At 68.6% G+C, this 57,671-nt stretch carries 45 protein-coding genes (1 of these 45 running past the window's edge); 21 read left to right on the forward strand and 24 right to left on the reverse strand.

Translation table 11 applies throughout. From position 1 onward, the window contains the following. Positions 1-53 precede the first annotated feature (53 nt). Positions 54-1,973, reverse strand: coding sequence for a TonB-dependent siderophore receptor (locus FFK22_RS24235; RefSeq protein ID WP_138890471.1), 1,920 nt, complete (start codon positions 1,971-1,973; stop codon positions 54-56). A 354-nt stretch (positions 1,974-2,327) separates the two neighbouring features. Here FFK22_RS24235 and FFK22_RS24240 point away from each other — a divergent pair, with 354 nt between their 5' ends. After that, positions 2,328-3,464, forward strand: coding sequence for an ABC transporter substrate-binding protein (locus tag FFK22_RS24240; protein WP_138890472.1), 1,137 nt, complete (start codon positions 2,328-2,330; stop codon positions 3,462-3,464). Here the strand turns inward: FFK22_RS24240 and FFK22_RS24245 are convergent. From FFK22_RS24245 to uvrB, 9 genes are all read right to left on the reverse strand, one after another. Next, complete coding sequence (locus tag FFK22_RS24245) at positions 3,461-4,861, reverse strand: MFS transporter (protein ID WP_138890473.1); 1,401 nt, start codon at positions 4,859-4,861, stop codon at positions 3,461-3,463. The two genes, FFK22_RS24240 and FFK22_RS24245, sit on opposite strands and share 4 nt — an antisense overlap. A gap of 77 nt (positions 4,862-4,938) precedes the next feature. Further along, the gene (gene moaE / locus FFK22_RS24250) at positions 4,939-5,388 is read right to left on the reverse strand and encodes a molybdopterin synthase catalytic subunit MoaE (RefSeq protein ID WP_138890474.1); all 450 of its coding nucleotides are present in this window, start codon (positions 5,386-5,388) and stop codon (positions 4,939-4,941) included. A gap of 1 nt (position 5,389) precedes the next feature. Next, positions 5,390-5,641, reverse strand: a complete 252-nt coding sequence (gene moaD / locus FFK22_RS24255; protein WP_138890475.1) for a molybdopterin converting factor subunit 1 — start codon at positions 5,639-5,641, stop codon at positions 5,390-5,392. Between the two features lie 8 nt (positions 5,642-5,649). Then, the gene (gene glp / locus FFK22_RS24260; protein WP_138890476.1) at positions 5,650-6,903 is read right to left on the reverse strand and encodes a gephyrin-like molybdotransferase Glp; all 1,254 of its coding nucleotides are present in this window, start codon (positions 6,901-6,903) and stop codon (positions 5,650-5,652) included. A 3-nt stretch (positions 6,904-6,906) separates the two neighbouring features. Beyond that, complete coding sequence (mobB, locus tag FFK22_RS24265) at positions 6,907-7,407, reverse strand: molybdopterin-guanine dinucleotide biosynthesis protein B (protein WP_138890513.1); 501 nt, start codon at positions 7,405-7,407, stop codon at positions 6,907-6,909. 5 nt (positions 7,408-7,412) lie between these two features. Next, the gene (pgsA, locus tag FFK22_RS24270) at positions 7,413-8,030 is read right to left on the reverse strand and encodes a CDP-diacylglycerol--glycerol-3-phosphate 3-phosphatidyltransferase (RefSeq protein ID WP_138890477.1); all 618 of its coding nucleotides are present in this window, start codon (positions 8,028-8,030) and stop codon (positions 7,413-7,415) included. Positions 8,031-8,078: 48 nt separating this feature from the next. After that, complete coding sequence (gene uvrC / locus FFK22_RS24275) at positions 8,079-10,010, reverse strand: excinuclease ABC subunit UvrC (protein ID WP_138890478.1); 1,932 nt, start codon at positions 10,008-10,010, stop codon at positions 8,079-8,081. 510 nt (positions 10,011-10,520) lie between these two features. After that, positions 10,521-11,324, reverse strand: coding sequence for an SDR family oxidoreductase (locus tag FFK22_RS24280; RefSeq protein WP_138890479.1), 804 nt, complete (start codon positions 11,322-11,324; stop codon positions 10,521-10,523). Between the two features lie 4 nt (positions 11,325-11,328). Continuing rightward, positions 11,329-13,560, reverse strand: coding sequence for an excinuclease ABC subunit UvrB (gene uvrB, locus FFK22_RS24285; RefSeq protein WP_138890480.1), 2,232 nt, complete (start codon positions 13,558-13,560; stop codon positions 11,329-11,331). 198 nt (positions 13,561-13,758) lie between these two features. On the opposite strand from uvrB, the gene FFK22_RS24290 reads away from it, so the two are divergent. Continuing rightward, positions 13,759-15,315, forward strand: coding sequence for an MFS transporter (locus FFK22_RS24290; RefSeq protein WP_138890481.1), 1,557 nt, complete (start codon positions 13,759-13,761; stop codon positions 15,313-15,315). A 5-nt stretch (positions 15,316-15,320) separates the two neighbouring features. On the opposite strand, the gene dusB is transcribed toward FFK22_RS24290, so the two are convergent. Then, a complete protein-coding gene (gene dusB, locus FFK22_RS24295) occupies positions 15,321-16,337 on the reverse strand; it encodes a tRNA dihydrouridine synthase DusB (protein ID WP_138890482.1) in 1,017 nt (338 codons plus the stop codon). A 127-nt stretch (positions 16,338-16,464) separates the two neighbouring features. Between dusB and FFK22_RS24300 the strand changes: the two genes are divergently transcribed. From FFK22_RS24300 to FFK22_RS24310, 3 genes are all read left to right on the forward strand, one after another. Continuing rightward, positions 16,465-16,824, forward strand: a complete 360-nt coding sequence (locus FFK22_RS24300; protein WP_138890483.1) for a YciI family protein — start codon at positions 16,465-16,467, stop codon at positions 16,822-16,824. Further along, entirely contained in the window at positions 16,821-18,083 is a 1,263-nt protein-coding gene (locus FFK22_RS24305; protein ID WP_306770161.1) for an RNA polymerase sigma factor, read from the forward strand. Before FFK22_RS24300 ends, FFK22_RS24305 begins: the two co-directional genes overlap by 4 nt. A gap of 223 nt (positions 18,084-18,306) precedes the next feature. After that, positions 18,307-18,654, forward strand: a complete 348-nt coding sequence (locus FFK22_RS24310) for a hypothetical protein (protein ID WP_138890484.1) — start codon at positions 18,307-18,309, stop codon at positions 18,652-18,654. Between the two features lie 219 nt (positions 18,655-18,873). On the opposite strand, the gene FFK22_RS24315 is transcribed toward FFK22_RS24310, so the two are convergent. From FFK22_RS24315 to FFK22_RS24325, 3 genes are all read right to left on the reverse strand, one after another. After that, on the reverse strand, positions 18,874-21,708 hold the full coding sequence (locus tag FFK22_RS24315; RefSeq protein ID WP_138890485.1) for an endonuclease/exonuclease/phosphatase family protein: 2,835 nt from the start codon (positions 21,706-21,708) through the stop codon (positions 18,874-18,876). Between the two features lie 100 nt (positions 21,709-21,808). Continuing rightward, positions 21,809-22,837: a BMP family protein gene (locus FFK22_RS24320; RefSeq protein WP_138890486.1), complete on the reverse strand. Its 1,029-nt coding sequence runs from the start codon at positions 22,835-22,837 to the stop codon at positions 21,809-21,811. Between the two features lie 146 nt (positions 22,838-22,983). After that, positions 22,984-23,751 carry a LamB/YcsF family protein gene (locus FFK22_RS24325; RefSeq protein WP_138890487.1) on the reverse strand — a complete coding sequence of 256 codons (768 nt, stop codon included), beginning with the start codon at positions 23,749-23,751 and terminating at the stop codon, positions 22,984-22,986. Between the two features lie 176 nt (positions 23,752-23,927). Here FFK22_RS24325 and FFK22_RS24330 point away from each other — a divergent pair, with 176 nt between their 5' ends. Both FFK22_RS24330 and FFK22_RS24335 read left to right on the forward strand, forming a co-directional pair. Further along, positions 23,928-25,667, forward strand: a complete 1,740-nt coding sequence (locus FFK22_RS24330) for a radical SAM protein (protein WP_221938815.1) — start codon at positions 23,928-23,930, stop codon at positions 25,665-25,667. Positions 25,668-26,080: 413 nt separating this feature from the next. Beyond that, positions 26,081-29,437 (forward strand): hypothetical protein, encoded by a 3,357-nt coding sequence (locus tag FFK22_RS24335; RefSeq protein WP_138890489.1) that lies wholly within the window; start codon positions 26,081-26,083, stop codon positions 29,435-29,437. Positions 29,438-29,458: 21 nt separating this feature from the next. Here FFK22_RS24335 and FFK22_RS24340 read toward each other — a convergent pair whose 3' ends face one another. The 6 genes from FFK22_RS24340 to FFK22_RS24365 form a co-directional block, all read right to left on the reverse strand. After that, a complete protein-coding gene (locus tag FFK22_RS24340; protein ID WP_138890490.1) occupies positions 29,459-31,105 on the reverse strand; it encodes an ABC transporter ATP-binding protein in 1,647 nt (548 codons plus the stop codon). After that, the gene (locus FFK22_RS24345; protein ID WP_138890491.1) at positions 31,102-32,238 is read right to left on the reverse strand and encodes an ABC transporter permease; all 1,137 of its coding nucleotides are present in this window, start codon (positions 32,236-32,238) and stop codon (positions 31,102-31,104) included. Before FFK22_RS24345 ends, FFK22_RS24340 begins: the two co-directional genes overlap by 4 nt. Beyond that, entirely contained in the window at positions 32,231-33,346 is a 1,116-nt protein-coding gene (locus FFK22_RS24350) for a microcin C ABC transporter permease YejB (protein ID WP_138890492.1), read from the reverse strand. The genes FFK22_RS24345 and FFK22_RS24350 overlap by 8 nt, the downstream gene beginning before the upstream one ends. Positions 33,347-33,408: 62 nt before the next feature. Further along, complete coding sequence (locus tag FFK22_RS24355) at positions 33,409-35,277, reverse strand: extracellular solute-binding protein (protein WP_138890493.1); 1,869 nt, start codon at positions 35,275-35,277, stop codon at positions 33,409-33,411. 10 nt (positions 35,278-35,287) lie between these two features. Continuing rightward, a complete protein-coding gene (locus FFK22_RS24360) occupies positions 35,288-37,135 on the reverse strand; it encodes an extracellular solute-binding protein (protein ID WP_138890494.1) in 1,848 nt (615 codons plus the stop codon). Positions 37,136-37,282: 147 nt separating this feature from the next. Next, complete coding sequence (locus FFK22_RS24365; RefSeq protein WP_138890495.1) at positions 37,283-37,897, reverse strand: cytochrome c family protein; 615 nt, start codon at positions 37,895-37,897, stop codon at positions 37,283-37,285. Between the two features lie 241 nt (positions 37,898-38,138). Between FFK22_RS24365 and FFK22_RS24370 the strand changes: the two genes are divergently transcribed. Next, positions 38,139-38,891, forward strand: coding sequence for a 3-deoxy-manno-octulosonate cytidylyltransferase (locus tag FFK22_RS24370; protein WP_138890496.1), 753 nt, complete (start codon positions 38,139-38,141; stop codon positions 38,889-38,891). After that, positions 38,888-39,754, forward strand: coding sequence for a prephenate dehydratase (locus FFK22_RS24375; protein WP_138890497.1), 867 nt, complete (start codon positions 38,888-38,890; stop codon positions 39,752-39,754). Before FFK22_RS24370 ends, FFK22_RS24375 begins: the two co-directional genes overlap by 4 nt. 9 nt (positions 39,755-39,763) lie before the next feature. On the opposite strand, the gene FFK22_RS24380 is transcribed toward FFK22_RS24375, so the two are convergent. The 3 genes from FFK22_RS24380 to nudC form a co-directional block, all read right to left on the reverse strand. Beyond that, a complete protein-coding gene (locus FFK22_RS24380; RefSeq protein WP_221938816.1) occupies positions 39,764-40,147 on the reverse strand; it encodes a type II toxin-antitoxin system VapC family toxin in 384 nt (127 codons plus the stop codon). Between the two features lie 2 nt (positions 40,148-40,149). Next, positions 40,150-40,407 carry a type II toxin-antitoxin system Phd/YefM family antitoxin gene (locus tag FFK22_RS24385; protein ID WP_138890499.1) on the reverse strand — a complete coding sequence of 86 codons (258 nt, stop codon included), beginning with the start codon at positions 40,405-40,407 and terminating at the stop codon, positions 40,150-40,152. Between the two features lie 82 nt (positions 40,408-40,489). Next, complete coding sequence (gene nudC, locus FFK22_RS24390; protein WP_138890500.1) at positions 40,490-41,404, reverse strand: NAD(+) diphosphatase; 915 nt, start codon at positions 41,402-41,404, stop codon at positions 40,490-40,492. Between the two features lie 143 nt (positions 41,405-41,547). Here nudC and FFK22_RS24395 point away from each other — a divergent pair, with 143 nt between their 5' ends. The 8 genes from FFK22_RS24395 to FFK22_RS24430 all read left to right on the forward strand — a co-directional run bounded on the left by FFK22_RS24395 (position 41,548) and on the right by FFK22_RS24430 (position 52,708). After that, the gene (locus FFK22_RS24395; protein ID WP_138890501.1) at positions 41,548-42,531 is read left to right on the forward strand and encodes a tripartite tricarboxylate transporter substrate binding protein BugD; all 984 of its coding nucleotides are present in this window, start codon (positions 41,548-41,550) and stop codon (positions 42,529-42,531) included. 40 nt (positions 42,532-42,571) lie between these two features. Next, positions 42,572-43,033: a tripartite tricarboxylate transporter TctB family protein gene (locus FFK22_RS24400; RefSeq protein WP_138890502.1), complete on the forward strand. Its 462-nt coding sequence runs from the start codon at positions 42,572-42,574 to the stop codon at positions 43,031-43,033. Positions 43,034-43,040: 7 nt separating this feature from the next. Then, the gene (locus FFK22_RS24405; RefSeq protein WP_138890503.1) at positions 43,041-44,549 is read left to right on the forward strand and encodes a tripartite tricarboxylate transporter permease; all 1,509 of its coding nucleotides are present in this window, start codon (positions 43,041-43,043) and stop codon (positions 44,547-44,549) included. A 103-nt stretch (positions 44,550-44,652) separates the two neighbouring features. Next, on the forward strand, positions 44,653-46,038 hold the full coding sequence (locus tag FFK22_RS24410) for an amidase (protein ID WP_138890504.1): 1,386 nt from the start codon (positions 44,653-44,655) through the stop codon (positions 46,036-46,038). Between the two features lie 97 nt (positions 46,039-46,135). Further along, positions 46,136-46,531 carry a hypothetical protein gene (locus FFK22_RS24415; protein WP_138890505.1) on the forward strand — a complete coding sequence of 132 codons (396 nt, stop codon included), beginning with the start codon at positions 46,136-46,138 and terminating at the stop codon, positions 46,529-46,531. A 74-nt stretch (positions 46,532-46,605) separates the two neighbouring features. Beyond that, a complete protein-coding gene (locus FFK22_RS24420) occupies positions 46,606-50,019 on the forward strand; it encodes a DUF4781 domain-containing protein (protein ID WP_138890506.1) in 3,414 nt (1,137 codons plus the stop codon). Positions 50,020-50,141: 122 nt separating this feature from the next. Continuing rightward, positions 50,142-51,269 carry an ABC transporter substrate-binding protein gene (locus FFK22_RS43950; protein ID WP_221938817.1) on the forward strand — a complete coding sequence of 376 codons (1,128 nt, stop codon included), beginning with the start codon at positions 50,142-50,144 and terminating at the stop codon, positions 51,267-51,269. A gap of 26 nt (positions 51,270-51,295) precedes the next feature. Next, the gene (locus tag FFK22_RS24430) at positions 51,296-52,708 is read left to right on the forward strand and encodes a calcium-binding protein (RefSeq protein ID WP_221938818.1); all 1,413 of its coding nucleotides are present in this window, start codon (positions 51,296-51,298) and stop codon (positions 52,706-52,708) included. 229 nt (positions 52,709-52,937) lie between these two features. Here FFK22_RS24430 and FFK22_RS24435 read toward each other — a convergent pair whose 3' ends face one another. Further along, complete coding sequence (locus tag FFK22_RS24435; RefSeq protein ID WP_221938819.1) at positions 52,938-53,879, reverse strand: LysR family transcriptional regulator; 942 nt, start codon at positions 53,877-53,879, stop codon at positions 52,938-52,940. Between the two features lie 76 nt (positions 53,880-53,955). On the opposite strand from FFK22_RS24435, the gene FFK22_RS24440 reads away from it, so the two are divergent. From FFK22_RS24440 to FFK22_RS24455, 4 genes are all read left to right on the forward strand, one after another. Next, complete coding sequence (locus tag FFK22_RS24440) at positions 53,956-54,549, forward strand: isochorismatase family protein (RefSeq protein ID WP_138890508.1); 594 nt, start codon at positions 53,956-53,958, stop codon at positions 54,547-54,549. Positions 54,550-54,650: 101 nt separating this feature from the next. After that, positions 54,651-55,385, forward strand: coding sequence for a pirin family protein (locus FFK22_RS24445; protein WP_138890509.1), 735 nt, complete (start codon positions 54,651-54,653; stop codon positions 55,383-55,385). A 12-nt stretch (positions 55,386-55,397) separates the two neighbouring features. Continuing rightward, positions 55,398-56,564, forward strand: a complete 1,167-nt coding sequence (locus FFK22_RS24450; protein WP_138890510.1) for an HlyD family secretion protein — start codon at positions 55,398-55,400, stop codon at positions 56,562-56,564. After that, a protein-coding gene (locus FFK22_RS24455; RefSeq protein ID WP_138890511.1) for an MFS transporter crosses the window boundary here: on the forward strand, positions 56,561-57,671 show its 5' portion. Its footprint extends 461 nt past the window's final position; the window shows 1,111 of its 1,572 coding nt (coding positions 1-1,111); its start codon is at positions 56,561-56,563; its stop codon lies beyond the right edge, outside the window. The genes FFK22_RS24450 and FFK22_RS24455 overlap by 4 nt, the downstream gene beginning before the upstream one ends.

A 57,671-nucleotide genomic window follows, 5' to 3' on the forward strand; every position in this document is an offset into this window, starting at 1 on the left:
ATTCGCGTTGGCGAATGGGAGGGTGAGGGGGATGGCGCCGGCCCTTCAGCACCTCACCAACGGTAACGAATGCTGCCGATCACCGTCTGGCCCTGGCCCTGATAGCAGTAGCCCTGGGCGCAGGTATCGTAGTCGCGGTCGAACAGGTTGGTGGCGTTGACCGCCAGCTGCACCCCGTCCAGCCGCGGCTCGACCGCGCCGAGGTCGTAGCGGATGGCGGCGTCGAACAGGGTCACGGCGTCGTTGCGCCCGGTCGCGTTGTCGTCGTCGCGGTAGCTCGACCCGATATAGCGCAGGCCGGCGCCCAGGCTCAGCCCCGGCACGATCCGGTCCGGCATCCGGTAGTCGGCCCAGGCGGAGACGACGTGGTTCGGGATGCCGGATGGGTCCTTCCCCTCGGTCGCCGCGGTGCCCTCGGTGACCTCCGGGTCGAGATAGGTGTAGGCCAGTTGCAGGCTCAAGCCGTCGCCGAGATCGGCCAGGCCCTCCAGCTCGATGCCGCGGACGCGGATCTCGCCGCGCTGGGCCTTGAAGTTGACGTTGTTCGCGTCGGCGATCAGGCCCTTGTCCTGGGTGATCTGGAACACCGAGGCGGTGACCAGGCTGTTCAGCCCGTCTGGCTGGTATTTGACACCGGCCTCGATCTGCTCCGCCGTGGTCGGCTCGAAGGCGCGCCCCTGCCAGTCCGTGCCGAGATTCGGATTGAAGGAGGTGGCATAGGCGACATAGGGGGCGAGGCCGAAATCGGTGACATAGGTCAGGCCGACGCGGCCGCTGAAGGCGCTGTCGGAGACGTCCTGCCCGGTGCCGGCGATGCGCTCTTTGGTCGTGGTGTCGACCCAGTCGTGGCGGCCGCTCAAGGTCAGCAGCCAGCCGCCGACCCGGATCTGGTCCTGCAGATAGGCGCCGAGCTGGTCCTGCCGCTGCCAGGTGCGGGCATAGACCGCCGGCATGTCGATATGCTGCCTGCCGTAGTTCCGGGTGGTCAGGTCGAGGTCCGGCGCTGCGCCGTCGCCGGCGATGTTGGTGGTGTCGACGAAGGTGTAGTCGATCCCGGCCAACAGGGTGTGCTGCACCGGCCCGGTGTCCAAGCGCAGCTGCGCCTGGTTGTCGACCGACAGCGTGTCCAGGCTTTCGCGGTCCTGCCCGGCCCGGCGGTAGGCGGTGGTGCCGTCGTCCGACAGTCCGGTGATGTAGACATAGCGGGTGTTGGCGTCGACATGGGCGTAGCGGAAGCTCTGCCGCAGTGTCAGCGCGTCGTCGACCCGGTGCTCGATCTGGTAGCCGGCCCGCACACTCTCGATGTCGAGGTCGTTCCAGGCCGGGTCGGCGGTGCGGATGTCGAGCAGGCCGGTGGCCGGCGAGTAGTAGTTGAACAGGCTGCCGCCGCTCTTGTCCTTCTGGTAGGCGCCGAGGATCGTCACCGTCGTGTCCTCGTTTGGCCGCCAGGTGAAGGCCGGCGCGATATAGGCGCGGTCGTCCGGCACCGCCGGCATCTGCGTGTCGCTGTCGCGGAACAGCCCGGTCAGGCGCCAGGAGAAACGATCGTCCAGCGGGTCGCCGACGTCGAACTGGCCCTGGTATCGATCATGGTTGCCGAATTGCAGCTCGGCCTCGCGCAGCGCCTGGTCCGGCGGACGCTTGGTGACCAGGTCGACCAGCCCGGCCGGCGAGGACAGGCCGTAATTGGCCGAGGCCGGGCCGCGCAGCACGTTGATCGCCGCCAGGCCGTAGGGCTCGGTGCGGATGCCGGCGAAGACCTGGCCGGTCGGCTGCCGCAGCCCGTCGCGGAAGATGCCGAAATAGGCGGCGTCGAAGCCGCGGATCCAGAAGGCGTCGAGCCGCGGCGCGAAGCCGTAGAGGCCGGTCAGGATGCCGGGGGTGTAGGTCAGCGCCTCCTGCAGGCTCTGCACGTTGCGCGCGTCCAGCTGGCCGCGGGTGACGACGGAGATCGACTGCGGCGTCTCGACCAGCGGCGTGTCGGTCTTGGTGGCGCTGGTGCTGGTGGTGGCGGTGAAGCCCGCACCTCGGTCGTCGGCGTCTCGGCACTGCCCTGCACCACGATCGGGGCGAGGGTCAGGCTGGACTCATCGGCCGGGACCGGTGCTCCTGTTTCCGTTTGGGCCAGGATCGGCGCCGGCGCGAGCGCCGTGATGGCGAGCAGCCCGAGGAAGAGGCAGGCACGGGGGCTTGGTCGATGTCGCATCGGTGAGGTCGGCTCCGGTCGCGGAAGAGGCCGGCAGGATTGCCGGCTGCAAGCGGCCCGTTAATTGACATTGATTATCATTCTCGTCTAGAGCTTGTGGGAACGTGACCAGGACAAATTCGTGAACCGATCCAAGGCGCTGGCCTGCGCGCTTCTGCTGTTGACTTGCCTGCTGGCTCTGCCGGTCCGGGCGGAATGGCCGGTGACCGTGACCGACGCCGCCGGCCGGCAGGTGACGGTGCCGCACCAGCCGCGGGCCGTGCTGCTGGGGGCGGGCATCAACCTGGTGGCGCTGGCGCTGATCGACCCCGACCCGGTGTCGCTGCTGGCCGGCTGGGCCGACGACACTCGGCAATATGATCCCGGCCTCAATGCCGCTTTCCTGGCGAGATTCCCACGCCTGGCCGAGGTGCCGGTGGTGGGCGGCGGCACCGATGAGAGCTTCTCGCTGGAGAAGGCGCTGACGGTCGGGGCGGATCTGGCGATCTTCGGCGCCTGGCAGGCCGAGACCGAGCAGGGGCGGCTGATCCTGGACCGGCTGAACGCGGCCGGGGTGCCGGCGGTGGTGGTCGACTTCAACCACCGGCCGCTGGCGAATACGGCGCCGGGCATGCGGTTGCTGGGCCGTGTCCTCGGCCGCGAGGACCGGGCCAACGCCTTCGCCGATTTCTACGAGGCGCGGCTGGACCGCATCCGCCGGCGCATGGCGGCGCATCCGGAATCGGGGCCGACCGTGCTGATGCACGCCTATCCGCGGCCGGATGAGTGCTGCTGGGCGATCGGCGAGACCGGACTGGGCGAACTGGTGTCGCTGGTCGGCGGCCGCAACATCGCCGCGGACCGCTTTGCCGACGCAGGGGGCGGGGTGCTCAGCCTCGAATATGCGATCGGGCAGGACCCGCAGGTCTATATCGCCACCGGCCTGCCTCAGGCGGAGGATGCCCCGGGGCTCATCGCGGGACCCGGCGTTCCCGCCGATGTCGCGCGGCGGAGCCTCGCGGCCGTGCTGGCGGCGCCCGGCCTGTCCGGCCTGGCGGCGGCGCGAGACGGCCGGGTGCATGGCCTGTGGAATTTCTTCAACGCCGTGCCGCTGAACATCGTCGCGGTGGAGGCGGTGGCGCGCTGGGTGCGGCCGGAGATCTTCGGTGACCTCGACCCCCGCGCCACCCTGGCCGAGATCAACAGCCGTTTCGCCGCCCTGCCGTTCGACGGGGCGCTGTGGGTCAGCCTCGACCCAGCCGATGGCCGGTCGCGCTAGCGGCTGGCCGCGACGGTCAGCCGCCAGGCGGCCCAGGCGCCGAACACGGCCAGCGGCAGGGCAGTGACGAACACCCAGAATGCCGCCGCCCGCGCGGTCTCGACCGTCAGGCCCGCGCCGAACCCGACCAGGTTGGCGGTGGCGCCGGCGATGGCGGCGCCCACCGCCCCGCCGGTCTGGCGCACCGCGATCATCGCCGCGCTGCCGATCGCCTTGTCGTCATCGGCCAGGGTGCCGATCAGCCGCCGGTTCAGCAGGCTGGAGGAGAAGCCGAAGCCCGCGCCCATCAGCAGGGCGGCGCCGACGATCCAGGCCAGCGGGGCGTCGCGCATCACCACGACCAGCAGCACCGCGCCGGCCAGGATGCAGACGGCGCCGCGCAGCAGCCAGCGCAGTTCGCCCGCGCCGGTGGCGCCGGCGACGACGAAGGCGGCCAGGGTCCAGGCCAGGGCCAGCACCGCCACCACATAGCCGGCCCACAGCGGCGACAGGCCGTGCAGAGTCTGCAGGATGGCGGGGCCGTAGACGTTCAGCGCCATCGAGGTCGCCATCAGGGCGAAGACCGCGGCGTAGGCGGTGCCGCAGACCGTGCGCAGGTCGCCTGCCTCGCGCGGCAGCAGCCGCACTCGGGCGCCGGCATCGATCCGCATCACCAGCACCAGGATGCCGAGGCCGGCGGCGACCAGCGCCAGGGCGATGGCGGGGTTCGGGATGACATCGGCCATGGCGATGGCGCCGACGCCGAGCGCCAGCCCGCCGATCTGCGGCCAGGGCACGCCCGGCTGGCCGGCGCTGCGCACCGTGCCCTTCAGCAGCCAGGGCGAAGCGGCGGCGAAGACCAGCGACTGGGCGGTGAACAGCCAGAACACCAGGCGCCAGTCGCCGGCCTGGGCGGCCAGGCCGCCGACCAGGGGCCCCAGGATGGTGGCGATGCCCCAGATGCCCGACGCGACGGCGAACATCCGGGCCAGATGGCGCTCGGGGAACAGCAGGGCGATGGCGACCATCGAGAAGCCGGCGACCCAGCCACTGCCGATGCCCTGCAGCACCCGCCCGGCCAGGAACACGCCGATATCCGGGGCGGCGGCGCTGGCCACGCAGCCCAGCGCGAAGGCCAGGCCGGCGATGGCCGAGGCCCAGCGCAGCCCGAACCGCTCCGACAGCCGCCCGGCGCTGGCGCCGGCCAGGATGGCGCCCATCAGGAAGCCGGCGGTGGCCCAGCTGAAATAGGCATAGCCGCCGAGATCGGCGCCGACGCTGGGCATGATGGTGGCGGTGACCAGGGAGTCGGCCGCATTCAGCCAGATGCCGAGGCAGACCATCGCGAATCGCGGCAGCCGCCCCTCGCCGAGCAGATCCGCCCAGCCCGACGGCGGTTGCGCCGCTGCCTGCACCATGTTGCGTTTCCCCTTCGTTCCAGCCGGGCTACACCGCCGGCGTCACGATGAGAAGCGCGGAGTCCACAGGACAGAAATCAGCGCCAGCGCGCGGCGGCCTCGTCATCCTCGGTCCGGGACTCGACCCAGCGCTCGCCGGCCGGCGTCTCCTCTTTCTTCCAGAACGGGGCCTTGGTCTTCAGCCAGTCCATCAGGAAGGCGCAGGCCTCGAGGGCGGCGCCGCGATGGGCCGAGGCGGCGCCGCAGAACATGATCCGCTCGCCCGGCTCCAGCCGGCCGATTCGATGGACGATGCTGACCTCCAGGAGCGGCCAGCGGCTGCGGGCCTCGGCCTCGATCTCCTCCAGCTGCCGCTCGGTCATGCCGGGGTAGTGCTCCAGCGTCATCGCCGTGACTGCGGTGCCGCCGGCGATGTCGCGCACCAGCCCGACGAAGCTGGCGACGCCGCCGACATCGCTGCGGCCGTCCGATAGCGCCGCCATCTCCGCGCCGACATCAAAATCGGCCTCTTGCACGCGAACCGCCATCTCAGCCTCCGGTCACGGGCGGAAAGATGCCGATCTCGTCGCCCGGCGCCACCGGGTCGCCCGGCTTGGCGAAGCGCTGATTGACCGCGACGCGGACCACCGCCGGGTTGGCCAGGGCGTCGGCATAGCCGGTGCCGCGGGCGCGCAGCCAGTCCAGCAGGCCGGCGACGTCGCGCACCGACTCCGGCGGCGACACCGTCTCGGTGGCGGTGCCGATCTTGCTGCGGACCCAGGCGAAATACAGGAGCTTCATGCCGGTTCTCAGATCAGGGCGCTCAACGGGATATAGGCAACCGGATCGCCCGGTGCCACGCCGACCGAGTCCTCCGGCAGCTCGACCAGCCCTTCGGCGCCGGCGAGGGAGCTCAGCATGCCGGCGCCCTCCCGGCCGTGGCGATGGGCGATCAGCCCGCCGGATGGGTCGATGTCCAGAATCGCGCGGAGAAACTCACGGCGGCCCGGCTTCTTGGCGTGGGCGAAGCCGGCGGCGACCGGGAAGCGGCGCAGCGGCAGCGGCTCGGCGCCGGCCAGATGCAGCAGCAGCGGCCGGGCCACCAGCAGGAAGGTGACCATCGCCGCGACCGGATTGCCCGGCAGGCCCAGCAGCGGCACGCCACCGACCTGCCCCAGAGCCACCGGCTTGCCCGGCTTGATCGCCAGGCGCCAGTGGTGCAGCCGGCCGCCGGCCGCCTCCAGCGCTGCCTTGACGTGGTCCTCGTCGCCGACCGAGACGCCGCCGGATGTGACGATCGCGTCGGCCTTCGCCGCCACCGTGAGCGCCGATCGCACCGCATTGACCCGGTCCGGCACGATGCCGTGGTCGGCGACATCGCAGCCCAGCCGGCGCAGCAGCGTCGTCAGCAGATAGCGGTTGGCGTCGTAGATCTGGCCCTCGGCCACCGGCATGCCCGGGTCGCGCAGCTCGTCCCCGGTCGACAGCACCGCCACCCGCAACCTCCGGCGGACCGGCAGGACGGCGCGGCCGAGCGAGGCGGCCACGCCGATCTCGGCCGGTCCCAGCCGGCGGCCGGCGGTCAGCACGGTGGCGCCGGCATGGATGTCGTCGCCGGCCTGCCGGACATGGGCGCCGCGCCGCAGTCCGGCCGGGAGGGTGACAAATTCGCCCGCGACCGCGCAGTCCTCCTGCATCACCACCGTGTCCGGCCCGGCGGGCAGCGGCGCGCCGGTGAAGATGCGGATCGCCTCGCCCCGTCCGCCCGGGCGGCCGAGCGGATGGCCGGCAGCGACACGGCCGGCCACCGGCAGCGGGGTCGGGGTACCGGGCGCCAGGTCGTCGAAATGCACGGCGTAGCCGTCGACCGCGGCATTGGCATGCGGCGGCACCGAACGGTCGGCCACCAGATCCTCGGCCAGGAACCGGTCCTCCGCCTCTGCGAGCGGGACGGTCTCGGCCGCAACGACCACGGCCAGGCGGGAGCGGAACTCGGCCACCGCCTCCTCGACCGACAGCAGCCGGTCGCCCAGGGCGAAGCAGTCATCGGGCAGGCGGCCCATGACTCAGCCGGCCTTGCGGGCGAAATCGACGACGAAATCGGCGATCGCCTCGATGTCGTCGATATCCAGCCGCGTCCGGGCCGGGTCGGCGACGGGACCGTCGCTGGCCACCGCGATGATGCTCGGATCCTCGGGATGCAGCGGCGGCTTGCCGGTCTCGGTGCGCCAGACTTCCAGCTTGGGATAGGCCTCGCGCTTGAAGCCCTCGACCAGGACCAGGTCGACCGGCTGCAGCTTCGCCAGCAGCGCCGCCAGCGGCGGCTCGGCGGCGCCGCGGTGCTCGTGCATCAGGGCCCAGCGCCGGTCGGAGGAGACCAGCACCTCGGTCGCCCCGGCCTCGCGGTGGCGCCAGCTGTCCTTGCCGGGCTGGTCGATATCGAAGTCGTGATGCGCGTGCTTGACGGTGGAGACGGTCAGGCCGCGGCCGATCAGGGCCGGAATCAGCTTCGCCAGCAGCGTGGTCTTGCCGCTGCCGCTCCAGCCGGCGATGCCGAGCACACGCATTGGGGTCAACCAGCCGTCCTGGCGGCCTTGGCCGGTGGCGGGCTGCGCGGGTCTTCGGTGATGGCCTGGCGCACGCCTTCGCGCAGATAGCTCCAGCCGGTCACCAGGGTCAGCACCGCGGCGACCCAGATCCCGGCGATGCCGATCTGGGTCACCGGCACCTGGCCGTCGAAGGCACGGGTGCCGGCGTCGCCGACGATCAGGAAGCCGATCGCCAGCATCTGGATCGTGGTCTTCCACTTGGCCAAAGCGGTGACCGGCAGGCCGCGGGCATTCATCCCGGCCAGGAACTCGCGCAGGCCGGAGATCAGCACCTCGCGCAGCAGGATGATCACGGCCGGGATGATCGTCCAGCCTTGCAGCCGGCCGAAGGCGGCCAGCATGAACAGCACGGCGGTGACCAGCATCTTGTCGGCGATCGGGTCGAGCAGCCGGCCGATCGGCGAGGTCTCGTTCCAGGCACGCGCCAGCTTGCCGTCGAGATAGTCGGTGATGGCGGCGGCGGCGTAGATCGCCAGACAGGTCCAGGCGGCCCAGGCGGCGGGCACATAGAACAGCGCGATCAGCACGGGAATGGCCGCGATGCGCGAGTAGGTCAGGAGGTTCGGCAGGCTGGTGACCATGGCGACGGCACTGACTTCAGGGGCTTCGGGACGCTAGCACATGGCGCTTTACGCGTCGGGGTGGAAATGTCGGTATATCAGCCCGGCGACGGCCTCGCTGATGCCGTCGACCGCCTCGAGGTCCTGCAGGCTGGCGCGGCTGACCGCACGGGCCGAGCCGAAATGCAGCAGCAGCGCCTTCTTGCGGCGCGGGCCGATGCCGGGGATCTCGTCGATCGGCGAGCGGGTGATGTCGCCCGCGCGGCGGGTGCGCTGGCCGCCGATGACGAAGCGGTGGGCCTCGTCGCGCAGCCGCTGCAGGAAATACAGCACCGGGTCCTTCATCTCCAGGCTGAAGGGCGGCTTGTCGGCCATGAAGAAGCGTTCCCGGCCGGCGTCACGGTCAGGTCCCTTGGCGATCGAGACCAGGCAGATGTCGGTCAGGCCGAGCTCGGCGAAGACCTCGCGGACGACGGTCAGCTGGCCCTGGCCGCCGTCGATCAGGACCAGATCGGGCCAGCCTTCCTGTTCGCGGTCCGGGTCCTCCTTCAGGGCCCGGGCGAAGCGGCGGGTCAGCACCTCGCGCATCATCGCGTAGTCGTCGCCGGGGGTGACCGGGCCCTTGATGTTGAACTTGCGGTAGGCGGATTTGACGAAGCCGTCCGGCCCGGCGACGATCATGGCGCCGAGCGCGTTGGTGCCGCCGAGATGGCTGTTGTCATAGACCTCGATCCGGCGCGGCGGCGCGTCCAGGCCGAACACCCGGGCGACGCCCTCCAGCAGCACCGCCTGGGACGCGCTCTCGGCCATGCGGCGGCCCAGCGCCTCGCGGGCGTTGTTCAGCGCATGCTCGATCAGCCGCCGCTTGTCGCCGCGTTTCGGCACCGCGATCTCGACCTTGCGGTCGGCCTTCAGGGTCAGCGCCTCGGCCAGGAGTTCCACCTCGGCGACGTCGTCGCTGAGCAGGACCAGAGGCGGCGGCGGGTGGCTGTCGTAGAACTGGCTCAGGAAGGCGGCCAGGATCTCCGCCCGCTCCGCCGTCTTGTCGTGGCTCGGGAAATAGGCCCGGGTGCCGTAGTTGCGGCCGCCGCGGAAGAAATAGACCTGGATGCAGCTGTGGCCGCCGGCCTCGTGGATCGCCAGCGCGTCGGCGTCGCCGATGCCTTCGACATTGATGTCCTGGTGCGACTGGACATTGGTCAGGGCCCGGATGCGGTCGCGCCAGCGCGCCGCCTGCTCGAAATCCAGCCTTTCGCTCGCCGCCATCATCTGCTCGCCGAACCGGGCCTGCACGCCCTGGCTGCGGCCGCTCAGGAAGTCGACGGCGCTCGCCACCTGCTCGGCGTATTGCGCCTCGGTGACATAGCCGACGCAAGGGCCGGTGCAGCGCTTGATCTGATACTGCAGGCAGGGCCGGCTGCGGGTGGCGAAGATCGAATCCGAGCAGTTGCGCAGCAGGAAGGCGCGCTGCAGCGCGGTGATGGTGCGGTTGACCGACCCGGCCGAGGCGAAGGGGCCGAAGAACTGGCCGCTCGGGCCCGTGGCACCGCGGTGCTTGGCGATGCGCGGAAAGGCGTGGTCGCCCGAGATCATGATGTGCGGGAAGGTCTTGTCGTCCCGCATCACCACGTTGTAGCGGGGCTTCAGCCGCTTGATCAGATTGGCTTCGAGCAGCAGCGCCTCGACCTCGGACCGGGTCACCACGAATTCCATGGCGACCGTGTCGGCGATCATGCGCAGGAGGCGCGCCGGCTGCTTGCCGGTCTGGGTGTAGGCGAAGACCCGCTTCTTCAGGTTGCGCGCCTTGCCGACATAGAGGGCGTTGCCGGCCTCGTCGAGCATTCGGTAGACGCCGGGCGAGCTGGGCAGGGTGCGCAGATGCGCCTGGATCACCGCGACCCCGTCGGCGATGCTGTTCGCCCGGGTCCTGGCGCGGCCCGCGGGCTTGGGGCGCTCGGGCGGCGGGCTGCCGGGCGGGATATCGGTGACGGTGTCGCTCATGGCGGCAATGTCGGCCGGTCCGGGCGCGTCTTCAAGACCGGATCGTGAACGCCCGGCTGAGTCGGCGAAGCGATCGGATGACGCTTCGGTGATATCCACCGAATCTGTGGATAACTGTGTGGGGAACTGACCCTGAGGTTGCGACAACCGAGGCGCCGCCTAAGTGTCATCGTTGTTGCTCAAAAAATAGGCAAAAACGCTAAGGTTTTGAGAACTATAGACAAATTCCAAGTCAAGTTGAAACACAAGCATCACACACTATGTGCGAGCCGGAAAATTGCGGACGTCTCCGATTCGGATTTCGCCTGTGCACAACTTGCGGTCGTGACGAAGCGGCGAGGCCAGGAAATCCAAGGCGATAGCGGCTACCGCAGAGCGATTGCCCTGCGGCGTCCGGGCGCAGGAGAGGGGCATCCCGGTGCTGCCGCGCCATGGCGCAGGGGTCAAGCAGCTTCGATCGAAAATTTGAGATAATTTCGACGCGAGCCTGCGGCATCATCCTCTCGCTGCTTATTCCATCGGCACGATGCCACGGCTGGGCTGGGCCCAGCCGAGATGCTCGCCGCCGTCCAGCGCGATCATCTGCCCGGTCATCGCGGGCGCCGACAGGATGAAGCGGACGGCGTCGCAGATCTCCTGCGGCGATGTCGGCCGGCGCAGCGGCACGGCGTCCCACTGCCTGGCGAAATGCTCCTCGCTCTGGCGATCGCTCTTCAGCGTCGGCCCGGGGCCGATGCCGTTGACCCGGATCTTCGGCGCCAGTGCCTGGGCCAGGGTGCGGGTCAAGGTCCATAGCCCGATCTTGGCCACGGTGTAGGACAGGAAATAGGGGGTCGGGTTCCACACCCGCTGGTCGAGCATGTTGACGACATTGCCCGGCCAGTCCGCCGGCAGCTGCCGCGCCAGCGCCTGGGTCAGCACCAGGGGCGCGCGCAGATTGGTCTCGATATGCTCGTCCCAACTCGCCCGGGTCGCCGTCGCCACCGTGTCCATGCGGAAGGCCGAGGCGTTGTTGACCAGCAGCGACACCGGCCCGCCAAGGGCCTCGGCGGCCCGCGGGATGACGGCCTCGACCTGGGCCTCGTCGGTCAGGTCGGCCCGGATCGCCAGCCCCCGAGTGCCGGCGGCCTCGATATCGCGCACCGTCTGCGCCGCCTCGTCGGCGGAGCTGTGCCAGGTGATCGCCACCCGCCACCCGTGCCTGGCAAGATCGAGAGCGATCGCCCGGCCGATCCGCTTGGCGGCGCCGGTGACGACGGCGATTCGCGGCTCGGCCCTGCCGGTGGGCGGCAGGGGACGTTCGACGGGGCTCATCGGCTCACGGTCCCTTGCGGCGGCGGCCCTTTTTGGGCCGTTCGGTCGGCTTGGCGATCGACAGCGGCACGCCCTCCAGGGCCGCGGCGTGGCCATGCGAGCCGACGCGGGCATGGACGATGATGCCGGCGCCGCCACCATCCGCGTTGAGGCCCATATCGGCCGCCTCCAGCCGGCGCAGCTCGTCGCGGATCCGGGCAGCTTCTTCGAACTCCAGGTTGGCGGCGGCCTCCCGCATCCGCTTCTCCAGGTCGCCGATATGCTCCTTCAGCGACTTGCCGGTCAGGTGCTTGGCGCCGCTGTCGCCGGTCGAGACGGTGACCCGGTCGCCGCGCTCATAGACGCTGTCGAGGATGTCGCCGATCTGCTTCTTCACGCTTTCCGGCGTGATGCCGTGGGCGGCGTTGTAGGCCTGCTGCTTCTCGCGCCGCCGGTTGGTCTCGCCCAGCGCCGCCTCCAGGCTGCCGGTCATGGTGTCGGCATAGAGGATGGCGCGGCCTTCGATGTTGCGGGCGGCGCGGCCGATGGTCTGGATCAGCGAGGTGCGGCTGCGCAGGAAGCCTTCCTTGTCGGCGTCGAGGATGGCGACCAGCCCGACCTCGGGCAGGTCCAGCCCCTCGCGCAGCAGGTTGATGCCGACCAGCACGTCGAACACGCCCAGCCGCAGGTCGCGGATGATCTCGATCCGCTCCAGCGTCTCGACGTCGGAGTGCAGGTAGCGGACCTTGATGCCGGCCTCGGTCATGTACTCGGTCAGCGCCTCGGCCATCTTCTTGGTCAGGGTGGTGACCAGGACGCGCAGGCCGCGGGCAACGACCTCGCGGCATTCGGCCATGACGTCGTCGACCTGGGTGGCGGTCGGCCGGACCAGGACGATCGGGTCGATCAGCCCGGTCGGGCGCACCACCTGTTCGGCGAAGACGCCGCCGGTCCGCTCCATCTCCCAGGGGCCGGGGGTGGCCGAGACGAAGACGCTCTGCGGCCGCATCGCGTCCCATTCCTCGAATTTCAGCGGCCGGTTGTCGCGGCAGGAGGGCAGGCGGAAGCCGTATTCGGCCAGGATGTCCTTGCGCGCCCGGTCGCCGCGGAACATACCGCCGACCTGCGGCACCATCACATGGCTTTCGTCGACGACCAGCAGGGCGTCCTCGGGCAGGTATTCGAACAGGGTCGGCGGCGGCTCGCCCGGCGCCCGCCCGGTCAGGTAGCGGGAATAATTCTCGATGCCGGCGCAGCTGCCGGTCGCCTCCATCATCTCCAGGTCGAACTGGGTGCGCTGCTCCAGCCGCTGCGCCTCCAGCAGCTTGCCGGTGGCGTTGTACTCCTCCAGCCGCTCCTTCAGCTCGACCCGGATGCCCTTGATCGCCTGCAGCAGCGTCGGCTTCGGCGTGACGTAGTGGCTGTTGGCGTAGATGCGGACCATCTTCAGCGCCGCGAATTTCTCGCCGGTCAGCGGGTCGAACTCATGGATCGAATCGATCTCGTCGCCGAAGAAGGAGATGCGCCAGGCGCGGTCCTCCAGATGGGCGGGGAAGATCTCGACCGTGTCGCCGCGCACCCGGAAGGTGCCGCGGGCGAAGGCGGTGTCGTTGCGGCGGTACTGGATGTCGACCAGATGCTTCAGCAGCACCTGCCGGTTCAGCTTCTGCCCGGCCTCCAGCGGGATCGTCATCTCGCTGTAGGATTCGACGTCGCCGATGCCGTAGATGCAGGACACCGAGGCGACGATGATGCAGTCGTGCCGCTCCAGCAGCGCCCGGGTGGCCGCATGGCGCATCCGGTCGATCTGCTCGTTGATCTGGCTTTCCTTCTCGATATAGGTGTCGGTCCGGGCGACATAGGCTTCCGGCTGGTAATAGTCGTAGTAGCTGACGAAAAACTCGACCGCGTTCTCCGGAAAGAAGCTCTTGAACTCGCCGTAGAGCTGGGCGGCCAGCGTCTTGTTCGGCGCCAGCACCAGGGTCGGGCGCTGCAGCTTCTGGATCACATGCGCCATGGTGAAGGTCTTGCCCGAACCGGTGACGCCGAGCAGCACCTGGTCGCGCTCGCCGCGCTCGATCCCGGCCATCAGCTCGGCGATCGCCTCGGGCTGGTCGCCCGCCGGCTTGTAGTCCGAGACCAGCTTGAACGGGGTCGACCGGTCCTTCTCCGGCAAGGCCGGGCGATGGACGACGACCGGGGAGGTCTCGCCGCGCGGCGAGGCCGGGGTGGGGGAGAGGAGGGGGGCTGAGCTCATGTCGACACTATCGGTCCGGCAAGGGCGGAGGGGAAGGGCCGCCGGCGAAGCGGAACGCGGAAGGGCTGAGGGATCGATAGGAACATAGAGGGAACAATTCGTCAAGTGGGGGAACCGCTCTGCGCGCCGTGCGCTTGACAGCTTCCGATGGCGGCTCGTATCCAGGGGATAATACTTAACCAAAAGGTTTATTTTGCCATGCCGGAGGACACGCCCGACACTCTCGCCTCCGGGCCGAGGGCGACTCGCCGCGAATGGATCGGCCTGGCGGTGATCGCGCTGCCCTGCCTGCTCTATTCGATGGACCTGACGGTGCTGAACCTGGCGGTGCCGACGCTGACCGAGGACCTCCGGCCCAGCGCCTCGCAGCTGCTGTGGATCGTCGACATCTACGGCTTCCTGGTGGCGGGGTCGCTGATCACCATGGGCACGCTGGGCGACCGCATCGGCCGCCGCAAGCTCTTGATGATCGGCGCCGCGGTGTTCGGCCTCGCCTCGCTGCTGGCCGCCTTCGCCAACACGGCGGAGACGCTGATCGCGGCCCGGGCGCTGCTGGGCGTCGCCGGGGCCACCGTCGCGCCGTCGACCCTGTCGCTGATCCGCAACATGTTCCATGACCCGCGGCAGCGCACCTTCGCCATCAGCGTCTGGATCACCGGCTATTCCGTCGGCGGCGCCATCGGGCCGCTGCTCGGCGGGCTGATGCTGCAATATTTCTGGTGGGGCTCGGTGTTCCTGCTGGCGGTGCCGGTGATGGCGGTGCTGCTGATCGTCGCCCCGATCCTGCTGCCGGAATACCGCGACCCGCAGGCCGGGCGGCTGGACCTGGCCAGCGCCGTGCTGTCGCTGGCGGCGGTGCTGGCCGCGATCTACGGCATCAAGATGCTGGCCGAGCACGGGCCGGGCTGGGCGCCGCTGCTGTGGATCCTGGCCGGCCTCGCCATCGGCACCGCGTTCGTGCGCCGGCAGGCCCGGCTGGACGACCCGCTGATCGACCTGCGCCTGTTCCGCTCGCCGGGCTTCGGCGCGGCGCTGGCGGTCAATGTGCTGGGCCTGTTCGCCGTCTTCGGCACCTTCCTGTTCGTGGCGCAGTATCTGCAGCTGGTGCTGGGGCTCTCGCCGCTCGAGGCCGGGCTGTGGACGCTGCCGTCGTCGCTGGCCTTCGTCGCCGGTTCGATGCTGACCCCGATGGCGCTGCGCCGGACCCGGCCGGTGGTGCTGATGACCGGCGGTCTGATTGTCGCGGCGTTGGGTTTCCTGGCGCTGACCCTGGTCGATCATGTCTCCGGCCCGGCGCTGCTGGCCGGCGCCGCCGTGGTCTTCGCCACCGGGCTGTCGCCGGTGTTCACCCTGACCACCGACCTGATCGTCGGCGCCGCGCCGCCGGAGCGGGCCGGGTCGGCGGCCGCGATCTCCGAGACCGGCGCCGAGTTCGGCGGCGCCCTGGGCATCGCCGTGCTCGGCTGCATCGCCACGGCGCTGTATCGCGGCGTCATGATCGACAGCGTCCCGGCCGGGGTGCCGCCCGAAGCCGCCGAGGCGGCCCGGGCGACGCTGGGCGGCGCCCTGGCGGCGGCGCAGGAGTTGCCGGGCGACACCGGCCGGGCCTTGGCCGATGCCGCGCGGGGCGCCTTCACCCATGCCTTCGGCCTGGCCGCCCTGGTCAGCGCCGGCATCGCGGCCGTCGCCGCGCTATTGGCTGCGACGGTGCTGAGGCCGCCGCGGCAGGGGGCCGAAGCTCCCGCGACGGAGTGAGCGGGTCAGGCCGCCAGACGATGCGCCCGGCCGGTCCACAGCGCGGCCAGGCCGGCCTCGATCTCGGCGGGGGAGTCGCTCTGGCACAGCAGGCGGCGGGCCTCGCGCCGGTCCTCGGCGGCGGCCGGCCAGGGCGCGGCCTCGATATAGGCGGCGAGATGCTTGCGGAACACGCGCAGCCCGTGATGGTCGCCGTAGAAGGCCAGCGTCTCGCGGAAATGCTGCAGGGCGATCGCCAGCCGGTCCTCGGGGCCGGGTTCGGCGGCGCTTTCGGCCTCCGGCCGGTCCAGCGCCGCCTCGATCGCCGCGGCGATCCACGGCTTGCCGGTGACGCCGCGGCCGACCATGACGCCGTCGGCGCCGGATTGGGCCAACGCCTTCCGCGCGGTGGTGCCGTCGACGATGTCGCCATTGACGATGACCGGAACCGACACCGCGTCCTTCACCGCGCGCACCGCGCTCCAGTCGGCCGTGCCCTTGTAGAACTGGCAGCGGGTGCGGCCATGCACCGTCACCGCCCGCGCGCCGGCGGCGACGCAGCGGTGGGCGAAGTCCGGCGCGTTGCGGCTGAGATCGTCCCAGCCCAGCCGGATCTTGACCGTGACCGGCACGTCGACCGCATCGGCCGCGGCCGCGACCAGCCGCTCGGCCCGGTCCGGGTCGCGCATCATGGCCGAGCCGGACTGCACCCCGGTGACCTCGCGCGCCGGGCAGCCGAAATTCAGGTCGATGATCTGCGCCCCGGCAGCCGCGGCCAGGCGGGCGCCTTCGGCCACCGCGCCGGGCTCGTGGCCGATCAGCTGCACCACCATCAGCGGCAGGCCGTCGCCGACCGCGGCGCGCCGCACCACGTCGGGCCGGCCGCGGGCGAATTCGGCGCAGGCCACCATCTCGGTCGCGACATAGGCCGCGCCCAGCCGCGACGCGGCGCGGCGGAACGGCAGGTCGGACACCCCGGTCATCGGGGCGATCCAGACCCGTCCGGGGACCGCGACGGAACCGATGGTCAGGGCTTCGGGCATGGCTTCCACAATTCGATCGTCGCTTATCTAGGCGCGCTGCGGCGTGGCGTAAACCGAAAGCCTGTCGATTCGGGGCTTCCCGGAACGACAAGCCAGCATCCACACTCGCAGCCGGAAGGAGCCCCCGATGAAGTATCTCTGCCTGGTCTATATGGAGCAGCGGACCCTGGACGCGATGCCGCCCGACGAGCTCGGCGCGCTGGTCCGCGAATCCATGGCCAATGACGAGGAGATGCGCCGCCGCGGCCAGTTCGTCGCCGCCCAGGCGCTGCAGCCGACCAGCGCCGCCACCACCCTGCGGATCCGCGGCGGCCGGGTCATCACCAGCGACGGCCCTTTCGCCGAGACCAAGGAGTTCCTGTCCGGCTTCATCATGGTCGAGGCGCGCGACCTCAACGAGGCGCTGCAGCTGGCCGCTGCCATCCCGATGGCGCGGATGGGCAGCATCGAGGTCCGGCCGGTCTGGGAGCATTGCGGCGACCGATGACCGCGGATCCGGCCCGGGCGATGCAGCGGACGATCGAGGCGGTCTACCGGGCGGAGTCGCGCCGGGTGCTGGCCACGCTGATCCGCCTGCTCTGTGACTTCAACCTGGCCGAGGAGGCGCTGCACGACGCCTTCCGCGCGGCGGCGGAGCAATGGCCGCGTGACGGCATGCCGGCCAATCCCCGGGCCTGGCTGGTCTCCTCCGGCCGGTTCAAGGCGATCGACGGGCTGCGCCGCCGCACCCGCCTCGATGCCGCGCGGGCCGAGCTGGCGAAGCATCTGGAGGAGGCGGAGGACCCGCACGAGCACGAGGCCGAGGCGATCGAGGACGACCAGCTGCGGCTGGTCTTCACCTGCTGCCATCCCGCCTTGGCGCCCGAGGCCCGGCTGGCGCTGACCCTGCGCGAGATGTGCGGCCTGACCACGGAGGAGATCGCGCATGCCTTCCTGGCCGCGCCGACCACGGTGGCGCAGCGCATCGTCCGGGCCAAGGCGAAGATCCGCGACGCCGGCATCCCCTACCAGGTGCCGCCGAAGGCTGAGCTGCCGGACCGGTTGGACAGCGTGCTGCAGGTCATCTACCTGGTGTTCAACGAGGGCTACCTGGCCTCCTCCGGCGCCGATCTGACCCGGCCGGACCTGTCGGGCGAGGCGATCCGCCTGGGCCGGCTGCTGGTCGGGCTGTTGCCGGAGCCGGAGGCGATCGGCCTGCTGGCTTTGATGCTGCTGCAGGAATCCCGCCGCGCCGCGCGCAGCTCGCCGACCGGCGACCTGGTGCTGCTGGCCGACCAGGACCGCAGCCTGTGGCACCGCGGTCTGATCGCCGAGGGCACGGCGCTGGTGCGGCGGGCACTGGCAGGTCCGGAGGTCGGCGGCTATGCGCTGCAGGCGGCGATCGCGGCGGTGCATTCCGACGCGCCGGACCCCGCCTCGACCGACTGGGCGGAGATCGTCGGCCTCTACGACCTGCTGCTGCGGGCCGACCCGTCGCCGGTGGTGGCGCTGAACCGGGCGGTGGCGGTGGCAATGCGCGACGGCCCGGCGGCGGGTCTGGCGCTGATCGACGCGATTTTGGCGCATGGCCATCTCGGCGGCTACCGCTTGGCCCACGCCGCCCGCGCCGACCTGCTGCGGCGGCTGGGCCGGACGGCAGAGGCGCGCATCGCCTATGACCGCGCGCTCAGCCTGACGCAGCAAGAGTCGGAGCGGAGATTCTTGCTGCGGAGGTTGGATGAGCTGGAGGAGGGGAGGCAGATATAGGTTGAGTTCGTAGAGCGAACTCAATACAGGATCCCTCCAGGGTTTGTCGAAGGTGTCGACTTAACAATCTGAACCTGAAAAACATTGGATTTTGTTCGTAATTTGTAAGAATTACAGATGAATAATTATCTGTATCCGATCTGTTCGCATTGGTTTTGGAACACTATCTGATTTAATATTATGATTGACGTTGGAATGTTGGGCTGAGAGGGAGGATTTTGCGATGGCGTATTGTATTACATTCACTATAATAAACAAAACTGCATGGGGGATTTCGTCAAACGAAAGCGAAACAAGTGCAAATGTAAGTATTCCTATCCGTGATAGTATGCCCGGTAATGGAGCCGGGTTTTGCGTCATTGCCGCCGGAGAGGCGGATTTCAATGGTTACATACAATATACTATTGATAATGGTGACTGGGACATGTTTAATGTGTCATTTGATTATTCAAATAAAATTTTGAAACCTGTGATTTTGACAAATAATCAAGGATATAATGTTTCTGTAAGTGATGTTGATTTTGGCGTTGGGGGAAATCTATACGGAACATTTACCGTCACTTCTGGTTAACTCGGTGCTATGTGATTTGTGCAAAGGTATATTTTGGCCGAAAGCGGCACTGGTATTTTTTCCTGTGGTGATGGGCGAAGAACGTGGTGGGTAGATTGGGTTCGCCGAGGCGAACCCAATCTTGTTTCCGAGGGTCTGTTATCGGGTTCGCAGCTGCGAACCCGACCTACCAACGACACGGGATTTTTCAGTCCCTGGTCAACGATCGAACCAGCCGCCTCACACCATCCAATCCGCGTGCTCGATCTGGTCCGGGCGGACGCCGAGCAGGGTGACGCGGGTGCCGTCGTCGAGCTCGACCACCGTGCTCAGCAGGCCCCACCTCACCGTGGCGTCGGCGCCGCCGGCGATGAGCAGCTTGTCCTGGCGGACGTCGAAATCGGTGATGACGTCGCGGCCGTCGCCATGGCCGAAGGCGAAGATGTCGGCGCCGCGGCCCCCGATCAGCAGGTCGTTCCCGGCGCCGCCGGCGATGCGGTCGTTGCCGGCGCCGACATAGAGCGTGTTGTTGCCGCTGTTGCCGATGATCTGGGTGTCGCTGTTACCGGCCCAGACGATCAGATCGCGGTCGCCCTGCAGCACGATGCGCTCGACCGCGTCGTTCGCCTTGACGTTGACCGTGGCGCGGACCTCGTCGAAGTCGTCGGTGCCCTTCACCATGGCGAAGTTGAAGAAGAAGGTTGGCTTGTCGGCGGTGATGATGTTCGGGTTCTCCGGCGTGCCCGGCGCCGGGATGTGCAGCCGCGCCACCGACGGGTCGTGGTCGCTGACCTGGTCGGCGAAGCCGGCATTGGTGTGGACGATGTCGAACTCCAGCCCCGATTTGTACACGCCGTCGGTCGCCAGCATGTGGTCGAGCTCCTGGCTCGCGCCCTCGAACACGTAGCTCCAGCGCTCCTGCGGTGTCAGCAGCTCGTCGGCCAGGTCCTTCAGCACAGGACTGCCGTCGGTCTCGCCGCGCAGCACCTTCAGCGGATCGTTCCAGGAGAACTCGTTGAGGTCGCCGACCACCATGACCTTGGCATCGGGGTCGGACGCCAGCCGGCCGTCGACATAGGCGTTGACGATCGCCGCCTGGGCCTCGCGCTGGTCCTCGCCGCCATTCACCGGCGGGTAGGTGTCGCCATAGGTCGGCGAGCTGCCGCCCTTCGAGGTGAAATGGTTGTTCACCAGCGTCACCGTCTCGCCGTTGAAGACGAAATCGGCGGCCAGCGGCAGGCGGCTGGACGCAAAGGCGTCGCCGTCCGACAGGTCGGTGTCGGTCAGCGCCTTGACCGAGCCTTCGGCCAGGTCGACCCGGTCCGGGTTGTACAGGTAGCCCATCCGGATGTTGCCGCCGGGCTGGCCGCCCGAGGTGCCGCTCTCCGGCGCCACATCGACATATTCGTAGCGCGGCCCGCCATGGGCGACGATCGACTCGATCAGCACCCGCGCGGTCTCGGCCGCCGAGGTGACGCCGGTGATCTCGGCGCCGTCGCCGTCCTGCACCTCCTGCAGCGCGACGATGTCGGGCGAGCCCATGTTGCCGACGATCTGCTGCGCCAGCCGGTCGAACTTGCCGCTGCCGATATCGTCGTCGACGTTGCTCGGGTTCTTGTCCTGGACCAGGTTCACATCCTCGACCTTGGGGTCGAGGTTCTCGAGGTTGATCGACCCTACGGTCAGGTGGTCGCGGTCGCCAGCCAGCGCCGTGGTCTCCGGCTGCAGCGTGCCAGGCGAGTCGACCGTGACCGGCTTGGTCGCCTGCACCTCGTACCAGCCGAAATTATAGTTCACCACGCCCTGGACGGTGCCGAGCTGGGCCCCGACATTGAGCTTCGGCATGAAGCTGCCCAGCAGGTCGTCGTCGATCTGGATCCGCTCCGGCTGCTGGTCGGTCTCGGAGATCATCAGGCCGCCGGTGCGGGTGCCGGTGGCGTGGTCGCCGTTGTCGGCCAGCACATAGGCCTCGCCGAAGCCGTTGGTCGGGCCGACCACCACCGGGGCCGGGATGTCGACCAGCATGCCCTCCAGGCTCTCCCAATAGTCGACGCCGTCATGGCCGGGATCGAAGACGGTGCGGCCGTCATCGTCGATCGTCTCGGTCGGCGGGGCATAGCCGCCGGCGCCGATGCTGACCGCGACCGGCACGGTCTGCTGCACGGCCGAGACCTCGACGTTGGCGCCGGTGATCTCGGTGACGGTCAGGTTGTGGGACGAGGCGCCGCCGGGCTGGAACTCGGTGACCGAGCCGGTGACGTCGAGGGTGACGCCGAGCTGCACCTCGGCCGGCACCGCGCCGGCACCGGTGAAGACGAAGACCGCGTCCGAGGTGTCGGTGTTGCCGTCGCCCTGGGCGTCCTGGATGTAGAAGCCGTTGGCGGCGATGGCGGTGACCACGCCCTGGGTCGCCACCCGGTCGCCCTCGAATTCGGAGCGGTGGCCGGCGCCCTGGATCTCGTAGATGGCGTGGAAGTCCGGCTCGGTCTCCGGCACCGGGGCGTTCGCGGCGCCTGGCGTGTTCAGCGCCTCGCCGGGGACCGGGGTGCCGGCCTGGCCCGGCAGACCGGCCAGGTCGAAATCGTTGCGGGTCCAGTCGGACGGGCTGCCGGTGTCGACGCCGTCCGGCAGGCGGGAGGCACCGCCGACGGTGATGCCGGCGCCGTCGAAGCTCGGTGTCAGCACGGTGGTGCTGTAGAAGCGGTCGCCGCCGCCGCCGTCGTCGATCGCGACGCCGTCGCCGATCCGAGCCCAGGGCGTGGCGTCGAGCACGCCGTCATCATTGGTGTCGAGATCCTGGCTGGTGCTGCCGCTGTAGTTCTCGACCAGCAGCAGAGTGCCGCTGCCGTTCTGCAGCAGGTTCGACTGGAAGCCGCTGCTCCAGTAGCCGTCGGCGTCGGTGGTGCCGATATCGGTGGCGGAGATGATGCGGCCGGTGCCGCCGGCATCGCCCTCGATCTGCACCAGCGTCCAGCCGCTGTAGTCGGTCAGGGCGTCGCCCTTGATCTCGACATATTCCGAGCTGTCGGTGCCGACATGGTTGGCGACGAACTCGTTGAGCAATGGATCGGCCATGACGAAGTTCCCCCTTCTTCATCCGGCAAGGACCGAATCCCTTGCCGCTCCCGAAACACCTGTACGGGGCTTCGGTTGCATTCGGATGACGGGGAGGGCGTCAGGGCCCCGTCGGGTCGGGCACCGTGATGTTGCCGTCGGCGATGGCGCGGCGGGCGGTCTCGACCGCTTCCTCCATCTCCGGCGTCACCAGCGGCCGGTTGTTGTCGTCGATCGCCCAGCCGACCGCGTGCTCGCGCACGCCCAGCGTGACCAGGCCGGCGGACCAGGTGCCGGCCCGCATGTCGTCCAGCGAGCGCAGCACTGCGATGTCGACCCGCTTCAGCATCGAGGTCAGGATGGTGCCGGGGACCACCCCGTTCTGGTTGCTGTCGACGCCGATCGCCAGCTTTTCCCCCTCGCGTGCCGCCTGGAACACGCCGAGATTGGCCTCGCCGGCGACGGCGAAGACCACGTCTGCGCCGCGCCCGATTTCATCGCGCGCGACCTGGGCCGCCCGGTCCCGGTCGCGGAAGGCGGCGGTATCGGTGCCGACATAGTCGACCAGGGTGGTGACCCCGGGCCGCGTCGCCCGGGCACCGGCGGCATAGCCGTTGGAGAATTTCTGCATCAGGGGCACGTCGGTGGCGCCGACGAAGCCGATCGTGCCGGTCTTCGAGGCCAGGGCCGCCAGCACGCCGACCAGATAGGCGCCCTCCTGCTCGCGGAACACGATCGAGCGGATATTCGGCCCGTCGGCGACGCCGTCGACCAGGACGAATCGGATGTCCTGATGGGCCGCGGCGGCCGCCTTCACCGCATCGGCATAGTAGAAGCCGACGGCGATGATCAGGTTGGCGCCCTGCCGCACCAGGCCGTCCGCTGCCGCGGCGAACCCGTCGACCGACTGCAGCTCGGCCTCGAGAAAGGCCTCGCCGGTCTCGTTGCGGAAGAACTCCAGCGCGTGCAGTGCGCCTTCGTTGAAGCCGCCGTCGCGTTTGTCGCCCAGCGCATAGACCACGCCGGGCTTGACCGGCACCTCCCCGTCGGCGCTGCGCATCACCCCGTCGGGATCGGCGGCAGCCATCACGGACAGGCCGACCACGGCCAGGCTGATGCCGGCGAGAAGGCGACGACGATCGAGAATCATTGGTTCCGTCTCCGGACGGCAGGGGCGGCGTGGGTCCTGCTGACCCGTGGCCCCGGAGATGGACGCGTTAAGCTTCGGTTACAAGAGCGCGGTCCGCAGCGCTCGTCTGCCATGCCTTGCCGTGAATTTCCGCCGATTCCGCCGGATCATCGGTCCTTCAGCGCCACCAGGCGGATGCCGGCCTGTTCCAGCCGCTCGCGGATGCGGCGGGCGATGCCGACCGCGCCCGGGGTGTCGCCATGGACGCAGACGGTGTCGACCGGCACCGGGATGCGCTTGCCGCTGCGGCTGGTGACCGCCTGCTCCTCGACCATGCGCAGCACCCGCTCGGCCGCGACCTCGGGATCGTGGATCACCGATCCGGCGATCTTGCGCGAGGTCAGGGTGGCGTCGTCCTCATAGGTGCGGTCGGCGAAGACCTCGCGCACCACCGGCAGGCCCAGCTCCACCGCCGCGCGCTCCAGCGCCGTGCCGGGCAGCACCATATAGGCCAGGGTCGGGTCGACCGACTGGATGGCGCGGCCGATCGCCAGCGCCACCGCATCCTCGACCATCGCCACATTGCTCAGCGCGCCATGCGCCTTGACATGGGTGATGCGGTGGCCGACCGACTTGGCCATGCCCTGGATGGCGCCGATCTGGTAGACTACCTGGGCCTCCAGCTCCTCCGGCGTCTCGCCCTTGATCACCCGGCGGCCGAAGCCCCAGAGGTCGAGGAAGCCGGGGTGGGCGCCGACCCCGATGCCGCGGTCGCGCGCCAGGGTCAGGGTCCGCCGCATGACGATCGGGTCGCCGGCATGGAAGCCGCAGGCGACATTGGCCGAGGTCACGATCTCCAGCATCGCCGCATCGTCGCCCATCTCCCAGGCGCCGAAGCCCTCGCCCATGTCGCAGTTCAGATCGACGCTTGCCATGATCTCTTTCCCCGGAACGGCCCGTGCCTTGGTGCCTCTTGTATGAACCTCGCCGCCGATGACAGCAATCGTCGCCCCGCGCCCCGCATTCATGCTATTCAGGCGCCAACAGGACCCAATAAGGGGACGCCGATATGGCGGTGGGGACGAACGGGCGGCGAGTGTTTGAGCTCGTCTTGATCAAGCCGTCGCATTACGACGATGACGGTTACGTCATCCAATGGCTGCGGTCGGCGATTCCGTCGAACACGCTGGCGGTGCTGTACGGCCTCGCCGGCGACTGCGCCGAACGCCGGATTCTCGGCGCCGATGTCGACATCGCCATCACCGCGATCGACGAGACCAACACGCGGGTCCGCCCCGACACGATCATCCGGCGGATCCGGCGCTCCGGTTCCGGCATGGTGGCGCTGGTCGGGGTGCAGTCGAACCAGTTCCCGCGGGCGGTCGACATCGCCCGGCCGCTGCGGGCGGCGGGAATCCAGGTCGGCATCGGCGGCTTCCACGTCTCCGGCACCATAGCCATGCTGCCCGGCCTGCAGCCCGAGGTGGCGGAGGCGCAGGCGCTGGGCATCTCGCTGTTCGCCGGCGAGGCCGAGGGGCGGCTCGACGAGGTGCTGGTCGATGCCTTCGCCAGCCGGCTCAAGCCGCTCTACAACTTCATGGACGACCTGCCGAACATCGAAGGCGTGCCGATGCCGGTGCTGCCGATCGCGCGGGTGCGCCGCACCGCCGGCCAGCACACCAGCTTCGACGCCGGCCGCGGCTGCCCGTTCCAGTGCTCGTTCTGCACCATCATCAACGTCCAGGGCCGCAAGTCGCGCCGTCGCTCGCCCGACGATGTCGAGCAGATCATCCGTGAGAATGTGAAGAGCGGCATCAGCCGTTTCTTCATCACCGACGACAATTTCGCGCGCAACAAGGACTGGGAGCCGATCTTCGACCGGCTGATCGAGCTGCGCGAGCGGGAGAAGCTGTCCTTCCGCATGATCATCCAGGTCGACACCATGTGCCACCGCATCCCGCACTTCATCGAGAAGGCGGGCAGGGCGGGGGTGACCCGGGTGTTCATCGGGCTGGAGAACATCAACCCGGACAGCCTGGTCGGCGCCAAGAAGCGGCAGAACAAGATCACCGAATACCGGAAGATGCTGCTGGCCTGGAAGGCGGTCGGCGCCATGACCTATGCCGGCTACATCCTGGGCTTCCCGACCGACACGCCGGAATCGATCGTCCGCGACATCGGCATCATCCAGCGCGAGCTGCCGGTCGACCTGCTGGAGTTCTTCTTCCTGACGCCGCTGCCCGGGTCGGAGGACCACAAGAACCTGTTCCACGCCGGCATCCCGATGGATCCGGACCTCAACCGCTACGACCTGAACCACGTCACCACCGGCCATGCGCTGATGTCGCGCGAGGAGTGGCAGCGGGCCTACAAGCTGGCCTGGCAGACCTACTACTCGCCCGAGCATATGGAGACGGTGATGCGCCGGGCGGCGGCGACCGGGATCAGCGTCGGCAAGATCCTGTTCCTGCTGCTGTGGTTCACCACCTGCATCAATGTCGAGGGGCTGCACCCGCTGGAAGGCGGCTATCTGCGCCGCAAGGTGCGCACCGACCGCCGCCCGGGCCGGCCGATCGAGCCGGCCGTGCCGTTCTATCTCCGCTATGCCGGCGAGACCGTGGCCAAGCACTGGGCCATGGCGCGGCTGTGGTGGCGCTTCAACCAGGTCCGCCGGCGGATCAAGGCCGACCCGAACCGCAAGGCCTATCACGACCTGGCGCTGACGCCGGTCAGTGAGGAAGAGCTCGACACGCTGGAGATGTTCTCGGTGACGCAGGGCGCCCGCGCCGCCGCAGCCCGGGCGCACACGAAGCCGGCACCGCTGCCGCAGGGCGCCACCGCTGCGGAATGATCGGCTCCTGATCCGCGCGCCGGAGCGATGCCGCTCCGGCCATCCCACCTATGGCATCGCCCTTCTCGAGGCGCGAAGCGTGCGCCCTCGTCGCCGCCCGGATCGATGCTTGTCCGTAACGTCCTTCCCAAAGCCGCTCTGCAACAATCTGCGTGGCAAATTTCGGTGTGTCGATCATACCATCGAGCGTCTCGAACCAGGATGGCTGCAAATCACGAGCCATAGTGATCAAGAATCGGCTAATTTTCGCCAGTCTTTCTGAAATCGTGACATAATCATTACAATTTTCTTGTTGAGATTGTAATCCTTTTGCCATAGACAAATTGCACGACCGCAAGATTTGGCGCTCCAGAACTCTGGCGAACGCTGCTCCGTCTGCGATCGCCGGCCTTGCCCATACTCAGGAGAGGCTGATGACTGGTATTTCCGGGCTCCCGGGCCGCTGGCCGTCGCTGTCGGACCGGTTCAGGCAGAACACATCCGTCACCCTCTGGGACCAGGCCCTGAACCAGGCGAAGCGGGGCCCCGGAACAATCCTCCCGGCCACCAACGCGACGCCGAGAGAGGAGCCGCTGCAACAGCTCGACGGCAGCAATCCGGCGAACAAGAGCGTCGATGGCCAGATCACCTACCAGGCGCAGCGGGGCGATAATCTCACCGAGATCGCGCGGCAGCTGGGCTATGACAAGGACCTGGATCCGGCCGTGGCGCAGCGCCTCGGCTTCGACCCCAAGCGGGACAATGCCGAGCAGTACGCGGCGCTGCTGGCGAAGTTCAACCCCGAGCTGGGCGACAACCCGGACGGACTGCCCGAGACCCATGTCATCACCGTGCTCAGCGACGAGCGGGTGGAGCGGCTGCAGAAGATCTCGACGATCACGGACGGCGCGACATCGGTCGCGAACCTGCCCAAGGCCAAGCAGAACGAGCTGCAGGACCTGATCGACGCGGATCTCGTCCCGATCGCCGGGACGTTGGACCAGAAGGATTTCGACGCGACGCTCAAGGAGCGTGCAACCTATCTGCGCGCCGTCCTGCCGCAGACGAAGGGGCTCGGGGAACTGATCGAGTCCCGGACCGAGGATTTCGGCCTGCACATGGACACGCTGTTCTCCGGCCTGCGCGAGAGTGCTGCCCAGGGCCAGAAGACCGGCGACTGGAGCGCGTTCCAGACCGACATGGCGGAGGCGTTGCGGCGCCGGATCAACCCGCCCCCGCCGGCCCAGACTCCGGATTTCGACGCGGATCAGGAGGCGGCCGACTTCATCGCCGAGCTGTCCTTCTACGGCCCGATGGACCCCAAGACGCTCAAGGTCGATCCCGGCTATCTGAAAGCGCTGCAGGCGGCACAGCACCAGGTGATGGTGACCGATCCGGCCAAGCAGGTGACCGACGGCGCCTCGCTCGAGCTGACCCTCACCGGCGTTCCGGCCGAGCGTGCCGACCAGATCCTGGTCGAGCTGTCGAAGCTGCCGCCGACGGGAAAATATCGCGACGAGGAGAAGCCGCCGGCCTCGCGGCTGGCCGAGATCGTCTATCCGCTGCGCAACCTGTCGTCGCACGGAAACATCTCGGACGAGGCGAAGAAACTGATCGGCAACCTGAACGTCGTCGCCACCCAGGCGGGCGCCTCGGCGCCGCGCGAAGACAAGGGGCGGATGCAGATCAGCGAAGGCGTCTCGCAGCTCGCGGCGCTGATGGCCGAGGCGAACACCGGCGGCCTCGACCGGAAATCGCCCAACGCCCATGGCGGCGACCTGAAGCTGCGCACCGCCATTACCGACAGCATCGCCCATGGCGACGGCGCGACCCTGGCGGTCGCCATGGCGGCGCACTACGCGGACGAAGGCTGGGACAAGGCCGCCGACAACATGCTCCACACCGTGGCTTTCGGCGTGGAGCGGCTGACCCCGGAGGCGCGGAAGGCCACCGATGAATACGGGCGCCTGATCGGCGATCCGCAATGGGCCGGCGGCTATCTGCAGGGGCTGCGGGACGACAAGGAGCTCGCCGGCGCCGTCCGCAAGGTCCAGGACGGCAAGCTGGAGGACAATCCGGAGCAGGTCGCGACGTTCGAGCGCCTGTTCGCCGGCGCCATGTCCACCGACGCGGTCCTGGAAGCGCTGCCGGCATCGCTGCGCGGCCTGAAGGGCGACAATCTCGGCGGCTATGATCGCCTGAAGGGCGCCCAGGGCGACCTGCGCCACCTGCTGGTCGGCAACAAGGACGATGGCGACGATGCGCCGCCGCCGATGGTCCAGGTCGCCATGGCGGGACAGTCTGCGCCGCCGAAGGCCCTGACGCTGGCGGAGGTAGAGCGGCAGCTGCAGCAATCGCCCGAATTCAGGCAATACGAGACGCTGTACCGCAACATCTCCGCCCCCGAATTCGACGCGGCGTTCGGGAGTGCATTGGACACCTACGACAAGATCCAGCGGCAGCTCGCCGATCCCAAGGCGAAGCTCATCGAGCTGCCGCCCGGGATGACCTCCCTGCCGCCCACGGTGAAGGAGGTGCTGGACGGGCTGAAGGGCAAGGACCGGGCGGCGGCGCTGGACGCCCTGCGCGACAAGCCGGCCCAGGGGGCGGCGCTGCTGATGACGCTGGAGGCGCTGGAGAACAGCCAGCCCAACGGTCCCAGCGGCGGCTTCATCTCGCGCGAGATCAAGAATTCCGGCCTGCTGCTGTCCACGGTGCTGGCGCCGTCGTCGCCGATCACCCAGGCCATCGCCAACCGCGCCAACGCCGCCGCTGGAGGAACCGAGGCGGCGCCGCGGGAGGGGCTGCTGGGCAGCCGGGCCGCGGCGATTCCGGTGGCGGGGATCAGCGGCGCGCTGAACATCTGGGGCGCGCGAGAATTCCTGGCGTCCGACCGTCCGGACGACAAGGCCTGGGCGGCGATCTTCGGCCTGCTGGCCGGCATGGACGTGTCGCGCGGCGCCGCCGCCGGAATCCAGAGCTTCCTGATCCCGCAGGGGGCACATGTCCGGCCGGCCACCGGGCTGCCCAGCCTGTTCAACCAGGGTGGACGGCTGGATCGCATGACCCGCTTCGGTTTCGTCGAAGGGCCAGGCGCGTTTCGCACCCTCGGCAAGGCGTCCTGGGTCCTGACCGCGCCGGTCGCGGCCTGGACCGCCGGCATCGAGTTCTCCAACGGAAACGTGCTCGGCGGCACCGTCTGGACGTCGATCAGCGTCGCGTCCGGCGTCCAGGCCGGCCTCGTGCTCGCGGGTTCGTCCTGGGCCGGGCCGGTGGGATGGATCACTGCCGGCGTCTGGCTGATCGGCGCCGGCATCCTGCACTGGCAGTCCAGCGAAAAGCAGCGCAAGTATTTCGAGGGGGACACGAAGGCGATCCTGGCCAATCTGGATCCGCCGGTGGACCCGGAGCGCGCCGAGATCCTGGCCAGGGGCCGGGACGATTTCGGCGCCTCCGACAAGGCGAAGGGGCGACCGCTGTTCCCGCTGCTGGAGCAGCTGGCCGAGTGCCGCGGCTACGACACGCCCGCAGAGAAGAAGGAGTTCTTCGACTACATCCTCTACGACAAGGACGCGCTGCCCAACGACAAGCTGCGGGAGCTGTCGGAGCGGGCCACGAGCTCGATGATCGTGGATCTCGACGACGACAGCTACCTGGTCGACAGCAAGGTCACCGGCTACAGCGCGACCCCGAGCACGATCGCGCAGCTGAGCGACTGGATCGACGGCATCAGGCAAGACAATATCGGCATGCCCAATCCCGGCATCAGGCTGCCGCCGCGCAAGAACTGACCGGCCGCCGGAGAGGCGGGCTCAGACCGCGACCTCCGGCGTGTCCGCCGCCTTGAGCTCCAGTGCGGCCTTCAGCAGCGCCTGGGTGTAGGGGTGCTGCGGCGCCTCGAAGATCTGCACCGCCGAGCCATGCTCGACCACCTTGCCGTTCTTCATCACGATCACCTCGTCCGACAGGGCGCGGACCACCTTCAGGTCGTGGCTGATGAACAGATAGGCCAGGCGGTGCTTCTCCTGCAGCCCGCGCAGCAGGTCAACGATCTGGGCCTGGACCGACATGTCGAGCGCCGAGGTCGGCTCGTCCAGCACCACGAATTTCGGCTTCAGCACCATGGCCCGGGCAATCGCCACCCGCTGGCGCTGGCCCCCGGAGAATTCGTGCGGGTAGCGGTGCCGGCTGGCGGGGTCGAGCCCGACCTCCTCCAGCGCCGCGACGATCATCCGCTCCCGTTCGGCCGAGGAGCCGCCGATGCGGTGCACCTGCAGCCCTTCCTCGATGATCTCGGATATCGACATCCGCGGGCTGAGCGAGCCGTACGGGTCCTGGAAGACGATCTGCATCTCCCGCCGCAGCGGGCGCATGTCGCGGAACTGCAGGCCCTGCAGCTCCTTCTTGCCATACAGGATCGACCCCTGGCTGGAGATCAGGCGCAGCAAGGCGAGGCCGAGCGTGGTCTTGCCCGATCCGCTCTCTCCGACCACGCCGACGGTGTGGCCCTCGCGCACGGTGACGTCGATGCCGTCCACCGCCTTGACATGGTCGACCGTGCGGCGCAGCACGCCGGCCTTGATCGGGAACCAGACCTTGATCTCGCTGGCCGAGACCACGGTGCGGGCATCGGCCGGGGGCGGCGCCGGGTCGCCCTTGGGCTCGGAGGCGAGCAGGCGCTGGGTGTAGGGGTGCTGCGGCGCGGTGAACACCGCCTCGGTCTCGCCCGCCTCGACGATCTCGCCCTTGTTCATGACGCAGACCCGGTCCGCCATCTTGCGGACCACGCCGAGGTCGTGGGTGATCAGCAGCAGCGCCATGCCGAAGCGGCGCTGCAGGCTCTGCATCAGCTCCAGGATCTGGGCCTGGATGGTGACGTCCAGCGCGGTGGTCGGCTCGTCGGCGATCAGGATGTCCGGCTCGTTCGCCAGCGCCATGGCGATCATGACCCGCTGGCGCTGGCCGCCCGACAGCTCGTGCGGATAGGCGTTCAGCCGCTGCTCCGGGTTCGGCAGCCCGACCAGGCGCAGCAGCTCCAGCACCCGGGCGCGGGACTGGGCCTTGCCCATGCCCTTGTGCACGGACAGCACCTCGCCGACCTGCTTCTCGATCGTGTGCAGCGGGTTCAGCGAGGTCATCGGCTCCTGGAACACCATGGCGATCTTGTTGCCGCGGACCTCGCGCAGCACCTTTTCCGGCGCGCCCAGCAGCTCCTGGCCGCGATAGCGGATGCTGCCCTTGGGGTGGCGAGCACTGGGATAGGGCAGCAGCTGCAGCACCGACAGCGCGGTGACCGACTTGCCCGAGCCGCTCTCGCCGACCAGCGCCAGGGTCTCGCCGCGGTCGAGATGCAGCGACACGCCCTTGACCGCCGGCACCGCGCCGCCGGGCACGCGGAACTCCACCGCCAGGTCGCGGATCTCGAGCAGCCTTTCGCCTTGGGCAGTGGTGTCGGTCATGGCGTCTGGGCCTTGGGGTCGGTCACGGGATCGGCGGCGGCGGTGGGGCCGGCCGCCACGGTCTTGCGCGGGTCGAAGGCGTCGCGCAGCGCCTCGCCCATGAAGACGAGGAGGCTGAGCAGGATGGCCAGCGAGAAGAAGGCGGTGAAGCCCAGCCACGGCGCCTGCAGATTGGCCTTGCCCTGGCTGACCAGCTCGCCGAGCGAGGGCGACCCGGGCGGCAGGCCGAGGCCGAGGAAGTCCAGGCCGGTCAGCAGGCTGATGCTGCCGGTCAGGTTGAACGGCAGGAAGGTGATGGTGGCGACCACGGCGTTGGGCAGCACGTGCTTCCACATGATCACCCGGTCCGGCTGGCCCAGCGCCCGGGCGGCACGGACATAGTCCAGGTTGCGGGCCCGCAGGAACTCCGCCCGCACCACCCCGACCAGGCTCATCCACTCGAACAGCAGCATGATGAACAAGAGCGTCCAGAAGCCCGGCACGAAGAAGGACGACATGATGATCAGCAGGTACAGCTGCGGCATGCCGGACCAGATCTCGATCACCCGCTGGAACACCAGGTCGGTCCAGCCGGCGAAATAGCCCTGGATCGCGCCGGCGAAGACGCCGATGACGGACGCGATCGCGGTCAGGGTCAGGCCGAACAGGATCGAGATGCGCAGGCCGTAGATCAGCCGGGCCAGCACGTCTCGGCCCTGGTCGTCGGTGCCGAGCCAGTTCACCGCCGAGGGCGGGGAGGGGGCGGGCTGATCCAGGTCGTAGTTGATGGTGCGGTACGAGAAGGGGATCAGCGGCCAGACCGCCCAGCCCTTGGTGCTGATCAGCTCGCGCACGAAGGGGTCGCGGTAATCCGCCTCGGTCTCGAACTCGCCGCCGAACGCCGTCTCCGGATAGGTCTGCAGGACGGGCACATAGTAGTGGCCGTCATATTTGACCAGCAGCGGCCGGTCATTGGCGATGAACTCGGCGAACAGCGTGACCAGGAACACGACCAGGAACAGGTACAGCGCGATCAGCCCGCGGCGGTTGGCGCGGAAATTGGCGATGCGGCGGGCGGTGATCGGCCGGATGCGGAAGCCGAGGAAGCGCGGATGGGCGAAGTCCCGGCCCTGAGACAATGCCGCCTCAGACATTGCGGGCCTCGAAGTCGATCCGCGGGTCGATCAGCGTGTAGGTCACGTCCTGCACCAGCTTCATCACCAGGCCGAGCAGAGTGAAGACGTAGAGCGTGGCGAAGACCACCGGGTAGTCGCGCTGGATCGCGGCCTCGTAGCCGAGCAGGCCGAGCCCGTCGAGCGAGAAGATCACCTCGATGAACAGCGACCCGGTGAACAGCACGCCGATGAAGGCGGCGGGGAAGCCGGCGATGACGATCAGCATGGCGTTGCGGAAGATATGGCCGTACAGCACCCGCCGCTCGGTCAGGCCCTTGGCCCGCGCGGTCAGCACATACATCTTGCCGAGTTCGTCGATGAACGAGTTCTTGGTCAGCATGGTCAGGGTGGCGAAGCCGCTGATCACCATGGCGCTGATCGGCAGCACCATGTGCCAGAGATAGTCGAGGATCTGCTGATACCAGGGCAGGGAGGACCAGCCGTCGGAGACCAAGCCGCGCAACGGGAACCAGGCGAAATAGCGGCCGCCGGCGAAGGTCACGATCAGCAGCATGGCGAACAGGAAGCTGGGGATCGCATAGCCGACGACGACGACGCCGGACGTCCAGATGTCGAAGCGCGAACCGTCACGCACGGCCTTGCGGATGCCGAGCGGGATCGAGATCAGATAGACCAGCAGCGTGGTCCACACCCCAAGCGAGATCGACACCGGCAGCTTGGATATGATGAGGTCGACGACCCCGGCGCTCTTGAAGTAACTGCGGCCGAAATCGAAGTTCAGATAGTCGTGTATCATTAGCCAGAACCGCTCGAGCGGCGGCTTGTCGAAGCCGAACTTCTTCTCGATCTCGGCGATGAATTTCGGATCAAGTCCCTGAGCGCCGCGATACTTGCTGGACGCGGCATTGCTGCCGCCAAGCTGGGAATTGTCCACCGGGCGGCCGAAATCACCGCCTCCGCCGCCGCTGATCCGCGCGGTGGCGTCAGTGGCGGTGCCCTGCAGCTGCGCGATCATCTGCTCGACCGGACCGCCGGGCGCGAACTGCACGATGACGAAGTTGACCACCATGATCCCGAACAGGGTCGGGATGATCAGCAGGAGGCGCCGGATGATGTAGGCGAGCATCGGTCAAACGTCCGTCGGGAAAAAACCGAAGCGATGACGACGGACTTCGTTCCGCGAATGGATCACCGGCGCTGCCCCCGGATCGCCTTCGGATTTTTGCCGTCGAACCACCAGGTGCTGGGGAAACCGACATCGTTTTTCGGGCGTGTCTCCGGATGGCCGAACATGTCCCAGTATGCGATCCGGTTGACCGGGTCCTCGTACAGGCCGATCGAGAAAAACTGCCAGGTGGCATAGCGGTCGAAGGCTTTGCAGGTCGCCGCCTTCTCGTCATAGGTATCGGCAGCGATGATCATCTCGACCAGCTCGTCGATGATCGGGTCCTTGATCCCTTGCGAATTCTCGTCGCCGGGCCGGTCGGCGTAACGAGAGTTCCAGCCGCCGCGCAGGGCCTCACCCGGCGGGAAGAACGGCACGAACCGCGCCGGCATCAGGTCGAACTCGAAATTGTTCACGCGATTGCGGAACTGCGGCACATCCATCAGCCGGGGTGAGGCCTGGATGCCGGCACGACGGAGATTTTCGACAAATGGTAGGATGGTCTTCTCAGTTTCCGGGCTGGTGTAGACGATTTCGAAGGCCATCACCTGACCCGTGGTGTTGGTCAGCTTGCCGCCGCGCGATTCCCAGCCGGCCTGTTTCAGCAGATCCAACGCGGCCCGAAGATTGGCGCGGATGTTGCCGTTGCCGTCCGTCGTCGGCTGCTTGAACTCGGTGGTGAAGATTTCGTCGGCGATCTTGCCGCGATAGCGCTCCAGGATCTCCAGCTCGCGGCCTTCCGGCAACCCGCTGAAGGAGAACGGTGTGTTCGGAAAATAGCTGTGGATGCGACTGTAGAGACCGTAATAGTTGGTTTTCTGTGTGGTCTCAAAGTCATAGAAATAGTTAAGGGCTCGGCGAACTCGTACATCGGAGAAGTATGGTCGTCTCAAGTTGAACATCATGCCAAGATAGAATTGTGGCGAAGCATCTGGGATTTCTTCCAGTTTGAGCGCGCCGGTCTGCGCTGCCGATACGGATTTGAAGCCGGTCGTCCATTGTTGAGCCGAGCTGATGGCCATGAAGTCGAACTCACCCGACTTGAGGGCTTCATACAGCACGTCCTGGTCGCGATAGTACTGATAGGTGATCTCGTCGAAATTGGCCGAACCGATATTCTGCGGCAGGCCCTCGCCCCAATAGCCCTCGACCCGCTGCAGCGTGATGGACCGTCCCGGATCGACCGATTTGATCTTGTAGGCGCCGCTCCCGAGCGGGGGCTCCATCATGAGGCCGCCGAAATCCCGGCTTTCCCACCAATGCTTGGGCAGGATCGGGAAGCTCGCCATCGCCTTGAGGAGCTGCGGGTTGTTCAGGTTCTTGGCCGTGAACCGGACACGCCGCTCATCCAGCGCCTCGATGCTGTCCATGTCGTCGTAGAAGCGGGCGCGGAACCGCAGCGCGCCCTTTTCGCGCAGGAGTTGATGGGTATAGGCGACGTCCTCGGCGGTCATCGGGTGGCCGTCATGGAAGCGCAGGCCGTCGCGCATCGTGAAAATGATCGACAGCTTGTCGTCCGAGATCACGAACGACTCCGCGGCATCGGCGTAGTAGGTGTCGAGTTCGTCGAGATTGCCGGTGATCAACGCATCATTGATGGCGCCCACGCCTGCCGCGTCGGTGCCGTCGGTTGTCATATTGTTCAGCGTGTCGAAGCTGCCGAAGACGCCCAGCACCAGCTTGCCGCCCTTGGGGGCGTCCGGGCGGACATAGTTCCAATGCGGGAAGTCCTTCGGATAGGCCGCCTTCAGGTCCAGCATCGGCAGGTAATAGGTCGGCGCCCCATAGCCGGGCGTGGCGGCCGCCCCCTGGGCAAAGGCCCGGGGCAGGGGGATCGATGCTCCCGCAACCGAGAGCATCGAGCCGATCGAGAACTGGCGCCGTGTGATCATGCGTCTCTCTCTATCCTCCGCCGCGCTTCAGCGCCGCATCTTTCGCCGGATCGATCCACCAGGTCGAGGGGAACGCGATCCCATTCGGGTCGCCGAAGCGATGGGACGGCTGCGTCTTCGGCTGACCGAAGCGGTTCCAATAGGCCACCCAGGCGTCGGTCTTGCCCCATTGCGGGATCAGGTAACGGTTCCACAACAGCACACGATCCAGCGCCCGGGTCGCAACCTGCAGCGACGAGAGGTCGCGGGCAGCCGTGACCTTGTCGATCAGCGCGTCCACCACCGGGTTGCGGATGCCCATCATGTTAGCCGAGCCTTCGATCCCCGCCGCCTCGGAGCCGAAATAGTTGCGCAGCTCGCTGCCCGGCGGGGGGTAGAAGGCGAGGGCGAGCGGCATGACGTCATAGTCGAAGCTCTGCCGCCGTTTTTCCATCTGGGCCGTGTCCACCCGGCGCAGCGATGCCTGGATGCCGACCTGCCGCAGCCGGTCGATGAAGGGCTGGGTCACGCGTTCGTAGACCGGCTGGTCGATCAGGATCTCGAACTGCATCGGCGCGCCGGTGGCGATGTTGGTCATCACCCCGTCGCGCTGCTCCCACCCCGCCTCCTTCAGCAGGCGCAGCGCGGTGCGGATGTTGTCGCGCATGTTGCCGCTGCCATCGGTCTTCGGCAGGGCGAAGGGGGTGTCGAACAGCGTGTCCGGCACCTGGCCGCGGAACGGCTCCAGCAGCGCCCGTTCCTCGCCCTCCGGCACGCCGGAGGAGCGGAAGCCCTCGGCGTTGAAATAGCTGGTCAGCCGCTCGTACAGGCCGGAGAACAGGGTCTTGTTGACCCATTCGAAGTCGTACAGCCAGCCCAGCGCCTCGCGGACCTTGGGGTCGGAGAACGGCGGGCGACGCAGATTGAACAGATATCCCTGCATGCCGCGGGGATCCTCGCTGGCGATTTCGGCGCGGATGAGGCGGCCGTCGCGCACCGCCGGGATGTCGTAGCCGGTGGCCCAGAACAGCGAGGTGAACTCCTGCCGGAAGTCGGAGTTGCCGCCCTTGAACGCCTCGAACTCGGCGTCGCGGTCGCGGTAGTAGTCGTAGCGGATGCGGTCGACGTTCCACTGGCCGCGATTCACCGGCAGGTCGCGGCCCCAATAGTCCGGCACCCGCTCCCAGGCCAGGGTCCGGCCGGGGTCGACCGACGCGATCCGGTAAGGTCCGCTGCCGAGCGGCGGCTCGACCATGTTCTGGCCGACGTCGCGGCCATTCGCGGTCCACCAGTGCTTCGGCAGGATCGGCAGCGCGTTCGCCACCTGGCCGATCGGCTTGCGGCTGTTGCGGCTGGCGAAGGTGAAGCGCACCCGGCGGTCGTCCAGCGCCTCGGCGCCGGTGACGTCGCGGAAGAACGACTTCAGGAAGGGCTCGGCCTTGTCCCGCGCCGTCTCCCAGCTCCAGACCACGTCGGCGGCCGTCACCGGCACGCCGTCATGCCAGCGCGCCTCCGGCCGCAGCGTGAAGATCGCCCAGGAGAAGTCGTCCGGGACCGTCACGCTCTCCGCCAGCAGGCCGTAATAGACCCCGGATTCGTCCTGGCTCTCGACCATCAGCGAATCATTGAGCAGTCCCAGCGACCGCGGCGGCGTGCCGATCGGGATGACGTTCAGCGTGTCGAAGGTACCGACCGTGCTCAGCACCAGGCCGCCGCCCTTCGGCGCGTCCGGGTCGGCATAGTCGAAATGGGTGAAGCCGGCCGGGTATTTCGGCTCGCCGAACAGGGCCAGGGCATGGCTGGCCGCCGGCTCTTGCGCCCGACCAGCGGCCGGGACCGCGAGGGCAAGGGTGAGCAGCAGGGCGGCAATGACGCGCATGAAAGTCCCGGCCGATATTCCGGCGCCGCAACGGCGTCGGCGGATAAGCAGAGTCTAGGGAATCCCACGGGGCGAAAGAAAGCCAGACATAAACGGAAACGGGACCGCTTTTGGCGGTCCCGTCCCGGAACTGGATGGCTGCGGCGATCAGCCGCCGCTCTTCGGCGCTGGTGCCTCGCCCCCCGCAGGGGCAGCGCCGCCGGCGGGGGCGGCATCCGGGCTCGGCAGTGGCGCGGGCGTGTCGGCGTTGGTGCGCAGCCAGGCGATCAGGTCGGCCCGGTCCTTCTCGCTCTTCATCCCGGCATAGGTCATCGTCGTGCCCGGGATATGCGCCTTCGGACCGGCCAGGAACTCGTTCAGCTCCTCATAGGTCCAGTGCGCGCCGTCCTCGTGCTTCTTCTTGATCGCGGCCGAGTAGTTGAAGTCGTCCTTGTGGCCCATCGGCGCGTCGACCAGGTTCCACTGGTTCGGGCCGACCTTGTTGGCGCCGCCCTTCTCGAAGGTGTGGCAGGCGGTGCAGGCCTTCGACAGGGCCTGGCCCTTGGCCGGATCGGCGGCCGCCATCAGCGGCGCGATCGGCGGGATCGACGGCCCGGCCTGCTCCGCACCGGCGGCGGGCGCAGCGGCGACGGCGCTGGTGTCGACCTTGTATGCGTTCTCGTGCAGCGGCTCCGGCGAGACCAGGATATCGGCCACGATGCCGGTCGCCATTCCGATGATGCCGGCCAGCAGGACAGCAGCGAATATTTTATTGAATTCCATGCCGGATCTCACCTCGAAACGCGACGGCAACCTCCCCGGACGCACGACTCGATTCGACCGTGCGACACCGCGGGTCTTGTAAAGGCGTTGCAATCGGTCTGGCAAGGGCCGATGTCCGGCTGCGACACCCTTTGCAGGGGGCGCGGCGGACGGCCGCGCGGCTTGTCCCGACAATCCTCCGGCGATCAGGGATTCGGCCCGGTCTTGACGCCGTCGCGGCAACGGTGGATGACGCCGCATCATGACTTCGTCCAACCCCATCGTCGTCATCCCCGCCCGCCTGGCCGCGACCCGCCTGCCGAACAAGCCGCTGGCCGACATCCATGGCGAGCCGATGATCGTCCATGTCTGGCGCCGCTCCGTCGCCGCCGGGCTCGGCCCCGTGGTCGTCGCCTGCGGCGACCGGCCGATCGCCGAGGCCATCGAGGCGGCCGGCGGCACCGCCGTCCTGACCGACCCGGACCTGCCCTCCGGCTCCGACCGCATCGCCCAGGCGCTGCGCAGCGTCGACCCCGACGGGCGGCACGACATCGTGGTCAACGTCCAGGGCGACCTGCCGACGCTGGACCCCTCCTTGCCGCGGGCGGCGATGGCGCTGCTGGCCGACCCGGCGGTGGACATCGGCACGCTGGCCGCGGTGATCGTGCGCGACGAGGAGAAGACCAACCCCGCCATCGTCAAGGCGATCGTCGAGCGGGCGGAGGGGGCGCGGACCGGCCGGGCCTTCTACTTCACCCGCACCACGGCGCCGTCGGGTGAGGGGCCGCTGCTGCACCATATCGGCCTCTACGCCTATCGCCGGGCGGCGCTGGAGCGCTACGTCACGCTGCCGCCCTCGGCGCTGGAGCGGCGCGAGAAGCTGGAGCAGCTGCGGGCCCTGACCGCCGGGATGCGGATCGACGTCGCCATCGTCGACACCGTGCCGCTCGGCGTCGACACCCAGGAGGAGCTGGAGCGTGCCCGGCGCCTGCTCGCAGAAGGAGCCTCGAAATGACCAGCGCCAAGCGGATCTCGTTCCAGGGCTGGCCCGGGGCCAATTCCGACATGGCGTCGCGCCAGGTCTTCCCGGATGCGGAGACGGTGCCGTGCCCGTCCTTCGAGGAGGCGCTGGCGGCGATCCATGACGGCCGGGCCGATCTCGGCATGATCCCGATCGAGAACTCGATCGCCGGCCGCGTCGCCGACATGCACCACCTGTTGCCCGAATCCGGACTGCACATCATCGGCGAGCACTTCCTGCGGGTGAACCACCAGCTGGTCGCGCTGCCCGGCGCCAAGCTGGCCGATATTCGCGAGGTGCACAGCCATGTCCAGGCGCTGGGCCAGTGTCGGCAATGGCTGCGGGCCCGCGGGCTGAAGCCGGTGGTGCATGCCGACACCGCCGGCGCCGCGCGCATGGTGGCGGAGCGGGGCGACCCTGCCATCGCCGCCATCTCCAGCCGCCTGGCGGCGGAGATCTACAAGCTGCAGATCCTGGCCGGCGACATCGAGGATGCGGAGCACAACACCACCCGCTTCGTCGTGCTGTCGCGCGACCCGGTGCGGCCGAAGCCGAACAACGGCCCGGTGATGACCAGCTTCGTGTTCGAGGTGCGCTCGGTGCCGGCCGCGCTGTACAAGGCGCTGGGCGGCTTCGCCACCAACGGGGTCAACATCACCAAGCTCGAGAGCTACATGCTGGGCGGCCGGTTCAGCCAGACCCAGTTCTATGCCGATGTCGAGGGGCACCCGGACGACCAGGCGCTGCGCTTCGCGCTGGAGGAGCTGCAGTTCTTCACCCGCAACTTCCACATGCTCGGCGTCTACCCGGCCCACCCGTTCCGCCGCGACCCGAGCCAGATCGCCGAGGACGAGTGAAGGCGGGGACTACCCGTCGAGAGCGGATTTCAGATCGGTTCGGGCGAAATCGTCGCCGATGAACAGCAGCGGGCAGGATCGGGCCTCGGCCTCTGCATAGGCGAAGCAGTCGCCGAAGTTCAGCCTGGCGGGGTGATTGCCCTTGCCCCACCGGGCATAGGCTTCCGCCACGCGTCGAGCGACGGCGGGCGTCACCGGCGCGATCTCGAAGCCCATCCGGTTGACCAACTGCTCCAAATCATCTCCGACACCGCGCTGGCCCGCGACAAGCAAGGCTTCCGCCAGGGTGCCGGTGGAAATGACCAGCTCGGACGCATCCGTCAGAATGGCCGAACAGGAATCGGCCTCGGCTTCTTCCAGCACTATGGCCAGCAGAGCCGAGGTGTCGACCACGATCACTTCGGCAGGCCAAATTCATCATACAGAAAGTCCTGGCTGCGCGCCGCGGAGGGGCCTGGGGTGGCCTTGCCGCGAACTGCCGCTCTGATCTCCCCGATGATGGCCTTCCGCTCGGCCAAGGTCGGCTTTCTGGCCTCCGGCACCAGGCGAGCGACGGGTTGGCCGAACCGGGTCAGGACGATCTCCTCGCCGGCCTCCGCGCGCCGCACCAGCTCAGTGAGCTGGGCCTTCGCTTCGCTGACGGAGATGTGCATGGTTCCCTCCCCATCGATCGGGCGATGTGGACATGCATGAAAGATGGTCTATCCGGTGGTCCAAGACAAGTCTTGGCCGACCTCAGCCCTCCGCCAGCCAGTCCTCCAGCAGGCGCCGGGCGATGCTGTCGCGGCGGGGCAGGCGGAACGATTCGTCGTCGACATGGCGGCGCAGCCAGTCGCGCTCGAACCAGGCGGCCGATTCCAGCTCGTCCTGATCGACCTGCAGATCGGCGGTCACGGCGCGGCCGGTGAACCCCACCATCAGCGACTGCGGGAACGGCCAGGGCTGGCTGGAATGGTAGCGGACGTCGTCGACGACGATGCCGGCCTCCTCCACCACCTCGCGCTTCACCGCATCCTCCAGGCTCTCGCCCGGCTCGAGGAACCCGGCCAGCACCGAATGCATGCCTGGCGGCCACGCCTTCTGGCGTCCCAGCAGCACCCGGTCGCCGTCATGGATCAGCATGATCACCGCCGGGTCGGTGCGCGGGAAATGCTGGGTGCGGCAGTCCGGATTGGTGCAGTCGCGGCGGTGGCCGGCGTCGCTGCTGGCGGTGGGGCTGCCGCAGACGCCGCAGAAGCGGTGGCGCGAATGCCACCACACCATGCCGCGGGCATAGGCCAGCAGGGCACCCTCGTCATGCGGCAGCAGCGGCCCGACGGCGCGCAGGTCGAGGAAGCTGCCCAGCCCGGCCAGCACCGGGTCCGCGGCCGGGTCGGCCAGGCCGCTGACATCGACCGCGAGATAGGTGACGTCGCCGTTGACGCCCAGCATCACCACCTCGGCCGCGGCGCTGCGCCACCAGGCCTCGGTCGCCGGCACGATGGCGACATGCGGCGCCTCCGGCGGCCCGGCGATCAGGTTGCGGCCCTGCCACACCGGCAGGATGCGGGTGTGCTCGCTCACGGTGACGCGGGCGATCCACTCGGTGTCGCGGCGGAAGCGGCCGGCGCGGTCGAGCGACGGATGGACGTAGAAGTTGGGGCGCAGCATGACGCGACACTGGCACGACCTCGATCCCCACGCCAGGGCCTGGAAAAGCAACTGTGCCATCCGGTAAGGACAGGCTAGATTGCCTAAAAATGACGGCCGACGGGAATCGGCCGGGATCGATGAACACGAAGGGGGTCACGTCTATGAAGCTCAGCCGCCGGATCGGCCTCGGCATTTTTGCTGCCACGGCCATCGCCTTTGCCCTGCCGACCGCAGCCCAGGATTACCCGAACCGCGTCATCACCATGGTGGTGCCCTTCGCCGCCGGCGGGCCGACCGACACGGTGGCGCGGCTGATCGCCGAGCCGATGAGCAAGACGCTCGGCCAGCAGGTGATCGTCGAGAATGTCGGCGGTGCCGGCGGCACCATCGGCGCCGGGCGTGTCGCCAAGGCCGACCCCGACGGCTACACCATCCTGCTGCACCATATCGGCCAGGCCACCAGCGCCACGCTGTACCGCAACCTCGACTACAAGCCGGGCGAGGCCTTCGCCGGCATCGGCCTGGTCACCGACGTGCCGATGACCTTCGTCGCCCGCGGTGACTTCGAATCGAAGTCGATGCAGGAGTTGGTGGAGTACGCCAAGGCGAACAAGGACAAGGTGACGATCGCCAATGCCGGCGTCGGCTCGGCCTCGCATCTCTGCGGCATGCTGTTCATGGATGCGATCGGCACGCCGCTGACCACCGTCGCCTACAAGGGCACCGGCCCGGCGATGAACGACCTGCTGGGCGGCGTGTTCGACTTCATGTGCGACCAGACCACCAACACCACCAGCCAGATCAAGGGCGGCAAGATCAAGGTCTACGCCGTCACCACCGACAAGCGCGTGCCGTCGCTGCCGGATGTGCCGACCACCGCCGAGGCCGGGCTGCCCAATTTCAAGATCGGCATCTGGCACGGGCTGTACGCGCCCAAGGGCACGCCGCAGCCGGTGGTCGACAAGCTCGAGGCCGCGTTGCAGGCCGCGCTCAAGGACCCGAACGTGGTCGCCCGCTTCGCCGATCTCGGCACCGAGCCGGTGGCGCTCGACCGGGCCACCCCGGCGGCGCTCGATGCCTATCTCAAGGCCGAGATCGCCAAATGGGAGCCGGTGATCAAAGCCGCCGGCGTCTACGCCGACTGAGCCCGCGCCTCTCGTCCCAGCACCGGATCCAGGAGCCGCGATGCGCCTCTCCATCCGTCATCCCAAGGACTTCTGGTCCGGGCTGATTTTCCTGGCCCTGGCGATCGGCTTCGGCTGGATGGCCCAGGGCTATTCCATGGGCCGCGCCATCAAGATGGGGCCGGGCTATTTCCCGACCGTGCTGGCCGGGATCCTGGCCCTGATCGGGCTGATCACCCTGGTGCGGTCCTTCGTGCTGGAGGGGGAGGGCGTCGGCCAATGGGCCTGGCGCGGCGGCGCGATCGTGCTGGGGGCGATGCTGCTGTTCGGCCTGCTGCTGCGCGGCGGCGGGCTGGTGGTCGCGCTGCTGGTGGTGGTCTTCGTCGGCGCCGCCGCCAGCGTCAAGTTCCGGGTGCCGGTCGCGGCCGCGGCGGCGGTGGTCCTTGCCGCATTCTGTGTCGCCGTCTTCGTCTGGGGGCTCGGGCTGCCGATCCCCATCTTCGGCCGCTGGTTCGGGAACTGAGACGACCATGGACCTGCTGCACGACCTGATCCTCGGCTTCGGCGTCGCCTTCACGCCGACCAACCTCGCCTATTGCTTCGTCGGGGTGCTGCTCGGCACGCTGGTCGGGGTGCTGCCGGGCCTCGGTCCGACCGCGACCATCGCCATGCTGCTGCCGGCGACCTTCGTGCTGCCGCCGATCGCGGCCCTGATCATGCTGGCCGGTATCTATTACGGCTCGCAATATGGCGGCTCGACCACGGCGATCCTGATCAACCTGCCGGGCGAATCGGCCTCGGTGGTGACGGCTATCGACGGCTATCAGATGGCCAGGCAGGGCAGGGCGGGCGCCGCCCTGGCCGCCGCCGGCATCGGCTCGTTCTTCGCCGGCACCGTCGCCACCCTGCTGATCGCGCTGTTCGCGCCGCCGCTGGCGGCCATCGCGCTGAAGTTCGGACCCGCCGAGTACTTCTCGCTGATGGTCCTGGGCCTCGTCGCCTCGGTGGCGCTGGCGCATGGCTCGGTGCTGAAGGCGCTCGGCATGATCGCGCTCGGCCTGCTGCTCGGCATGGTCGGCCAGGATGTCGAGACCGGCACGCCGCGCTACACCTTCGGCATCCCCGAGCTGTCGCAGGGCATCAACTTCGTCGCCATCTCGATGGGCCTGTTCGGCATCGCCGAGATCATCCGCAACCTCGAGGCCGAACACCTGCGCGACGTGATGGTGCGCAAGGTCTCGGGCCTGATGCCGACGCGCCAGGAGCTGCGCCGGATGACGCCTGCGATCCTGCGCGGCACCGCGCTGGGCTCGGTCCTCGGCATCCTGCCGGGCGGCGGGTCGATTCTGTCCTCCTTCGCCGCCTATTCGCTGGAGAAGAAGCTCTCGCGCCGGCCGCAGGAGTTCGGCAAGGGCGCGATCGAGGGCGTGGCCGGGCCGGAATCGGCCAACAACGCCGGCGCCCAGACCTCCTTCATCCCGATGCTGACGCTGGGCATCCCGCCGACGCCGGTGATGGCGCTGATGGTCGGCGCCATGATCATCAAGGGCATCCAGCCGGGCCCGCTGGTGATGACCGAGCAGCCGGACCTGTTCTGGGGCCTGATCGTCTCGATGTGGATCGGCAACTTCTTCCTGATCGTGCTGAACCTGCCGCTGATCGGCATCTGGGTGCGGCTCTTGAAGGTGCCGTACCACCTGATGTTCCCGGCGATCCTGGCGTTCTGCTGCATCGGCGTCTACAGCCTCAACAACAACGTCTTCGACGTCTATCTGACCGTCCTGTTCGGCCTGGTCGGCTACATCCTGGTGAAGCTGGACTGCGAGCCGGCGCCGCTGCTGCTCGGCTTCATCCTGGGGCCGATGATGGAGGAGAATCTGCGCCGCGCCATGCTGCTGGCGCGCGGCGACGTGACGGTGTTCGTCACCCGGCCGATCAGTGCCGTGCTGCTGCTGATGACCGTGGGCGTGCTGGCGGTGATGGTCAGCCCGGCGATCCGGCGCAAGCGCGAGGAGGCGTTCCAGGAGGAGGCCGGATAGCGGCGCCTAAAACGAGGCCGGACAGATAATGTCCGGCCATTCAGCTTGGTCGGGCGCCGGATTTCCGCTTATCTGGGCACCCGTCTTTGCTCAGCGGTGACGCATGACCTCGCTTGCCGATCTCTCCGCCGTCGACCTCGTCGCCCGCTACCGCGACCGCAGCCTGTCGCCGATCGAGGTGACCGAGGCGGTGCTGCAGCGGATCGAGGCCTGGGAGCCGAAGCTGCAGGCGCTGTGGGCGCTGGATGCGGCCGCCGCCCGCGCCGCCGCCGCGGCCTCGGCCGCGCGCTGGGCCGAGGGGCGGCCGCTCGGCCCGGTCGACGGCGTGCCGGTGACGATCAAGGAGAACATCGCGACGAAGGGCGTGCCGGTGCCGGTCGGCACCGCCGCGACGGCGCTGGTGCCCGCCGCCCAGGACGCGCCGCCTGCCGCGAGGCTGCGCGAATCCGGCGCCGTGATCCTGGCGAAGTCCACCATGCCGGATTACGGCATGCTGTCCTCCGGCCTCTCCAGCTTCCACAAACTGGCCCGCAACCCCTGGGACCTGTCGACCAATCCGGGCGGCTCCAGCGCCGGGGCCGGGGCGGCGGCCGCGGCCGGCTACGGGCCGATCCATCTCGGCACCGATATCGGCGGGTCGATCCGGCTGCCGGCCAGCTGGTGCGGCATCATCGGGCTGAAGCCCAGCCTGGGGCGGATCCCGATCGACCCGCCCTATGTCGGCCGCGTCGCCGGGCCGATGACCCGCACCGTGGCCGATACGGCGCTGGCCATGACGGTGCTGTCGCGGCCGGACGGGCGCGACGGCATGAACCTGCCGCCGGCCGAGATCGACTGGTCCGACCTCGCCATCGACCCGAAGGGGCTGCGCATCGGCCTGATGATGGAGATCGGCGCCGGCATGGCGCTGGACCCGGAGGTGGGTGAGGCGGTGACCGCCGCCGCCCGGCTGCTCGCGGCCGCCGGCGCCATCGTCGAGCCGGTGCCGGCGATCCTGACCCGGGAGATGCTGGACGGGCTGGACGATTTCTGGCGGGCGCGCGCCTGGGACGATGTCGAGAGGCTGCCGGAGGAGGGGCGGGCGAAGATCCTGCCTTATATCCGTGCCTGGGCGGAATCCGGGGCGCAGCGCTCCGGCCTCGCCGTGATGCGCGGCTTCAACCAGACCATGGCGATCCGCAAGGCGGCGGCGACGCTGTTCGGCTCATGGGATTTCGTGCTGTCGCCGACCGCGCCGGTCGCCCGCTTCCCGGCCGACTGGGCCTCGCCGGTCAACGACCCGGAGAAGCCGTTCGAGCATATCGGCTACACCGTGGCCTGGAACATGTCGGAGCAGCCGGCGGTGTCGATCAACTGCGGGTACACCAAGGCCGGGGCGCCGATCGGGCTGCAGATCGTCGGCCGGCGCTTCGATGACCTCGGCGTGCTGCGCCTGGCCAAGGCCTATGAGGACCGCCGCGGCCCGCAGCGGCCCTGGCCGGCCTTGTGAAACGCCGGTCCCTGGAACATCCTGGAGCGGTCATCCGTTCCTACTGTTGGACATGCGGCCGGCGCCGCTGCCGGGTGGTCTGATGTCGAGGGGGGACATGGATCGGGCGGACCGTGAGATCGCCATGCTGGAGGCCCTTGCGGCCAAGGGGCTGCCGACGGCCGCGGTCGTCGGCAAGACCTCCGTGCATGGCCAGCCCGCCATCATCTTCGAGCGGTATCCCGGCAGCAGCGCCGACATCGTGCGGAACCGGTCGGTCGTCGACGACCGGCTGCTGAGCGAGGCCAGCGTGGCCAGCCTGTCCCGCATCCGGGCGGTCATGCTGGAGACGCCGGTCGCCGTGGACCGGCTCAACCTCCTGATCCGCGCGGACGGGGCGTTCGTGCTGTCGGACCCCGGCGCGGTGTGGGAAGGCCGGCCGCCGCCGCAGGATCAGGTCGCGCTGATCGACCTGCTGCTCGCGGCGGCGGAGGCGAAACTCGGGCGGCCATGACCTCCGGCCTCGGGCCATTGGCCTGAGCGCGCATCTCGGGTCCGGATCGTCCTTATTGGGGGAGGGGCGCTGTCATGGTCTTTCCAGCCGATCGCTCCAGCGGCCTGCCGCCTTATTCGCCGCGCGTGGATCGCGGCAAGCCGGACAGCCCGGTCCGCTTCGTGGATGTGGTCGATGCCGTCCGCAAGGAAGGCCGCCCCGTCTCAGGGACCCCGGACGCCCCGGCGCAAGCTCGCCCCGAGGATCCGCCGAAGCCGCCGTCAGGGCTGACCGACCCGGCCAAGACCATCGCCGACGACCGGCGCCGCAGCATCGACGACTGGGTCGGCGGGGCGAATGACAGTTTCTGGCCCTGGAACGACGATTCCCACGACAAGGTCGCGCATGCGCTGCGCGGGAACTCCGAGCTGGGCGGGCTGACGCAGGATGAGCGGCGCTATCTGGTCGACAAGGCGCTCGACAAATGGGTCCGCGAGGGCGAGACCTATTCCTCGCCGCGGGACCTGGCGCGGGACGTCCGCGGCGACGGAACCCTGGGGCCGCTGGTGGCCGAACGCTGCGCCGTGAAGGCCGCCGCCCTGGAGGCGGAACAGCGCGGCAAGCCGGCGTCCGAGCGCAACGGGGATGCGGTCGACATCGGCGGTGCCGCCATCGTCGCGCTGCATGTCGAGCCGGGCCGCAAGGCCGATGCGGCGCAGCAGGCCGCGCTGCGGCGGCTGGTCGAGCAGCTGGGACCATCCAAGGCGGCGGGCCTCGCCGAAGCGCTGTCCTCGCCCGGCCTCGAGACCGAATATGCCTCGGCGACGCTCGAGGCCCTCAATGCCGGGCCGTTCACCGACAGCGGCTGGGCCTTCACCACCAGTGCCTTCTCGACCACCCAGGAGCAGCGCTACGGCCAGGGCACGGACCTGTCGATGCCGATGGCCAAGGCCCTCGCCCGCGGGCTGTTCCCGCAGGACCCGCAGCGGCAGCAGCAGGAGGCGCAGCGGATCGGCGACCTGCTGTCGACGCCGACCGGCCGGTCGCTGCTGACGCCGCCCAACGCCATTCTCGGCGAGGACAAGATCGGGCCGGAGCGCCGGGCCCAGGCCCTGGCCGTGGTGCTGCAGAACCCGGAGATCACCGTCGCCCGCCTGTCGCGCGACGGCTTCGATCCCTGGGCCAGCCCGCTGATCGCCGTCCCGATCGCCCAGGACAGCGCCGACCGGGCGCTCGCGGCCAGCCGGCAGACGCCCGAGGCCACCGCCGACCGCCTCGGCGGCGGCAGCGGTGTCGGCATCCCGGAGGAGCTGCACGGCGCCCAGCTCGACAACCGGGTCGGCCAGGCGATGAACCTGCCGCCCGAAGGCATCTCCGCCGACACGCCGCCGGACAAGCTGAAGCAGCTGAAGGACGAGGCCGCCCGGGGCGAGCGGTCCTTCTACGCCACCGGCGACAACGCCGGGACGGTGGCAAAGATCACCGCCACGATCCGGGATCTCGGCGGCGACACCGCCCGGGTCACGGTGCTGCCGATCCAGTATTCCAGCCGCCAGACCGGGCCGGTGCAGCTGCCGCTGTTCCGGGTCGAGGGCAAGGACGGCAAGACCTGGTTCGTCGACAATCTGGGCGCGCGGTACGACAGCTTCGGCAAATGGACTGACAAGAACCAGCTGCCGCCCGGAAACGTCACCTATCCCAAGGGCGGTGAGCTGAAGCCGGGCCCCGACGGCAAGGTGGCGCTGGACAGCCGCAACACGCCGAAGACGCCGGATACGATCGGTGAGCAACTGCTGGAGGCAGGCGACATGGTCGCCCTGGTCGGCGGCCTGCTGGCCGGCGGGGCGATGATGATCGGCAGCGGCGGCACCGCGGCCCCGGTGGTGATGATCGCCGCCGGGGCGTGGGTCTCCGGCCGCGGCGCGCAGACCCTGGCCGAGCGCGACGACATCGGCCTGTCGAACGATTTCGGCGACCCGCAGGCGAGGGCCGCCTATTTCAACATCGCGGCCGGCGTGCTGAGCGGGCTGCCGCTCGGCCGCGCCGCCTTCCTGGCCCGGACCGGCCAGGACGTGACCATGCCCGGGGCCTGGGCCGTCGCCAACGGCACGGCGATCGGGGCGGATACGGCGGCCGCCGGCAACAGCGGATACACCCTGGTCACGGACTGGAACGATCTCGACCCGGCCCAGCGCTTCGAGATGGGCCTGGGCATGGCGTTCTGGACCGTCTCGGCCGGTGCCATGGCCCGGCAGGCCTTCCAGCCGCGCACCGGCGCCCCGGCCGATCCTCCCGCATCGACTTCGCGTCCCGACGGCGAAACCCCGCCGCCCGACCCGTCCGCATCCGCCCCGCATCCGGAGGGAGAGGCGCCGCCGCCCACCCCGCCGCGCGAGGCGCCCCCGGTCGGCCGGAATCCGTCCCGGACGCTCGACCTGCGCCCCGGCGACGACCTGAGCTCTCCGCGAACGCAGAAGATGGCGTTCCCCCGGATCGACACGGACCGGGTCTGGGTCGGCGGCCGCCTGCCGGCGGATGACGGCAGCGTCGGCCGCGCCCGGCTCCGCTCGCTCGATGCGCTTCTCCGCGACAAGAACATTAAATCCGTCAACGTCGCCCATTTCGCCGCCGCAGCCGACGCCAACCATGTGGTGGACGCCCAGGGCAACCGGTTCACCGTTCCGGAGGTGTTCACGAAGTCGCTGGTCGGGCGGGAGTACGAGGACCATCCGATCGTCCTGAACATTGCGCGGCCCAGCGCCGAGGCGAACGCCTTCGCGCAACGCGTGGCCGACTACAGCGGCGTCGATGTCTATGTCACCGGCTCGCGAGACCGTAACTGGTGGAACGTCTTCCAGCGGAAGACGACGCCCCAGGGGCCGAGCGGCAGGATCGAGGTCGAGAACGGACGGACATTCTCGGTCGACGACCAGGGGCGGCGCCGGGCGATCGATCCCGAGACCAATCTCGGCGAAGTCCTCGGGACCGGGGCCGAGAAGACCGCCTTCGCCTTCGGCGACGACCATGTGATCGTCGTCTACAAGGATCTGGAGCCGGAGGTGCGCCGGCCGGGCGAAGCCTATTCCGACCCCGAGCATCAGCAGGCCACTCTCGCCGAGCTCGACCGCCTCGGCTTCCCGATCGCGAGGAACCAGGCCGAGTTCGATTTCAACGGACAGAAGGCCTTCCTGCAGGACCGCTATGTTGCCAACGACCGGGACCTCGACTTCCGGATGGATGCCAGCGGCCAGCCGCTCAGCGTCACGCTGCTGAACCGGAACAGCATCTCGAGCCTGAAGGCGATCCGCAGCCTGCTGATCGACAAGGATGTCGCCATTGCCGACCTGCAGTTCCTGATCGACAAGGATGGCCGCTTCGTGATCGCCGACCCGATCGGCATGAAGCAGGGGCTGGACGAGTCGGGCCGAAGCCAGCAGGCCAGCAACCTGCGGGAGATCGACGCCCTCATCGACACGGCCGAGGTCAACGTCAGCCAGGGGCCGAACTAGGCCGGGCCGGTCGGCTTCACCCGGCCAAGCGGCCACCAAGTCGGTTTTATAGAGATTGATAATCACTCTCAAATCGTTCATTGAATTTGCCTGACGTAACATTCCACTCCGGACCAGCCACCATGATGTCCCGACGCACCCTCGGCCTTGCCGCGGCCCTTCTGTTCGCCGCCGGCGCGGCACCGGCGGCCGAGACCCGGACGGTGGAGGATGTCGCCGGCCGCAGCGTGCAGGTCCCGGCCGAGGCGAAGCGGATCATCCTGGGCGAGGGGCGGCAGATCTACCTGCTGGCGGCGCTCGACACCGAGGCGCCGTTTCAGCGCGTCGTCGGCTGGCGCGACGATCTCGAGAAGGCCGATCGCGACGGCTACGAGATCTATCGCCAGAAGTACCCCTTCATCGCTGACCTGCCGCGCTTCGGCGGCGCCAAGGAGGGCACCTTCGACGTCGAGCAGGCGCTGTCGCTGCATCCCGACCTGGTGGTGATGAACCTGGAATCGAAGTTGGCGACCGACGAGGGCGGGCTGATCGACAAGCTGGCCGCGGTCGGCATCCCGGTGGTGTTCATCGATTTCCGCGAGCGGCCCTTCGAGAACGCCGAGAAGAGCATCCGCATCCTCGGCCAGGTGACCGGGCGCGAGGAGCGGGCGGAGGAGCTGGTCGCCTTCCGTCGCGCCGAGATCGAGAAGGTCACCGGCCGGCTCGCCGCCCATGCCGGGCCGCGGCCGCAGGTGATGATCGACCGCGCCGGCGGCTACAGCGACGAATGCTGCATGTCCTTCGGCGACGAGAATTTCGGCCGGATGGTCTCGGTGGCCGGCGGCGACAACATCGCCCGCGACCTGATCCCCGGCACCTTCGGCACGCTGAACCCGGAGCAGATCGTGGCGTCGAAGCCGGATGTGGTGATCGTCACCGGCAGCAACTGGACGCTCTACGAGACCGCCGGCGCCTGGGTCGGCGTCGGCCCCGGCGCCGACCAGGACGGCAGCCGCGCCCGCCTGCAGGCGCTGATGCAGCGCCCGGCCTTCACCGCCATCCCGGCGACCGAAACCGGCCGGGTGCACGCCATCTGGCACCAGCTCTACGACAGCCCCTACCAGTTCGTGGCGATCCAGGCCCTGGCGAAATGGCTGCATCCGGAGCTGTTCGCCGACCTCGACCCGGACGCCACCTTCCGCACCTTCCACGAGCGCTTCCTGCCGGTGGAGTACCGCCCCGGCTACTGGGTCTCGCTGACGCCGGGCTGAAGGCAGGCGGTCCTAGGACGAAGGAGGTGTTCGGCCAGTATTTCTTCGAGGACGGGCGCAAGGTCGGCGCCAACATCCTGGTCAACCAGTCCTTCGTCGACACCCAGGAATGGCCATCGGTCACGGCGCTGAAGACCGGCGGGTTCTTCGTGGCCTATGAGAGCGAAGGCCTCGACGGCGAGGACGACGCGATCGCCGGCCGCCTGTTCTCCGGCATCACGGTGGCGACGCTGACCGGCTCCGCCGCCGCCGATCTGCTGCAGGGCGGCGCCGGCGGCGAGCGCATCCTCGGCCTCGCCGGGAACGACCAGCTGGCCGGGAATGGCGGCGACGACGTCGTCACGGGCGACGGCGGCGACGATGTGCTCCGCGCCGGCGCCGGGGCCGACTGGCTCGACGGCGGCGCCGGCATCGACACGGTCAGCTACTACGCCGGCACGGTCGGGGTCTCAGTGGATCTCGCCACCGGCAAGGGCACCGGCGGCGAGGCCCAGGGCGACAGCCTGCGCTCGATCGAGACCCTCTCGGGCAGCCAGGCCAACGACACCCTCGGCGGCAACGCCGGCGCCAACACCCTGCAGGGCTGGACCGGCAACGACGTGCTCCGCGGCGGCGCCGGGGCCGACCGGCTCGACGGCGGCGCCGGCAGCGACACGGCCAGCTACTACACCGGCACGGTCGGGGTCTCGGTGGATCTCGCCACCGGCAAGGGCACCGGCGGCGAGGCCCAGGGCGACACGCTGGTCTCGATCGAGACTGTCTCGGGCAGCCAGGCCGGCGACACCCTCGCCGGCAACGCCGGCGCCAACACGCTGCAGGGCTGGACCGGCAACGACGTGCTCCGCGGCGGCGCCGGGGCCGATCGGCTCGACGGCGGCGCGGGCGTCGACACGGCGAGCTATTGGGGCGAGACTGCCGGCGTGACGGTCAATCTCGCCACCGGCACGGGCACGGGCGGCAACGCCCAGGGCGACATCCTGATCGGGATCGAGAATGTCAACGGCGGCAAGGCCGGGGACACCCTGATCGGCAGCAGCGGCGCCAATGCGCTCAACGGCTATGAGGGCAACGACGTGCTCCGCGGCGGGGCCGGCAAGGACGCGCTGACCGGCGGCATCGGCGGCGACCGCTTCGTCTTCGCCGCGACGGGCGACAGCGCCGTGGGCGCCAACGCCGACCGGATCGCCGATTTCAGCCGGGCCCAAGGCGACCGGATCGACCTGTCGGCGATCGACGCCCATTCGGGCGCCGCCGGCAACCAGGCCTTCAGCTTCATCGGCAGCGGCGCCTTCACCCATCACGCCGGCCAGCTGCGCGCCGCCGTCACCAGCCCCGGCATCACCATCATCGCCGGGGATGTGAACGGCGACGGGGTCTCCGATGTCCACATCCGGCTCACCGGCGCCATCGCGCTGGTCGCGGGAGATTTCGTGCTGTAGCGGCCGGCTGTCGGCGGCCGGCGGCGCATTCGCCGGTTGAGGACGCTTTCCGCGAAGCCGTTGGGTGTCTGCTCGGTCCCCATTGATGACGTTTGGAGACCCTCTGGACTCCTCCAGAGCGGACACGCCCGACATTCCATCCGTACCGGAAAGCGGCCTCCCTCCGCGCAGACCGGCTCTCACCGAGTCACGGTGCGCTCGTCGTAACCGGCCCGCCGCGGACCGGAGGCTAGACCTCGGACGGTTTGGCAGACAGTGCCTCCTCAAAGGCTGCGACGATGGCCTTGATCAGGCGTCCCGTGATCCTGTCCCTTTGCCACAATGCGGTCATCTCTACGGGTGACGGCTCCCAATCCGGCAGGACGGGTACGAGTGCGCCGGCCGCCATGGCGTCCTCGATCAGGAACTTCGGCAGATTGGCGATGCCGAGACCGGCGCGGGCCGCATCGACCAGAATGGTCTGGCGGTTTGCGGCAAAGCCGATCCCGGGGCGTATGATCGCGCGTGTCCCGTGCGCATTTTTCAGATCCCATTCGATCAGATCGCGGCGGATCGCGAGGGCCGGCAGCATCTCCAGATCCTGTGGCGTGCTCAGACCGGGATGTTCAGAGAGGAAGGCGGGGCTCGCGACCAGTGCGCGCGGGAGATCGGCGAATTTCCTGAACATCAGTTCGGAGTCCGCAACCGGTCCCATGCGAACGGCGAGATCGTATCCTTCTTCGATAAGGGAGACCCTGCGATCCGTGAGCGCCATCTCGATCGTGACGTCGGGACATCTGGTCTTGAAGCCGATCAGAGCAGGGCCGAGAACCGCGGTCGCCATGTCCGGCGGAAGCGACAGGCGAACCGTGCCCGACAGCGCGACGCGGTCGTCCTGAACCTCGGCGACAGCCTGCTCGGCCAGCGTGAAGGCGGTCCGGCCCCGCTCGAAGAGTTGCTGGCCCTGTTCGGTCAGTATCAGTCCCTTCCTTGTCCGGCGCGCAAGCCGGACGTTCAGGGTCTCTTCCAGCGCCGACAGCCGGCGCGAGAGCGTGGCCTTCGGGATACCGGTCGCGCGTTCGGCCGAGGCCAGCCCGCCCGCTTGCACCATGCGGATAAACAGCGCGAGTCCGTCAAAATCACCAAATGCTTTCATGTTCCATTTATGGAACATGACCGTGACAAATATCAAATCTCCCGCGTGCTTCGTTCCATCTCTAGCTTCCAGGGCGAGCCATGAAGCTCACAACGAGCACGGGAAATCAGCCATGACCACGATATTCACCCCAGAGAACTCGGCGCTTCTGCTGATCGACCATCAGGTCGGCACGATGCAGCTCATCAAGAATATCGACGTCGACCAGGCCAAGCGCATGTCGCTCGCCCTGGCCAAGACCGCCCGCATCCTCGGCATCCCGACCGTGCTGACCTCCAGCCAGGAGGATCGTCTGCAGGGGCCGCTGCTGCCGGAGCTGAAGGACATCCTGCCGGAGGCCTTCGAGAAGCGCATCAAGCGCGAAGGCATCGTCAACGCCTGGACCGATGCCAATTTCAAGGCGGCCGTCGAGGCGACGGGCCGGAAGAACCTGATCATGGCCGGCGTGACGACCGATGTCTGCCTCGTCTTCCCGGCGATCGACGCGGTGACCGAGGGCTACAACGTGCAGGCCGTCATGGACGCCTCGGGATCGCCGTACGAGTTGTCCGAGGACATGTCGCGGCGCCGCATGCAGGACGCCGGCGTCGTCCTGACTGCAACCAACACCATGATCGCGGAACTCGCCCAGAACTGGAGCACGCCCCAGGGTCAGCAGCTCGTCCAGTTGCTGTTCACCGAGGTTCTTCCGCCGATCCAGTCGTAACCGGCGCTGCGCTCGCCCGAAGCCGGGACGGCCCATTCGACAGGATCCCAGCCCGACAGCGCCGGGATCCTGTCCACGAATCTCCGCACGGAGTTGCTGAAATGTTGAGGATTCTGCGCGCACAGGCCAGCCGCGGCTTCGAGCAAGGGCCATTCAAGATCCGGCGCGTGCGGCCGGGCCTTATTCTCGGATCGAACGCCGATCCGGCTTTCGGGCCGCTCGCGGTCCTCGATCACGCCAGTCTCGGCGTCGGCACCGTGGTGCGCTTCCACGAGCACGTCAACGACGAGATCCTGAGCTACATGTGGCGCGGCACCATGGTGCATGAGGACTCGTCCGGCCACCGCGTTGCGCTGTCGCCGAACAGGCTGATGCTGATGAACGCGGGACAGAGCTTCTGGCATGAGGAATCGACGCCTTCGGATCCCGTCGAGATGCTGCAGATCTTCATTCGTCCGCGCGAGGCGGATCTGCCCGGCGAAGTCCAGTTCCACGACCGCGACGACGCGATGGCCGACGGCAGGTGGCATCTCGTCGCCGCGCCGGAGACAAGCGACGCGCCGCTCAAGATCCGCCAGCAGGTCATCGTCCATGACGCGCAGCTGCCGGCCGGCCGCGGGATCGAGATCCCCCAGGCCGATGGCATGGATCAGCTGCTGTATGTCTTCGATGGAGAGATCAGTGCCGGCAGCGCGCATCTCCTGAAGGGAGATGCGCTCGCCGACGACGAGGCCCCGCTTCCGGCCATCAAGGCCGTTCGCCCCTCCACGCTGATTGTCTTTCTCGTGGATCGCCATGCGCGCGCCACGCGAGCCGGAACCATCAGCGGCGGATGAACGGCGCAAGACATGTCCACGCCCCAACTCGCCGCACACGCCGCCGAGGTGCAGACGCCGGCATCGGAGCGCGCACCGCATCCGGGACCAGAACGGTCGACGTCGCCCGCCCTGTGGGGCGCGCTCGCACGATTCGGCATCCCGCTGCTCGCGCTGGCGATCATCCTGGGCTTTGTCACCATCGCGATCACCCGGTGGGACCGGTGGACAGGCCAGGCCGCGGTTCAGGAGACCGACGACGCCTACGTTCGAACGGAGATGACGAGCCTCGCGAGCAGGGTCGCCGGAACGGTGCGCTCGATCGGGGTCACAGACTTCCAGCGTGTCAAGGCCGGCGATCTGCTGGCGGAAATCGATCCCGCCGACTATGCCGTCCAGGTTGCCCAGGCCGAGGCCGCCGTTGCCGCGGCCAGAACCGCGCACGACAACCTCGACAACCAGATCGCGCTGCAGCGCGCCACGATTTCCCAAGCCGAAGCGCAACAGGCTTCCGCGGTGGCGCTCGAAATTCAGGCGCGCCAGGAACGCGAGCGGCAGGAGAAGCTCGCGCAGTCAGGTTTCAGCACGCAGCAGAAGGTCGAACAGGTCGTCGCTGACCACATCAAGGCCCAGAGCGACCTGCGGGCAAGCGAAGCTGCCGTGGACGCGCAGCGACGGCAGCTCGACGTGCAGATCGGCACCAAGGCGCAACGCGCGGCCGACCTGCAGTCTGCGGAGGCCACTCTCGCGGCCGCACAGCTGCGCCTCGGCTATACCCGGATCACCGCTCCGTTCGATGGCATCGTCGGCGAACGGGGGGTGCAGCAGGGCGACTACGTCAATGTCGGCAGCAGCCTGATCGCGATCACGGCACTGCCCAAGCTTCATGTGATCGCCAATTACAAGGAAACCCAGTTGACACGGGTGGCCGAGGGACAGGCCGTCGATATCGCGGTCGATACGTTCCCCGGCGAACTGCTGCACGGCTATGTCGAGCGCCTCTCCCCAGCGAGCGGGTCGCAGTTCGCGCTGCTGCCCCCCGACAATGCGACGGGCAATTTCACCAAGGTGGTCCAGCGCATTCCGGTGCGGATCGGCTTCGTGCCGGGCCAGGCGTTGCTGGAACGCCTGCGCTCGGGCATGTCGGTCACCACGCGCATCCACACCGAAGCCCCCGGACATCAGGGGGCACAGCCGTGAGCAGGTCCGCCTCCGGGCCTGCCTCGCCGCACCGGCCGCTCTTCGCGGTAGCCGCCGTCCTGTTGGGGCCGTTCATCGTCGGCTTTCACAGCCGCTTCTTCGCGATCGGGCTCGCCGACCTCAAAGGGGCCCTGGGCCTGAGCTTCGACGAGGGCGCCTGGCTCAACACGGCCGGAACCGCGTCGCAGATCATGATCGCGCCGGCCGTCGCCTGGCTCGCATCCACGGTCGGCATCCGGCGGCTATTCGTGATTCCGACGCTGCTCTACACCATCGTCTCGCTCGCCATCCCCTTCGCGCGCACCTACGACCTGCTGCTTGCCCTGCACATCGTCCACGGCCTGTGCCTCGGCGTCTTCGTGCCGGCCACGATGATGGTGATCCTGCGCAACCTGCCGCCCCGATGGTGGCTGCCGGCCATGGCGCTCTATGCGTTTCGGCTGGCGTTCACGGCGAATGCCGGGATCTCGCTGGTCGGCGTGTATGTCCAGACCCTCGGCTGGGAATGGGTCTATTGGGGCGACGCGCTGCTCGCGCCCCTCATGGCCCTATGCGCCTGCCTGGGCGCCCGTTCCGAGCCGATCGATCACGATCTGCTGCGCCGGGCGGACTGGGGCGGCATGCTGCTGCTCGGCGCCGGGCTCACTTTGCTCTACGCGGGACTCGACCAGGGAAATCGGCTCGACTGGCTCTCCTCCGGTACGGTCCTGGCGCTGCTGTGCGGCGGCGCGGCGCTGATTGCGGCGTTCCTGGTGAACGAGGCCGTCGTGCCGGAGCCCTGGGCCAAAGCGAGCGTCATCTTCTCGCGCAACATCGGGCTGATGCTGCTCGCAGCTCTCTGCTTCATCATGACCAGCCTGTCCAATGTCGCGCTCATACCTAACTTCCTCACCACCGTTCGCCAGTTGCGGCCCGAACAAATCGGCCCCCTGCTGCTGAACTACGTCGCGCTGCCGCTGGTGATGCTGGTTCCGATCGCCGTCGTCCTGCTGCAACGGGTCGACGCCCGGTTCGTGCTGACCCTCGGCCTCTCGGCTTTTGCCGCCGCAGGCCTGCTCGGCACAGGGCTGACCAGCGACTGGGATCCCGCGGCCTTCGTGCCCATCG

The sequence above is a fragment of the Mycobacterium sp. KBS0706 genome (assembly GCF_005938675.2).
GTDB lineage: Bacteria > Pseudomonadota > Alphaproteobacteria > DSM-16000 > Inquilinaceae > Inquilinus.

Coding starts and splice junctions, on each gene's coding strand:
- FFK22_RS24245 (WP_138890473.1), bottom strand. CDS start 4,861: ATGGTGCAGGCAGCGGCGCAACCGCCGTCGGGCTGGGCGGATCTGCTC.
- moaE (WP_138890474.1), bottom strand. CDS start 5,388: ATGGCGGTTCGCGTGCAAGAGGCCGATTTTGATGTCGGCGCGGAGATG.
- moaD (WP_138890475.1), bottom strand. CDS start 5,641: ATGAAGCTCCTGTATTTCGCCTGGGTCCGCAGCAAGATCGGCACCGCC.
- glp (WP_138890476.1), bottom strand. CDS start 6,903: ATGGGCCGCCTGCCCGATGACTGCTTCGCCCTGGGCGACCGGCTGCTG.
- mobB (WP_138890513.1), bottom strand. CDS start 7,407: ATGCGTGTGCTCGGCATCGCCGGCTGGAGCGGCAGCGGCAAGACCACG.
- pgsA (WP_138890477.1), bottom strand. CDS start 8,030: ATGGTCACCAGCCTGCCGAACCTCCTGACCTACTCGCGCATCGCGGCC.
- uvrC (WP_138890478.1), bottom strand. CDS start 10,010: ATGAGCGACACCGTCACCGATATCCCGCCCGGCAGCCCGCCGCCCGAG.
- FFK22_RS24280 (WP_138890479.1), bottom strand. CDS start 11,324: ATGAGCCCCGTCGAACGTCCCCTGCCGCCCACCGGCAGGGCCGAGCCG.
- uvrB (WP_138890480.1), bottom strand. CDS start 13,560: ATGAGCTCAGCCCCCCTCCTCTCCCCCACCCCGGCCTCGCCGCGCGGC.
- FFK22_RS24290 (WP_138890481.1), top strand. CDS start 13,759: ATGCCGGAGGACACGCCCGACACTCTCGCCTCCGGGCCGAGGGCGACT.
- dusB (WP_138890482.1), bottom strand. CDS start 16,337: ATGCCCGAAGCCCTGACCATCGGTTCCGTCGCGGTCCCCGGACGGGTC.
- FFK22_RS24300 (WP_138890483.1), top strand. CDS start 16,465: ATGAAGTATCTCTGCCTGGTCTATATGGAGCAGCGGACCCTGGACGCG.
- FFK22_RS24305 (WP_306770161.1), top strand. CDS start 16,821: ATGACCGCGGATCCGGCCCGGGCGATGCAGCGGACGATCGAGGCGGTC.
- FFK22_RS24310 (WP_138890484.1), top strand. CDS start 18,307: ATGGCGTATTGTATTACATTCACTATAATAAACAAAACTGCATGGGGG.
- FFK22_RS24315 (WP_138890485.1), bottom strand. CDS start 21,708: ATGGCCGATCCATTGCTCAACGAGTTCGTCGCCAACCATGTCGGCACC.
- FFK22_RS24320 (WP_138890486.1), bottom strand. CDS start 22,837: ATGATTCTCGATCGTCGTCGCCTTCTCGCCGGCATCAGCCTGGCCGTG.
- FFK22_RS24325 (WP_138890487.1), bottom strand. CDS start 23,751: ATGGCAAGCGTCGATCTGAACTGCGACATGGGCGAGGGCTTCGGCGCC.
- FFK22_RS24335 (WP_138890489.1), top strand. CDS start 26,081: ATGACTGGTATTTCCGGGCTCCCGGGCCGCTGGCCGTCGCTGTCGGAC.
- FFK22_RS24340 (WP_138890490.1), bottom strand. CDS start 31,105: ATGACCGACACCACTGCCCAAGGCGAAAGGCTGCTCGAGATCCGCGAC.
- FFK22_RS24345 (WP_138890491.1), bottom strand. CDS start 32,238: ATGTCTGAGGCGGCATTGTCTCAGGGCCGGGACTTCGCCCATCCGCGC.
- FFK22_RS24350 (WP_138890492.1), bottom strand. CDS start 33,346: ATGCTCGCCTACATCATCCGGCGCCTCCTGCTGATCATCCCGACCCTG.
- FFK22_RS24355 (WP_138890493.1), bottom strand. CDS start 35,277: ATGATCACACGGCGCCAGTTCTCGATCGGCTCGATGCTCTCGGTTGCG.
- FFK22_RS24360 (WP_138890494.1), bottom strand. CDS start 37,135: ATGCGCGTCATTGCCGCCCTGCTGCTCACCCTTGCCCTCGCGGTCCCG.
- FFK22_RS24365 (WP_138890495.1), bottom strand. CDS start 37,897: ATGGAATTCAATAAAATATTCGCTGCTGTCCTGCTGGCCGGCATCATC.
- FFK22_RS24370 (WP_138890496.1), top strand. CDS start 38,139: ATGACTTCGTCCAACCCCATCGTCGTCATCCCCGCCCGCCTGGCCGCG.
- FFK22_RS24375 (WP_138890497.1), top strand. CDS start 38,888: ATGACCAGCGCCAAGCGGATCTCGTTCCAGGGCTGGCCCGGGGCCAAT.
- FFK22_RS24385 (WP_138890499.1), bottom strand. CDS start 40,407: ATGCACATCTCCGTCAGCGAAGCGAAGGCCCAGCTCACTGAGCTGGTG.
- nudC (WP_138890500.1), bottom strand. CDS start 41,404: ATGCTGCGCCCCAACTTCTACGTCCATCCGTCGCTCGACCGCGCCGGC.
- FFK22_RS24395 (WP_138890501.1), top strand. CDS start 41,548: ATGAAGCTCAGCCGCCGGATCGGCCTCGGCATTTTTGCTGCCACGGCC.
- FFK22_RS24400 (WP_138890502.1), top strand. CDS start 42,572: ATGCGCCTCTCCATCCGTCATCCCAAGGACTTCTGGTCCGGGCTGATT.
- FFK22_RS24405 (WP_138890503.1), top strand. CDS start 43,041: ATGGACCTGCTGCACGACCTGATCCTCGGCTTCGGCGTCGCCTTCACG.
- FFK22_RS24410 (WP_138890504.1), top strand. CDS start 44,653: ATGACCTCGCTTGCCGATCTCTCCGCCGTCGACCTCGTCGCCCGCTAC.
- FFK22_RS24415 (WP_138890505.1), top strand. CDS start 46,136: ATGGATCGGGCGGACCGTGAGATCGCCATGCTGGAGGCCCTTGCGGCC.
- FFK22_RS24420 (WP_138890506.1), top strand. CDS start 46,606: ATGGTCTTTCCAGCCGATCGCTCCAGCGGCCTGCCGCCTTATTCGCCG.
- FFK22_RS43950 (WP_221938817.1), top strand. CDS start 50,142: ATGATGTCCCGACGCACCCTCGGCCTTGCCGCGGCCCTTCTGTTCGCC.
- FFK22_RS24440 (WP_138890508.1), top strand. CDS start 53,956: ATGACCACGATATTCACCCCAGAGAACTCGGCGCTTCTGCTGATCGAC.
- FFK22_RS24445 (WP_138890509.1), top strand. CDS start 54,651: ATGTTGAGGATTCTGCGCGCACAGGCCAGCCGCGGCTTCGAGCAAGGG.
- FFK22_RS24450 (WP_138890510.1), top strand. CDS start 55,398: ATGTCCACGCCCCAACTCGCCGCACACGCCGCCGAGGTGCAGACGCCG.